Source organism: Deinococcus grandis (assembly GCF_001485435.1).
Classification (GTDB): domain Bacteria; phylum Deinococcota; class Deinococci; order Deinococcales; family Deinococcaceae; genus Deinococcus; species Deinococcus grandis.
Genome location: NZ_BCMS01000001.1, coordinates 646,087 through 700,472, shown reverse-complemented (window position 1 = coordinate 700,472; position 54,386 = coordinate 646,087). Strand labels below are relative to the sequence as shown.

Here is a 54,386-nt window from a genome sequence, read left to right as displayed (position 1 = left end):
ACAAGGCCAAGGCCGAGTCCTTCTTCAAGCGCGCCTACGGCGGCCAGTTGTGGAAGAACGGCTTCACCCTGACCGCCAACTACCGCCAGGGCAACGAGCCCGCGCAGAAGGCCATGGAAATCCTGAAGGCCAACGTCGAAGCGCTGAACCCCAAGTTCCGCATCAACATCCAGGCCAAGCAGTGGAGCGAGATGCTCAAGGACTCCAAGGACGGCAAGGAAGCCATGACCATCATGGGCTGGGCGCCTGACTACGCCGACCCCGACAACTTCATGTACACCTTCTACAGCAGCAACGGGTACTACAACCCCCGCCTGAACTGGAAGGACGCCCAGATCGACAAGTGGCTCGAGCAGGCCCGCAGCACGGTCAACAACACCGAGCGCAACCGCCTGTACAGCCTGGTCGGCAAGAAGGCCTTCGAGCAGGCCCCCTACATCCTGATGCCCGCCGGGATCGCGTACATCTTCATGCGCGACAACCTGGTCGGCGTGAGCGCCAGCAACTACAACCCCATGATCTCCTTCAGCGCCACCGGCACCTTCTGGAAGGAACTCAGCAAGAAGTAAGCCTTCTGAGCTGACGGCACAGGGCAGCCCCCCACACCGGGGCTGCCCTGGCCGTTGTCATGCGCCCCGCCCCCACGCCCGCCGACGCCGCAGCCCGACAGGTCAGCACCACCGGGGAATCCGGCGTCCCAGTCGTCAGAATCGGTTCTCCATCCCGGGACGCCAGGACCGTCACCTTTGCGTTGTCCGGCCCTTTTGAACTAGTCTAGAGAGCGGACTACAGCTCAGGCGTCACCTTCCAAACCAACGTTCGTTCTTCATCCCTTCGCTCCGACCGCCGGAGCCCAGCGCGGCTCCACACGCGGACAGTCACCCACCCCGAGGCTCTCATGCTCAATTTCATCGTGAAGCGACTCATCCAGATTCCTGTGGTGATGCTCGTGCTCTCCCTGATGATCGTCGGCCTGACCCAGCTGCTCACCCCCGAGCAGCGCGCTGCGCCGTACATCCGCAGCGAACAGATGGCCGCCCGCCTGGAACAGATCATCGAACAGCGCGGCCTGCGCGACCCCTTCCCCGTCCAGTACAGCCGCTGGCTGGGCAGCACCCTGCAGGGTGACCTGGGGTACTCCAAGGCCAGCAACCAGGACGTGATCGTCACGATCAAGGAGCGGCTGCCCCGCACGGTCGAACTGACCATCCTGACCGCCATCCCGATCCTGCTGATCAGCGTGTGGCTGGGCACCCTGAGCGCCCTGCACAAGGACAAGTTCATCGACCAGCTGCTGCGTGTGTTCGTGGTCCTGGGATACTCGCTGCCCAGCTTCGTGGTCGGCATCCTGCTGCTCGCCGTGTTCTACGCCTACCTGGGCTGGCTGCCCGGCTCGGGCCAGCTGAACGTCGTGAACACCTTCGCACTGGGCGACATCAAGACCTACACCGGCCTGCTGACCGTCGACGCCGCCCTGAACGGCCGCTGGGACATCGCCTGGGACGCCCTGCAGCACATGATCCTCCCGGCCCTGACGCTGGTGATCGTCCTGAGCGCCAACATCATCAAGGTCATGCGCAACAACATGCTCGAGGCGCTGACCAGCGACTACGTCCGCACCGCGCGCGCCAAGGGCCTGTCCGCCAGCGTCGTGAACCGCAAGCACGCCCGCCGCAACGCCCTGCTGAGCATCGTCACGCTGGGCGGCTTCCTGATCATCGGACTGCTGGGCGGCTCGCTGATCACCGAGACGATCTTCGCGTTCCCCGGCATCGGCCAGTGGGTCGTGCAGGCCGCCGTGGGCGTCGACCTGGCCGCCGTGCTGGGCTTCGCCATGCTGACCGCCGTGATCGTGGTCGTCGTGAGCACCATCGTCGACATCCTGTACGGCGTGATCGACCCGCGCGTGAGGTTCGACTGATGCCCCGCCCCACCCTGACCCGGAGGACCGCATGACCGTTGCCGCCACCAAACCCCAGGGACGCAGCCGCTTCCAGGAGTTCTGGACCAGCCCCGCCACCCGCAAGCTGCGCCGCAACCCGCTGGCCATCACGGGCCTGATCATCACCATCCTGTTCGGCCTGATCGCGCTGTTCGCGCCGCTGCTGGCCAAACCCAGCGGCAACTGCCTGCGCGACCTGAACATCACCGAGGCGAACGAGGTCTACAACCCCGCCGGAGGGGCGTTCTGGCGCGCCGTGTTCACCCCGCCCTCCAGCTGCTACCGCACCGAACGTCTGAGCTTCGCGCAGGAACCCAGCGCGCCCAGCGCCGCCGCGCCCTTCGGGACCGTGAACGGCTACAACATCTACTACGGCCTGATCTGGGGTACCCGCACCGCGCTGAAGATGGCGTTCATCATCGTGGCGATCACCCTGGCGCTCGGCGTGGTCATCGGCGCGATCAGCGGCTACTACGGCGGCTGGATCGACAACCTGATCCAGCGCTTCATCGACGTGCTGTTCTCGCTGCCGCCCCTGATCCTGACGGTCGTGATCCTGACGATCCTGCGCGCCCGCTTCCAGAGCGGCGGCGGGGACTACGACCCGACCCTGCCGATCATCGTGGCGTTCTGCGTGACCGGCTGGGCCGGGTACGCCCGCCTGATCCGCGGTGAGGTGCTCCGCACCCGCCAGCTGGAGTACGTGGACGCCGCCCGCAGCCTGGGCGCGCGCGACCCCCGCCTGATCCTGAAGCACGTGGTGCCCAACAGCGTCGCCGCCGTGTTCACCATCGCCGTGCTGGACCTGGCGACCGTGCCGCTGACTGTCGCGGGCCTGTCCTTCCTGGGCCTGGGCTTCGAGTCCGGTTCCGCCGAGTGGGGTCAGATGATCGACTTCGCCCGCGCGTGGCTGAAACCCGAGTACTGGTACGTGCTCGTGTACCCGGCGACGTTCATCGTGCTGTTCAGCCTCGCCTTCAACCTGTTCGGTGACGGCCTGCGCGACGCGCTGGACCCCAAGTCCCGCTGAACACACCAGAATCCGGCAGAACAACCCCCCGCAGACCAGAGCGGGGGGTTGTTCGTGCTGTGCAGCCGGGTCAGCGGGGACGGGTCAGGACGAACAGGACCAGTGCCAGCGTCCACAGCAGCGCCGCGAACAGGGGCGTGGACAGGAACGCGCAGCCCACCAGGAACGCGAGCCCCGGGGCCGTGGCGGCCTGCATCGCCCCGGCCAGGGCGCCCTGCGGGGCGGGCAGCGTCTCGTCACGGGCGGTGCGGCGCGACAGGTGCCACGCGACGCCCGCCAGCAGGAGGACCAGCAGCAGCACGCCGGCCTGCGTCGCCAGCCCATCGACCCGCAGGGGCTTGAGAATGGCCAGCAGCGCGCCCAGCGGCACGCCCGGAGCGGCCAGGGTCAGGAACGCGATCAGGTGAGCGCGGCGCGCGGCGCGTCGGTACCCGGCGGCGTCCCCGGCGCGCAGATCACGGGTCAGGGCCTCAAGCATGCGCAGTGATGAGCGTGACGGTCGCCGTCTGTCCGGCCACCTGCACCCCGGCGCCGTCCGCGAGTTCCTTGCGCAGGCGGGCCACGCTGCCGCTCCCGGCGTGCAGTCCGGCCTGACCGACGACCTTCCCGTCCGCCGTGATCTCCGCCCCGGCCTCCCAGGGTCCGGCGCCGGTCAGTCGCACGAGGTGGTAGCGGGCGTTCCCGCGGGCCTCCAGGCGGGCCATGATCTCCTGCCCCACGTAGCAGCCCTTGCGGTAACTGATCGACGGCAGGGGCCCCGTCAGGTCCAGGCCGACCTCCTGCGGGAGGGTGCCGGTCAGGGCGTCGCGCGTGATGTCCGGGATGCCCGCCTGCACGCGCGCGGCGTCCAGTTCAGCCAGGGCCACCTCGGTCCCCGGGAGTGCCGCCAGGACGGCGTCCCCGTGCCGGGCGAGGTAATGCAGGTCCACGCCCGCCGCGCCCGCGCGGTTCACTCGGCCCGCCAGTACCGTACTCCCGGCCAGGCTGAAGGTCTGCGCGTCCCCTCCGTCCGCCTGCCAGCCGCTGGGGACCGCGCCGGGCCACACGTGCACGGTCCGCAGCTCGTCGGTGACGTCCTGCACCTCCACCTGATCGAAGATGATGTACCGCCGCAGCCGCGCCGCCAGCGCCCCGGCCTGACCGGCGTCCAGATGCAGGTACACGTCCTGCTCGCGGCGGTACGCGCGGGCGAACTGCTCGATCTGCCCGCGCACGTTCAGGAACGCGCAGGGGACGAGCCCCGGCGTGGGCGCCGCGCGGAGGTTGTTCGTCATCTGACCATGCACGAAATCCACGCGGTCCGCGCCGGTCACGCGCAGGCTGCTGGAGGGAATCCGGGTCCACATGCCGCCCAGGGTACGGGATGCGGCGCGCCGCATGTGGAACGCGGATGACACGCGGGAGGGGACGGTGAGCGCTGAGGGACCTGATCTCTGGGTAAAAGCCGGGGCTGGTGCCCATGCCTGAGTCACCGATCAATGCTCAGAGCTCACAGCCCGGAGGTTCAGTCGCTGGCGAGGGCCAGTTCGCGCTGCCGGGCCTGCCGGGTCAGGTGCCAGCGGCTCAGATCGGCGGCGGCGTCGCGGACGATGGCGTTCGCGTGCGGCAGCGCGGCGCGGCGGCTCTGCATGTTGCGGGCCACGATGCCGGTCAGGTCGTCGAGGTTGTGCAGGTGCGCGCCGGGCACCCCGGCGATGTCGGGGTTCAGGATCCGCGGCACGCTGATGTCGATGAGGAACATCGGGCGGCCCGGACGCTGCCGCAGCGCGGCGTTCACGCCGTCGGCGCCCAGGACGTAGTGGGGCGCGCCGCTGGAGGCGATCAGGACGTCGGCCTCGGGCAGGACCTCCTCGAGGTAGTCGGCGGCGCAGGGGCGCCCCCCCAGTTTCTCGGCGAGCTGCCGGGCGCGTTCCACGGTGCGATTCACGACGATGACGTCCTCGACGCCCGCGGCGCGCAGGTGCGTGAGGGTCAGTTCGGCGGTCTCGCCCGCGCCGATGATCAGCGCGGTGCGGCCCGCGAGGCTGCCCAGGGCCGCCTGCGCGAGTTCCACGGCGGCGCTGGACACGCTGACGATCTTGTCGCTCATGCCGGTCTCGAAGCGGACGCGTTTCCCGGCGGCCAGGGCGCCCTGCGCGACCTTGTTCAGGGTGGTGCCGGTCAGGCCGCGTTCGCGGGCGTCCATCCAGGCGCGTTTGACCTGCCCCTGGATCTGCGTCTCGCCGATGACGAGGCTGTCCAGGCCCGCGGCGACGCGGTACAGGTGCGTGACGGCGGCCTCGCCGGTGTGGACGTACAGGTGCTCGCCGAGGTCCTGCGCCCAGGCGCCCCCGAAGGCGGCGCGGGGGTCGCCGCTGACGCCCGCCATGTACACCTCGGTGCGGTTGCAGGTGGCGAGCAGCATGACCTCCTGCGCATAGCCGCACAGGTGCGACAGCAGGGTGCCCTCGTGCCCGGCGCGCACCGCGGCGCGTTCGCGGACCTCGACGGGGGCGGTCTGGTGGTTCAGGCCGACGACCACGAAATCCAGCGCCTGCGGGGCGTGCGCGCCCGTGCGGGTCAGCAGGGCGTGCGCGGTGGGGCAGGCGAGCGTCACGCGAGCCCCACGAACTGGCGGATGTCGCGGCGCAGGGCGTCCAGGCTGGCGGCCCGCTCGGCTTCGGGCTGGGTCAGGGAGGCCTCGCGCCGGGCGGTCCAGCCGTCCAGGATGGCCTCGTCGGGCAGCAGGGCTGCGGCGCGTTCGGCAATCGCCTGGGCCAGCAGTGGGAGTTCCCGCCCACTGGTCACAGCGACCTGCACGCCCGAGCGCTGCGCCTGCGCGGGGAAACGCCAGTTGCCGTGGGTGGCGTCCCCGGCGTCGTTCACCAGGGAGCCCTGCGCGCGGGCGTCGCGGACGACGGCGCCGTTCACGTCGGCGGAGCCGGTGGCGGCGACGACCAGCGCCGCGCCGCTCAGGTCGCCCCGCCGGTAGTGACGGGTCAGGGCCGTCACGGGCAGCGCCGCGAGGTCCGGGTGCTGCTCGGGCGCGACGACCTGCACCTGCGCCCCGGCGTCCAGCAGGGTGCGGGTGCGGCGCAGCGCGACCTCTCCCCCGCCGACCACGACGACGCGCACGCCGCGAAGATCAAGGAAGGCAGGGAGGAAACTCACGTGGCGCAGCATAGCGCGCCGGGCGCGGGGCAGCCGTCCCCGACCGATCGGTAAGAAAGACGACTGGGACGCCATTCCAGCGCAGCACCGTCACTGGCTGCGGGACGCCGGAACGCCCGTGGGCCGCTCCTCCCCCGCCCCCGTCCGCAGGGCCGCCTCGGCCGCGTCGGCCAGGGCGTCCAGCGTCGGCACGGCCGCCACCGTCACGCGGGTGAAGCCTGCCTCGCGCGCCGCGTCGGCCGTCTGCTCGCCCATCGCCGCCACCCGGAAGTCCGTCCCGGCCAGGGCCGCCAGATGCCGCGCCGCGCTGCCGGACGCCAGGGTCACCACGGCCGCGCCGCGCAGGCGGTCCATGCTCAGGTCGTCGGGCCGGGCGGGTTCGGTGCGGTACAGTTCCGCCCGCCCGTACGGGAGGCCGCGCGCGGCCAGGGCGCGTTCCAGGTGATCCTCGGCCAGCTGCGAGGTGAGGTGCAGCAGCGTCCCGCCGTCCGGCGTGGCGGGAATCTGCGCGCCCAGGTGCCGCGCGCCCGCCACGCTGGGTACGAAGTCCGCGCGCAGGCCCCGTTCGGCCAGCGAGCGGGCCGTGCTGGGGCCCACCGCCGCCAGCCGCGTGCCCGCGAGGTGCCGGGCGTCCAGGCCCAGCGCGTCCAGGTGCTCGAACAGCGCCGCGACCGCCTGGTTGCTGGTCAGCAGCAGCCACGCCACCCCGCTCAGGTCGCGCAGGCGGGCGTGCAGCGCCTCCGGCTGCGAGGTCGGCGCGAAGCGGATCAGCGGGACTTCCAGCACGCTCGCACCCCGCGCGCGCAGCCGCTCGGACAGGTCGCTGGCGCCCACGCGGGTGCGGGTCACGGCGACCGTCTGCCCCGCCAGCGGCCCGCGCGCTCCGTGCGCCGCCTGGAACCACTGCAGCGGGTCGTGCAGGCGCACCACCTCGCCCACCACCGTCACCGCCGGGGCTTCTAGGCCAGCCTCGCGCACCCGCGCGGCGATGGTCGCCAGGGTGCCGGTCACGCTGCGCTGCTGCGGGGTGGTGCCCCACTGGATGGTCGCGGCGGGCGTCCCGGGCGCGCGGCCCGCCTCGATCAGCTCGGCGGCGATCTCGCCCAGGTTCCGCACGCCCATCAGCAGCACCAGCGTGTCCACGCCCGACAGCCGACCGTAGTGCGCCCCGCCACCCCGGGTGTTCCCGGTCAGGACCGCGAACGACTGCGCCAGATCGCGGTGCGTGACGGGAATCCCGGCGTAGGCGGGCACGGCCAGGGCGCTGCTCACGCCGGGCACCACCTCGAAGGGAATCCCGGCCAGCACGCACGCCTCGGCTTCCTCGCCGCCGCGACCGAACACGAACACGTCCCCGCCCTTCAGGCGCACCACGCGCCGCCCGCCGTCCCCCAGCGCTTTCTGCACCAGCAGGTCGTTGATCTGCTCCTGCCGGATGTACTCGGAAAAGCCCTTCTTGCCCACGTAGATCGTCTCGGCCTGCGGGGCGAAGCGCAGCAGGTCCGGGTTGGCGAGGTAGTCGAACAGCACCACCTCGGCCTGCTCCAGCGCCTCGCGGCCGCGCAGGGTCAGCAGTCCGGCGTCGCCGGGACCCGCGCCGACCAGGGACACGAACGCACGGGAGGAGGCAGGCGCAGTCATGCGCCCCAGGGTAACGGCTGACCCGCGCCATGACAGTTGACCCGTTTAATCCACTTCTATGCAGCGCCTCCGCTATCCGGTTCAGTCGGCGGCGGTCGCGTGCAGGTCCGGTAGGTCGAGGTGATGCGCGGACGTGTCGTGCAGGCCCGCGAAGCGCAGGTGCCGCTGGCAGATGAACCACATCTCGTCCCGGTCGTTCGGGAGGATGAAGTACGCGTCCGACGACTCGGACGGGTTGTACACGCCCAGCACGCGGTACGCGCGGCCCTCGCTGAAGCCGCTGGACAGGGGCATGGGTGCGCGCGGCCCATCGAGTTCCACGATGCGGACGAACAGGTGAGGGTGGAAGGCGATCATGACCCATCGTTCACCCGCCCCCCGCCCGGCAACGGGGCGATACGTCACAAGGTCAAGGCTGGCCTAAGGGACTCCCCCCGCCGCCCCCCGCAGCCGCTAGGCTGGCCCTCATGAACGACCCCATCCGGCAGCTCGCGCGGGCCGAGGCCACCGCCCACGGGCGGGGCGGCACCCGCGCCGAATTCGGCCCGCTGGTCGCCGCGCACCACGGTCCAGGCCTGCCGCTGAACAGCGCGTGGCATGACGGGAGCGCGCCGCTCACGGAGGCGGACCTGCTGGCCTTCGAGGCGTTCAGTGCCGCGCACGACACGCCCGCCACGCTGCACCTCCTCGCCCCCAGCGTGAACGACGCCCTGCCCCTCCTGACCGCGCGCGGGTACGCCCTGACGTACGTGCTGCACGCCTTCACGCACGACCTGCACGACCTCCCCCCGGCGCCCACCCTGGACGTGCGCCGCAGCGACGACCCGGACGGCTGGGCGGCCCTCTCCGCCCAGGGCTTCGGCCCGGGCAGCGAGGCCGTCATGCGGGTCGTGGCGCACCTGCCCGGCACGCAGCTGTATCAGGCGAACGTGGACGGGCAGGCTGCCGGGACCGCCGCGCTGAGCCTCACGGAGGGGGTCGCGGCGCTGTTCGGCACCTCCACCCTGCCCGGCCTCCGGGGCCTGGGCGCGCAGACCGCGCTGCTCGCCGCGCGCCTGCACGCCGCCCACGCGCAGGGCGCAGCGCTCGCCAGCGTGTTCGCCACGCCCGGCAGCGCCAGCGAACGCAACATCCGCCGCGCCGGATTCGGGTTGACCACCCTGCGCCTGACCTTCACCCGGGCCGGTTAGAGGACACCCACGCAGGTGCGCAGCTGCGCCAGCACCACGCGGTCCACCGGGCCCAGCCCGTCCGGCAGGGCGTCCAGCGGCCAGAAGCGCAATTCGAGGCCCTCCAGCCCGTCCGCGCGGGGCACGCCCTCCCAGCGGCGCACGACGTACGCGGCGGACACCTGATAGAACTCGTCCCCGTTCGGCAGGCGCACGAACGTGTCCGGCCCGCTGACCACCGTGACCAGGAGGGGGTCCAGCACGGTCAGACCGGTCTCCTCGTGCACCTCGCGCCGCAGGGTGTCCTCCAGGGACTCGCCGGGTTCACTCAGCCCGCCGGGTGTCCCCCAGCCGCCGGTGTCGCCGCGCCGTTGCAGCAGGACCTCCTGGCCGCGCAGGAGCAGCGCGCACGCGCCGGACAGGATCAGTGGCATCGGGCCGGTGCGGGCGCGCAGGTCGCGGATGTACGTCACGCGGTCCACGTCAGCGCGGCGTGGCCCAGGCGGGTCAGCGGCAGGTGCGGGAGGTCGGCGCGCGGGAAGAAGCGCAGGTCGGCGAGTTCATGCCCGTCGGGCTGCGGGGTGCCGTGCCAGCCGGTCACGCGGTACGCGGCGGTGTACGCGTAGAACTGGTCGCCGTTCGGGGCCTCGCTGAGCTGCGCGGGGCCGAGCAGGTCAATCAGGTGCGCGTCGGTGACGGTCAGGCGGCTCTCCTCGTGGACCTCGCGGCGCAGGGTGTCGGGCAGCGCCTCGCCCAGTTCGCTCAGGCCCGCGATGAGGCCCCAGCGGTCGGCGTTCACGCGCCGCGCGAGCAGCAGGTGCCCGTGCGGGTCGATGATGAGGGCCGCGACGCCGATCAGGTTGACGGGGCGCGGGCCGATCAGTGCGCGGAGGTCACGGACATAGCCTTCTCTACTCATGTGAGCATGTTACACATCCTACTGTTGATACGAGGCCGGATTTGAGCAGCGCACCGCGTCCCGCACCGCCGCGCACACCGCCTCCTGCACCAGGGCGCCCAGCAGCAACGGATCGGCCGCCGGGAGCGTCCCCGTGCTCACCATGAACGCACTGTCCCCATCCCAGAAGGTGTGGCTGGGGTGAATGACGCGCGCCAGGGCCGCCTGCGCCGCATCCGCCAGCCGCCGGCACTCCGCCTTGCTCAGGGCGTGCTCGGTGACGACCGCGACGAGCGTGGTGTTCTCCGCGTCGCCCGGCGTGAACACCGCCGCGCCCGGCCCGATACCCGGCCCGGCCAGCACGCCGCCCCGCTCGTCCAGCACGTCCCCGATGGGGTTCACGACCGCCAGCGCCCCCACCCGCACCCCATGCCGCTCCAGCAGCACGCTGCCCAGCCCGCCCGGCACGGCGCCCCGGCCCAGGTACTTCCCGGCGGTCGCCCCGGTGCCCGCCCCGACCAGACCACGCGGTACGGGGTCGCTGCTGGCCGCGCGGGCCGCCCGTTCCCCCTCGGCGTCGCCGGGGCGGACGTCCGCGCGGCCCACGCCCAGGTCGTAGATCACGGCAGCGGGCACGATCGGCACGCGCGCCCAGGGCGTCTCATGGCCCACGCCAAGTTCCTCCAGCACCCGCACCACGCCCGACGCCGCCGCGAGCCCGAAGGCACTGCCCCCCGTCAAAAGCAGCGCGTGAATGCGCTCCACCTTCTTCTCCGGGGCGAGCAGCACGCCCTCGCGCGTGCCGGGGCTGGGGCCGAGGAACGACGCGGACGCCACCGCGCCTGCCGGGGGCAGCAGGATCGCGGTGCAGCCCGTGCGGGCCTCGGCGTGCGTCCAGTGGCCCACGCGCACGCCAGGAATGCCGGTCAGGGTGAGGTTCGGGGTCATGCGGGCATTCCAGCACCTCGGCCCGCCGCCGCGCCACCCACGGCCGGGACACTCACGGCCGGGACACTCACGGCCGGACTCCTCACCACAGCGCGCGGCGCAGACGGCATCATCCGGGGCACACATGCAACGCGGTCCCCTGCTGCCGACCCTCGTCCTGTCAGCGTCCCTGCTCAGCCCGGGCGCGGAGGCCCTCACGATGACGTACCCGAACTCCACCACCACCATCCACGAGCAGCCCGGCGACTGGGCCGGCGGCGAGGGACGCGGCGCGGTCGCCACCCCCGCAGGCCTGAGCCTCGCGCCGGGCGCGACGAGCGGCACCTGGACGTCCGCGCCCCTGAGGGTGCCCGCCTTCGACGAACTGGTCCCCTCGTGGAACGCCGTCACGCCCGCGCGCGGCAGCGTCAGCGTGGAGGTCCGCGCGCAGAACGCCGGGGGCTGGACCCGCTGGTTCAGTTTCGGCACCTGGAGCGACGCCGGGGACCGCGCCAGCCTGGACGGGCAGAAGGACAGCGCCGGGCAGGTCCTGACCGACACGCTGCGCCTGACCGCCAAGTCCAGCGCCGTGCAGTACCGCGTGACGCTGCGCGGCGCCGGGACCGCCGTGCGGCTCGTGGCACTGAACACCAGTGACCGCGCCCGCCGCAGCGAGGCCCTGGGTGCCCCCGGCAATCGAGCCGCGTGGGGGAAGGAGGTCCGGGTGCCGCAGCGGTCCCAGATGCTCTACCCGGACGGCGGGGAGGTCTGGTGCAGCCCGACCAGCGTCTCGATGATCCTCGCCAAGCACGGCGTGAACGTCACGGTGCCCGACGCGGCGCGCGGCACCTTCGACCGGGAGTACGACGGCACCGGCAACTGGGCCTTCAACGCCGCGTACGCCGGGGCGCGCGGCATGCGCGCGGTCGTGCTGCGCCTGCCCAGCCTCGCCGCCGCCGAGACCTACACCGCGCAGGGCACCCCGCTGGCCGTCAGCCTGGGCTGGAAGGCCGGGGAACTGCCAGGGGCCGCCATCCCCAGTTCGGGCGGGCACCTGATGGTCCTGACCGGCTTCGACCCGCAGGGCAACCCGGTCCTGAACGACCCGGCCGCCCCGACCGACGCGGGCGTGCGCCGCACCTACCCGCGCGCCGCGTTCGAACGGCTGTGGCTGGGCCACTCCGGCGGCGTGGCGTACCTGATCACGCCCCGCTGAGCGCCGCCCCCCGCCCCCCTGACCGGGTGTGTACCTGAACGGGGGGGCGCTGCCCAGTTTGAGGTATTTTCCACAGCCAGGCGGGCGTACCTTGAAGGCATGAACACGTCTCGGGGGAGGAAGTTCAGCGGGTCCGAGCAGGGGGTGGCGCTCGTCGTCACGCTGCTGTTCACCGGAATCGTCCTGATGATCATCGTCATGACCAGCGCCACCCTGGTCACCGGCGCGCGCAGCGGCGGCGCAGAAGAACGCCGCGCGTACCTGGCGCTGCTGGCGGCCGAGAGCGGCCTGAACACCGTCATGGTGCGCGTCAACCGCCGCCTGACCACCACGCCCTACACCGGCAGCACCCAGACGGACCTGCAGACCTGGCTGGGCGGCCTGAACGGCGACCCCGAAGCGGCCCTGTTCCCCGCCACGCTGACCTTCACCCCGAACAGCGCCGACACCTTCACCGTCGAGTCGCGCGGCAGCGCCGCGGGCGCCGTCAAGATCGCGCTGCAGGACTTCACCCTGAAACCCGTCTACCTGTCCACCGGCATGCGGCTGCGCGCCGCCCTGACCTCCCTGCCGCGCATCAACGCCAACGGCAACGCGACCATCACCGGGCAGTCGAACCGCGGCCAGATCACCACCCTGGCCGGGACCGGCGTCAGCGCCGCACTGGGCAGCAGCGCCGTCACCGTGACCGTCACCGACGCCAGCGGCCTGACCCGGGGCGACTACGTGCAGATCCCCGCCGGGACCGCCGGGCAGCGCTTCCGGGTGGACGGCGTCAGCGGCACGCAACTGAGCCTGACCAGCGTGCCCGGCCCACTCGCGACTGCGCTGGTCGCCACCGCCGCGACCGGCGTGGACCTGATCCTGAACGCAGCCGCGCAGACGACCACCAGCGTCACCGATCCCCTCACGCAGCGCGTGTCGAACGCCGCGGATTTCATGCCCGGCGAGGTCGTCACCGTCGGCGGTTTCAAGGCGACCGTCACCGCGATCAGCAGCAGCGGCGGCAGCCCCGACGGCAGCCCCGACGGGCTGGTCCTGGACTGGCAGGCCGGGCAGCCCGCCACCATCACCGAGGGCACCGAGATCACCCGCGACCTGTCCGCCATGCGCAGCGCCAACGCCATCGAGGTGAAGGACACCACCAATGCCGTGGGGAGCTTCACCATGGACGGCAGCAACGACTGCCAGATCGTGGACAAGAAACTCGTGAACTGCGAGGGCGCCGCCGATCCGCTCCTCGCCAACGGCTCAGCGCTGGAAGCCGACAAGTTCTTCACGCAGCAGCTGCTGGGCATGACCGACGCGCAGCTGAACGAACTCGTGCCGCTGTCCTACCCGGACGCCAGCGGCAACTTCCCGCCGATGGTGAACGCCATCCGCCGCATCCGCGCGCAGGACTTCGACGCCCTGCTCAAGAACAGCACCTCCAGCGGCCTGCTCATCGTGGACGGCGACATCAACTCCAACGTGAACGGCAACACCACCTTCGACGGCTTCATCTACTTCCGCGGCAACCAGGGCGGGAAGTTCAACGGGAACCTCACCGTGAACGGCGCCATCGCCGTGCGCGGCGGCCCGATCGAGGGCATCACCACCGACGACGTCGTCACGGACATCACCGGCAGCCTCAAGATCAACTTCAGCGCCGTGAAACTCCGGCAGCTGCTGATGAACACGCGCGGCGGCCTGACCCTGAACGACACCCAGGGCACCTGGAGGCAGCGGTGAGACCCACCGGTTTCACGCTGCTGGAAGTGCTGATCGTCGTGGCGATCGTGGGCATCCTGGCCGCGCTGGGCCTGGGCAGCTACACCCGCTGGCGAGCCAGCAGCGCCGTCGGCGAGGGCACGCAGGTGTTCACGCAGGCCGTGAACGCCGCCCGCACCGGCGCCAAGCGCCTGAACACCTGCCAGGAGGTCCTGCTCACGGCCGCCAGCGCCAGCCCGTCCCTCACCGTCCGAGCGTACCCGGGCAGCACCTGCAGTGGCACGCCCACCGTCCGCACCCTGAACCTCCCGGCCGGCGTGCAGGCCAGCCTGCATACCGGCGCCAACAGCCTGTCGTTCCGCGCGCCGTACGGCTCCACGGACGCCGCCCCGGCCCAGTTCAAGGTCTTCTGGGCGGCCGACCCGGCCATCACGCGGCTCGTGCGGGTCACGGGCATCTTCGGGAAGGTGATCGTGAAATGAACCGCGCCACGCGCGAGGCGGGCCTGACCCTGATCGAGGTGCTGATCGCGCTGGCGATCTTCACGGTGCTGAGTATCGCCGTGCTGGGCGTCCTGCCCACCCTGTTCAAGGTGAACCGCAGCAACCAGAACGACCAGGCCGTCACGGTGGCCGCCAAGGCCTTCATGGAGTCCGTGCGGACCAGCTACAGCGCCCAGAGCACCTTCGACGCGGGCACGCTGCCCGCCGCGCCCGACACCAGCCTGATGGGCGGCCTGACCTGCACCACCAGCCAGACCAACCCGGTCCCGACCTGGGTAACCGCCAGCGGCAGCCCGATGCTGCGCCGCGTCACCCTGAGCTGCACCGGGACCGGCCAGCCGAACTACGCCTTCACGCTGGACTTCGGGCGCCCGACCGGCGCGGCAGGCGGGGCGGGCTCGTGAGGCGCGCCGCGCGCGAGTCGGGCCTGACCCTGATCGAGATCCTGCTGGCGCTGGGCATCATGGGCGTCGTGATGGTCCTGATCACCAACTGGCAGACCGGCACCCTGGACCTCACCACCCGCACGAACGCCACCGCGCGCGGCCTGACCGAACTGAACGACCTGACCGGCTACGTGGGCGACCGCGTCCGGGCGGCGCAGCGGGTCCGGGTGGCCACGTCGGGCTTCAGTGTGAACAGCGGCAGCGGGAACGCCTGCTCGGCGCTCTCCCCCTGTCTGGCGGTCGTGCTGCCCGAGACCAATCCCACGACCGGCGCCGTCACGAAGTACGTCCTGTTCGTGTACCGCATGGAACCCCGCTCGGCGGTCACGGCCGACAAGACCCCGGACGACTGGGCGGAAACCAACGTGCAGGTCCTGCGCGAGTACCGCAGCGGCGACTCGGGCACCACACCCGTGAACTGCGTGCCCGGCGCCGGTCAGACCTTCGAGACGGCCACGGGCGCGGGCTGCGCCGCCATGCAGGGCCTCGCGGGGCTGGCCTCGGTGGGCGGGTTCAATCCGTACCTCGTGGCGGATTACCTGACGCCGTCGGACAAACTGCCGGGCAGCGCCGCGCCGTTCGAGTGGAGCGCCGCGACCCGTTCGGTCACGCTGCGCGTCCAGTTCCGCCAGCAGGCGGGCGGCCGCGTGACGACCCTCCCCCCCACCCAGGCCTACGCCCTGAACGTCCAGGCACGCAACGCGCCGGTCGTGCCCTGACCGGCGACCGCGCCTGCACTCCGGCTGGGAGAATGACGGCATGCCCCTGCCCGCCCATCAGGCTCCCCTCGCCGATCACGTCGCCGCCGCCGCCCACCTGTCCCGCGACCCCGTCCTGGCCGGGGTGATCGCCCGGGTGGGTGACCTGCCGGTCCTGACGCCCACCGCCGATCCGTTCGGGACGCTGATCCGGAACGTGACGGGGCAGCAGCTGAGCGTGAAGGCCGCCGCGAGCATCCACGCCCGCGTGACCGCCACCCTGGGTGAGGTCACGGCGGACACGCTGCTGGCCGCCAGCGGCGACACCCTGCGCGGCGCGGGCCTGTCCTGGGCGAAGGTGCGGACCGTGCAGGCCATCGCGCAGGCCGCGAAGACCGGCGCGGTGGACTTCGCGCACCTGAGCGAGCAGGACGACGAGACCGTGATCGCCGAACTGCTGCCCCTGCCCGGCATCGGCCGCTGGACCGCCGAGATGTTCCTGATGTTCGCCCTGGCCCGCGCGGACGTGTTCAGCCTCGGGGACCTCGCGCTGCGCCAGGGCCTCGCGCGACTGCACCCGGACGCGCCCGGCGGCGAGATCCTGAGCCGCTGGGCCCCTTACCGCACGCTGGCCGCCCGCTACGTCTGGGCGGACAACGCCCGCGTGAAGGCCGGAGGGGAACCGGCGTGACCGGCGGATGGCGGATGGCGGATGGCGGATGGCGGATGGTCAACAGCGTGTTCGCGGCGACCCCGCCCAGGTCAAGCCGACACACAACCCACTCCCTACTGCCCCTTCTGCCACTCCTCGAAGGAAATCCGGTCGATGACGAACGTGTCGCGGGTGCGGGCGTACGTGCCGCGTCCGCCCATGCGGCCGATCAGGTCCAGCGCGCCGGTGTCCACGTGGTGCCGGTCGGCGTCCTGCACGGCGTCCGCGCGCAGGGTGAGGCCCAGCACCTCGCCCAGGATGATGCGGGTGCGGCCGATGAGGACGGTCTGCACCTCGCGGCATTCCAGCGCGGCGGGCGCGGCGGCCACGCGCGGCGCGGCGACCTTCACGCCCGGCGCGAGGGGAATGCCCAGCGCGTCCGGCTCCCCCTGCCCGTGCGGGAAGTCCGTGGCGGTGGCGTTCATGGTGACGGCCAGCGCCTCGCTGACGAGGTTCACGGTGAACTCGCCGCCCGCGCCGATATTCAGGGCGGTGTCCTTCGGGGTGCCGTCGGCGCGGTCGCCGGGCGCGAAGGCCACGACGGGCGGGTCGCTGCCCATCAGGCCGAAGAAGGAGTACGGCGCGAGGTTCACGTGCCCGCCCTCGCCCAGCGTGCTCACCCACGCGATCGGGCGGGGCGTGACGGTCGCCGTGAGCAGCTTGTACCGCGCCGCGCCGGGCAGCGCCGTCAGGTCGAAGTGCGTCACCGGGAGGGCGTCCGGTGCAGAAGCGGGAGGCGTCATGCGCGCAGCGTAGCGGTAGCATGGCCAGCATGACTGAGCCTCAGCCCACCTCGTACCGGGAGGCGTACGCCCGGCTGAGCCGCATCGCCGCCGAACTCGAATCCGGCGAGGCGGACCTGGACCGCGTCCTGCCGCTGCTGGAGGACGCCCGCGCCGCCTACGCCCAGTGCCGGGGGCGGATCGAGGCGGTGCGCGCCGTGCTGGCCGGAGACTGGGCCGACGACAGCGACGCAGACGAAACCGACACGGACGATGCGGAGTAAGTAGGAAGTGGGAAGTGGGGAGTGGATCGGAGGTCAGCCCCGACCCACTCCCCACTGCCTCCTCCACTCTTCCAGCGCCGCGACCGCCCGCGCGACCGGGGTGTCCCCGGCGACCACCTCGAAGGTCTGCCCCACGCTGCGTGGGTCGTTCAGGCAGGCGAGGACCACGGCCGCCACGTCGTCGCGGGCGATCATACCGCGCGGGGCGGGCATGCCGGCACTGACCAGGCCGGTGCCGGGGGCGTCGGTCAGGCCGCCGGGCCGCACGACCGTCCAGTCCAGCCCGCTGGCCTGCACGTGCGCGTCCGAGACGGCCTTGACGCGCAGCACGGCGGCCAGGAAGGGCGGCATCTGCTCGGGGCGGTCCACGCCCATGGAACTGACCACCACGAGGCGCGCGGGCCCGCCCGAGGCGCGGCGGCGGACGAGTTCGTCCGTCACGGCGATCAGGGCGTCCCCGTCGATGGCCTGGAAGTGGCCGCTGGCGCCCGCCCCGGCGGCCCACACGACCGCGTCGGCGCCGTCCAGCACGGCCGTCCAGTCGCCAGTCAGGTCGCCCTGGACGGGCTGCGCGCCGTGCAGTGCGAGCATGTCGGCCTGTTCGGACGTGCGGACCAGGGCGCGGACCTGATGTCCGGCGGCGGCGGCCTGCGCGGCCACGCGGCGGCCCACGCCACCGGCCGCTCCGATTACTGCGAGGTTCATGTCCCGCAGGGTGCGCCCGCCGGGGCGGCGGGACCGCGCGATCCGTCACGGTTTCACCCGCACCTCGCCAGAACGGGGAGGTCAGTTCGTGGATGCGGGCGTATCCTGCGGGCAATGAGTGACGCCGCTCACCCCGACACCCCCTCTGCCCCGCCCGCCCCCAGGGTCCAGACCGAACCCCCGGCCCCGCCCGTGATTCCGTGGGTGTACCGGCTGGTGGTGGAGACCACGTACCTGCCCGTCATCTTCAGCGGCATGCACCTGGAGGTGCACGGCCGGGAGCACATGCCGCCGCCCGGCACGCCGCTGGTCGTCGCGGCCAATCACGTGAGCGCCCTGGACCCGTTCCTGGTCGCGCGGGCGCTGCCGCCGGGCCGGTTCCTGCAGTTCATGGCGAAGAAGGAACTGTTCATCCCGGGCATCGGGGACATCATCCGCGCCGGGGGGTCCTTCCCGGTGGACCGCAGCGGGAACGACCTGGGCGCCGTGCGCACGTCGCTGCGCATCCTGAAGGCGAACGGCACGGTCGGGATCTTCCCGCAGGGCACGCGCGGCGGGCATGAAATGCAGGGCGGCGTGGCCCTGATCGCCGCGAAGGGCCGCGCGCCCATCCTGCCCGCCGGAGTCAGCCGCGACGGCAGGCGCTGGATCATCCGCTTCGGGGCGCCCATCCCGCCACGCGGCGGCATCAAGGCCATCACCGGGGAACTCGGCGAGGTGCTGTCCACGCTGGCCGTCCCCGTCGGGCAGCGGCTGTAGCGACCGGCGCTATACTCGCGGGTGACGGCTGCGGGGGGAAGTCCGGTGTGAGTCCGGCCCTGTCGCGCAACGGTAATCCTGGCTACGGCTGGGGAAGGCCGAGCACCTCCGCCGTTCGCGCCGCCCGGAGTGGGCGGGCGTGGCTTGACCCCTCGCGGACTGGGGGCACGCCGTGAGCGCCCCCAGTGTGGGGCCTGCCACGGACACTGTGTTTCCCGCCGCCGCCCCCAGCCGGGCGGCGCGTTTCGTTGCCGCAGGGAAGGAGTTTTCCATGAAAGGCATCCTGACCCTGATCACCCTGAGCGGCGCCCTGAGTGGCGCGGCCGCCGCGACCTCCTACCCGCTGACGATCACCGACGACCTGGGCCGCAAGGTGATCCTGAAGACCGAGCCGAAGCGGATCGTCAGCGTGCTGCCCAGCACCACCGAGACGGTGTGCGCGCTGGGCCTGTGCGACCGCCTGGTGGGCGTGGACGACTACAGCGACTTCCCGCAGCAGGTGACGAAACTGCCGAAGGTGGGTGGCCTGTACAACCCGAACATCGAGGCGATGGTGGCGCTGAAACCCGACGTGGTGCTCGTCAGCCAGTACGGGAAGCTGGCCGAGCCGCTGACGCAGGCGGGGATCACGGTGATCGCCGTGAATCCCGAGACGTACGACGAGGTGTTCAGCAAGACGCTGCTGCTCGGGAAGATCCTGAACCGCGAGGCGCAGGCCAGGGCCCTGGTCGGGAAGATCAAGGGCGACATCGCGCGCGTGGAGATCCTCACGAAGAACGCCGTGCGCAAACCCACGGCGTACTTCGAGATCGACCCCACCCCGTACTCGATCGGGCCGAACTCGTTCATGGGCGTGCTGCTCACCAAGGCGGGCGCGCGGAACATCATCCCGGCCAGCATGGGCGACTTCCCGAAGGTGGACCCGGAATTCATCGTGAAGGCCAACCCGCAGCTGATCCTCGGCGTGGACGCGAAGACGGCGGGCGCGCGTCCCGGCTGGAGCGGCATCAGCGCCCTGAAAACCGGGAAGGTCAAGGACATCCCGGCGGAGCTGAACACCATGCTGGGCCGCCCGGGGCCGCGCCTGGGACAGGCGCTGATGGGCCTGGCGAAACTGATTCACCCGGAACTGTTCAGGTAAATGCAGGCCGCCGCGCCCCGCCGGGGGCTGGGGGTGGGCCTGGGCACGCTGCTGCTCGCGGCGCTGCTGCTGGCCGCCGTGGTCCTGGGCACCGGGCTGGGCAGCGTGACGATCCCGCCCGGCCAGGTGCTGGGCGCGCTGTGGCGCGGCGTGACCCGGCAGGCGCTGGAGGGGAACGACGTGATCGTGTGGCAGATCCGCCTGCCGCGCGTGGTGATGGGGGCGCTGGTGGGCGCGAGCCTCAGCGTGTGCGGGGGCGCCTTCCAGGGCGTGTTCCGTAATCCGCTGGCGGACCCGTACCTGCTGGGCGTCGCCAGCGGCAGCGCGCTGGGCGCCACGGTCGCCATCGTGGCGGGGTGGCCCCGCGCGCTGATCCCGGTGTCGGCGCTGCTGACCGCGCTGGTCGCCGTGGCGTGCACGCTGTCCCTGGCGCGCGAGGGACGGCGTTTTCCCCCCACGCGGCTGATCCTGGCGGGCGTGGTGGTGGGCAGCGTCCTGAGTGCGGCGACGACCGCGCTGATCCTGCGCGGCGAGGACCGCGCGCGGCAGGTGCTGGCGTACACGCTGGGCGACCTGGGCTTCAGCGGCTGGCGGGACGTGCTGACCGTGCTGCCGTACGCGGCGCTGGGCTGCGGGGCGCTGCTGCTGCTGGCCCGCGCGCTGGACACCCTGCAACTGGGCGAACTGACCGCCCGCAGCCTGGGTGTCCCGGTCGAGCGGCTGCGGCTCATCGCGGTGATCGCCGCGAGCCTCGCCACGGCGGGCGCGGTGGCGTACGTGGGCGTGATCGGCTTCGTGGGACTCATCGTGCCGCACATGATCCGCCTCGCGTTCGGTCCCGGTCACCGCACGCTGCTGCCCCTCTCGGCGCTGCTGGGTGGGGCGCTGCTGGTCGGCGCGGACCTGCTGGCCCGCACCACGCCACTGTCGCAGGTGGGCATCGTGACGACCCTGCTGGGCGGCCCGTTCTTCCTGTGGCTGCTGCGCAAGGAACGCCATGACTGACCTGCTGCGTCACACGGCGCCATGCCAGCCGGAGGCGACCCCCCGGGACGCCCTGGTCGCGCGGGACGTGCATGTGCAGGCCGGGTCGTTCCCGGCGGTGCGCGGCGTGAGTGCCACGTTCCGGCCCGGCGTGTTCAGCGCCGTGATCGGCCCGAACGGCGCCGGCAAGAGCACGCTGCTGCGCGCCCTGCTGGGCCTGAATCCGGTCACGGGGGGCGAGGTGACCCTGGCCGGGCGGCCCCTGGGGGCCTGGAGCCGCGCGCAGCGGTCGCGGCAGCTGGCGTACCTCGCGCAGAGCGAGGGGCTGCCGGACGGGGCGCGCGTGCGGGACGTGGTGGCGCTGGGGCGCGGCGCGGGCGACTGGCGCTTCGGGCTGCTGCCCCGCACCCCCTGGACGCCCGCCGACGAGGCCGCCGTGGACGCCGCGCTGGACCGCACCGACACCCGCCGCTTCGAGGACCGCCGCGTGTCCGAACTCAGCGGCGGGGAGCGGCAGCGGGCAGCGCTGGCCCGCGCGCTGGCGGCCGAACCGCGCTTCCTGCTGCTGGACGAACCCACCAACCACCTCGACCTCGCGTACGCGCTGGACGTCGTGCGTTACCTGCGCTGCGAGGTCGCGGGCGGGCTGGGCGTCGTGGCGGTCCTGCACGACCTGAACCTCGCCGCGCGCGCCGACCACCTCGTGCTGCTGCATGGCGGGCGGGTGCAGGCCAGCGGCACCCCGCGCGAGGTACTGACGCCCGGGCACCTGCACGCCGCGTACGGGCTGCACGTCAACGTGGTGCAGCACGCAGACCGCCTGCTGGTCATCCCGCAGGATTGAGCAGCGCCCACACAGGGCCGCGCAAGGAGAGGCATGCCCCCGAAGTACTTCCCCACCCACGGCCACCTGCTCGTCTGCCAGGGCCCGAACTGTCAGGCGCGCGGCTCGGCGCTGCTGCACAGGGCACTCTGGAATCACCTGGAACGCCAGTCGCTCGCGTACTACAAACGCGGCGGCACGCTGCGCCTCACCGAGAGCGGCTGCCTGGGCGCATGCAGCTACGGCCCGGCGCTGTGCGTGTACCGCCCCGACCCCGGCGGCGCGGGCCTGGAGGAAGCGTGGTACGCCGCCGTGGACTTCCCGCTGGCCGCGCGGGTGGCGCAGGCCACGCACGACCGCGCGCCCCTGCCCGCCGAGCACCGCTACGGGCCGAACGAACAGGCCTGACGGGCAGAGCTGACCGCAGAGGTCAGGGGGTGGGCAGGTCGCCTGCGGTGCGGGGTTCGCGCAGGGGTTCGTCGTTGTGTTCCCGCCGGAAGGCCGCCGACTGTTCGTAGACGTGGCGGCGGGCGCGCATGGCGCTGCCGAGGGGGCGGTGCGCGGCGTGGGCGTGCCAGGGGCTGAAGCTCAGGCGGTCGTCGGCGAACACCAGTTTGTCGGGCCGCGCGGGGTCCTGCGGGGGGACGTGCAGCCGCGCGACGGTCACGAAAGGGCTGAGGGTCTCGTCCCAGCGGACCGAGCCGTCCTCGATGGGCATGTGGGTCTCGTCGGTGCACAGCTGCGCGCGCAGGTCCCAGGTGCCGCCCGACGCGCGGATGACCTGGGCGACGGCGGCGCGCAGGGCGTCGGCGCGGCCCGGCCCCAGGACGCGGACCGCCTGCCCGATCAGGGCGCGCAGGTGGTCAGAGGTGGGCACGAGGGCCACCTTCGCCACGTACTCGCCCCAGCGGAGGGGCAGCTGCGAGTAGTACGTCTCGCCCAGCGGGTGGGTGGAGGGGTGCCCGCCGAGTTGTTTCAGGGCGCCCGCCAGCGGGCTGCCCTCGGGTGCGACGCGCGCCGCGACCTGCGCGCCCAGCGCGGCGGCGACCTTGAGTTCCTCCGGGGCGTTCAGGATCAGGCGGATGGGCAGTTGATTATTCAGGAACCCGCTGGCGTCCCTCGCGGCGAAGACGGGGCCGTTGTTGAGCAGGAAGTCCTGCGTGACCTCGCCCGCGTGGCCGTCCAGCATGGGGGCGGGCGGGCCGATCACCTTCAGGGCCAGTGCGCGCGGCGTGGAGACGCTGTCCGGCAGGATGTCGCCGGGCGGGGTGGACAGCCGCACGGCCGCCGGGTGGCGCCCGGGCGCGGCGAACAGCCCCTGCGCGAGGTGGGGCGGCAGGTCCGGGACCTCCAGTTCCCCGATCAGCAGGCCGTGACCCTTGCTGTGCACGGGGCGTACCGCGTGGTGGTACCGGGTGTGGAACGCCTCGCTGTAGCCCTGCATGACGCGGGCCAGCTGCGCGAAGGTGCGCGCCTCGTCGGGCTGCGGGCGTTCCAGGTCGTCGCGGTACCGCACGAAGTCAGGGTTCATGGGGCGAGCGTACCTGCCGGGACTGCCCGGGCGCCTTGAGCCAACATGAAGCCCAACATGAAGAGGGGGGGCTGACCCGGCGGCCAGCCCTCCCCCTCTCTGCGCGTGCTGCCTGCGTGTGCGGTCAGCCGCGCACGACGTCCAGGATCCGGTCGCCGTACTTGCCCAGGCGGGCCTGTCCCATGCCCTTGACCTCGCGCAGGTCGTCCAGGGTGTACGGGACGCGCCGGGCGATCTCGGCCAGGGTGGCGTTGCTGGCGATGATGAAGCGGCTGATCTCCTGGCGTTTGGCCTCGGCGTTGCGCCACTCGCGCAGGCGGGCGTACACGGCCATCTGCTCGTCGGTGAGGTTCGCCGCCGGGTCTTCCTTCCCGCCGGGCAGGTCCGGGGGCAGGATGACCGGGGCGGGTTCGGGCGTGGGTTCCGGTTGCGGCTGGGTGTCGGGGAGTTCCTCGACTGCCTGTTCCTCGGTGGGCTGGTCCTGTTGCTCGACGGCCTGATGGCGCACGTCCGGCACCTGCGGGAGGTTGGGGGCGTCGGGGCCGCTGCTGACCGGGGTGGGCAGCGGCGCGGCGACCTGCGCGGGCGAGTCGCTGAACACGATCTCGGGCTCCCAGGTCTCCTCCGGCTCGGGCTGGGGGGCGGGCACCGGGGCGGGCGCGGGCGGGCTCACGGGGGCCGCGGCGGCTGGAGGCTCGAAGGTGAAGCGTTCAGGCACGTCCGGCTGGGAGGGGGTGCTGGGTGCGTCGGGCTGCTCGCCGCGCGCACCGTTCACGGGCGGGCGGAAGTCACGGCGCTCGAAACGGTCACGGCCGCCCCGCTCACGGCGGTCGTCGCGCCGGTCATCCCGGCGGCCCCCACGCTCGCGCCGCTCGAAGCGGTCGCGGCTCTCGCGGCGCTCCCGGAACTCGCCCCGCTGATCCGGGCGGCCCTCTGTCCGGCCCTCCGGGCGCTGCTCGCGGCGGTCCTCCTCCTGCGGCGCGGGGTCCGGGGTCGCCTGCGGGGCGGGCACCTCTTCTGCGGTGGCCTCGCCGCGCAGCAGGGCCAGCGCCACGCGGGCGTCCTCCAGGCCGGGCGTGATCAGGACGCCGCCCGGCACGCTGCGCGCCGCCGCCAGCACGCCACCCAGCGGAGCCTCGCTGTCCGCCGCCTCGTCGGGCGCCAGGAGCAGCGCCGTCGGCCCGGCGGGCTGCGCCGCGCCGCCCATCCGCTCGGCCAGCTGCGAGGTCGTGCGGGCCACGCGCGCCAGCCGCAGCGGCAGCGTCGCCACGTCCCGCAGCGCCAGCGCCACGCTCAGGTCGCTGGGCGCGGCGGCCACCGGGGCGGGCGCGGCCCCCGCGCCGAACAGGGCGCTCAGGGGCGCGTCGCCGTGCCCGGTCAGGGTCACGCTGTCGCGGTACACGACCAGTCGCGCGCCCTGCGCCAGCCAGTTCCCACCGGGCGCCAGCGTGGCGTCCACGATCACGGGCACCCCGGCGCGGCGGGCGCGCTCCAGCTCGGCCGGGGTGGGTTCCAGCAGCCACACGGCGCGCGCGCCGCGCCAGTCGGCGTCCACGCTCGCGGCAGCCAGCCCGGCGGCGGCCAGCGCCTCGCGGCTGACGCGCACGCGGGCGTCCACCCGCAGCGTGCCCGCGCCCAGGTGCTCGGCCAGCTGGCGGGCCAGGGCGGTCTCGTCGCGCAGCAGCAGGCCCCACGCGGCGCCCTCCAGGTCGGCGAGCGCCCCGGCGAGGCGGGCGTGCGGATCGCCCCGCCCGGCGTGCAGGCGCACGAGCCGGGCGTCAGGACGAACGGAAGTCACGGGATCAGTCATGCCCACCATTCTGACGCACCGCGCGCCGCGCGCGCCGCCACACGTCCGGGGGGCCTCCCTTCACGTTCGCTGCCCGCCCGGTCACCTGCGGCAACCCCGGGCGGGCGGGGCGCGTAGGGTGCAGGTGATGCGACCCCTGCTCCTGACCGGCCTGCTCCTCTCCGCTCCCCTGTCCGCCCCGGCGGGCGCGCAGTCGGCCCCGGCAGCGCCCACGCTGCAGCTCACGGCTCCGGTGGGCACCACCGTCGAGCAGCGCATGACCTCCACCACCCGACTGCAGGTCAGTGACGTGACCGTCACCGCCCGCCCCGGCGCGACCGTCCCGCAGGCGCAGCTCGACAGCCTGCGCCGCGCCTTCCAGAGCGGCCGGGGCGGGCAGACCACGACCGTGACCGGCAAGAGCTTCACCCGTCTCGCCGCGCGCGACGCGCAGGGCCGCGTGACCCTCCAGCACACCCTGATCCAGACCATTCCTGGGCTGCCGAAGGCCCTGACGACGAAGATCACGCAGGTTCTCGACGCGTCCGGCACGCTGAAGGACATCAAGCTGACCAGCGACAACCCGGACGTGAACCGCGCGTACGCGCAGATGAAGCTGGACGATCTGCTGCGCGCGGCCGACAGCGGCGGCGCGGACACCCGCCTGTACGGCCTGCCCCTGACGCCCGGCCAGACCCGGGAGGACCGGCAGGAGGTGGACCTGGACGGCCTGATCGGCGGGCTTCTCGGCCCGATCCTGCAGGACCCGGAGGCCGACGTGGACCCCGCCACGCTGACCAGCACGCCCCTGGCCGTCACCGGCCGCCTGACGTTCGTCGGGGCGGACGCCGCCGGGCGGCTGCGGTTCACGCAGACCGGCACGTTCGGCGCGTGGCAGACCAGCGTGAAGGACCGCGCCGGGCAGCCCGTGTTCCGCATGGACGTGACCGGCGGCGCCGTGGACGGGGAGTCGCTGCTGCGACCCGACGGCCTGCCGGTCAGCAGCAGCCTGCGCACGCGCATGCAGATGCGCCTGCTGATGACGATGGACGACGTGCAGGTCAGCGCCAGCATGACGCAGGAGCAGACCCTGACGCTGCGTCAGCCCTGAGCGGCGCGGGCAAACGCCCAGAGCCTTACAAACCCCGCCCGCCAAACGCGCCATGCTGGGCCGCAACGGAGGTTCACATGGCGCGTGTCACGCGGTACAGCAAGTTCGAGGGGGAACTCGATCAGCTCGAGAGCAGCGAGCTGATGCAGATGATTCAGGAGGCGCTGCTGGGCCAGGGCATGAACGACCCGTACGACCCGGACCCGGACGCGCGCCCCAGCATGGACGACCTGTTCGACGCGATCCTGCAGGCGCTCGCCGAGCGGAACATGATCCCGGAGGAGCAGCTGATGGAGGCCATGCAGGCCGACGACATCCGCGAGACCGGGCTGGGCCAGCAGATTCAGCGCCTGATGGACCGCCTGCAGCAGGACGGCTTCATCCGCAAGGAGTTCGAGGATGGCGAGGGGGGCGGCGCGGGTGATCCGGGCGACGCGAAGTTCCAGTTGACCGACAAGAGCATCGATTTCCTGGGGTACAAGAGCTTGCGGGACCTGATGGGCGGCCTGGGGCGCAGCAGCGCCGGGTCGCACGACACGCGCGAGTACGCGTCGGGCGTCGAGATGACCGGTGAACTCAAGGGGTACGAGTTCGGGGACACCATGAACCTCGACACGACCGCCACGCTCGGGAACGTGATCAGCAAGGGCTTCGACAACCTGGAGGAGTCGGATCTGGTGATCCGGCAGGCGGAGTACAACTCGTCGGCGGCGACGGTGGTGCTGCTGGACTGCTCGCACTCCATGATCCTGTACGGCGAGGACCGCTTCACGCCCGCCAAGCAGGTGGCGCTGGCCCTGGCGCACCTGATCCGCACGCAGTACCCGGGGGACACCGTGAAGTTCGTTCTGTTCCACGACAGCGCCGAGGAAGTCCCGGTCGGGAAGCTCGCGCAGGCGCAGATCGGGCCGTACCACACGAACACTGCGGGCGGCCTGCGGCTGGCGCAGCAGCTGCTGAAGCGCGAGAACAAGGACATGAAGCAGATCGTGATGATCACCGACGGGAAACCCTCGGCGCTGACGCTGCCGGACGGGCGCATTTACAAGAACGCGTACGGTCTGGACCCGTACGTGCTGGGCGCGACGCTGCGCGAGGTGGCGAACTGCCGCCGCAGCGGCATTCAGGTGAACACGTTCATGCTGGCCCGCGACCCGGACCTGGTGGGCTTCGTACGCCGCGTCAGCGAGATGACGCGCGGCAAGGCGTACTTCACGACACCGCACAACATCGGGCAGTACGTGCTGATGGACTTCATGACGAACAAGACGAAGATGATCAACTGACGTACGGGGGGATTCAGGGGGCGGGTGGCGTGAGGCGGCCTGCCTCTGCCCTTTTATGCTGCCCGCATGAACGTGGATCTGGGGACGGTGCGGGCGCAACTGGTGCGGACGCCGGGCGTGCTGGACGGGCTGCTGCGCGGGCTTCCGGAGCACTGGGCGGGGCTGGACGAGGGGCCGGGGACGTGGTCGCCGCGTGGGGTGGTGGCGCACCTGTCGCACGCGGACCGCACGAACTGGCTGCCGCGCGCGCGGGTGCTGCTCGCATCGGGTGAGGCAGAGGTGTTCCCGCCGTTCGACCGGGCCGGGCATCAGGCGGCGGAGGCGGCGCGGCCGCTGGATGAACTGCTGGACGACTTCGCGGCAGTGCGCGCGGAGAGCCTGCGGGCACTGGACGCCCTGAACCTGGGCCCGGCGGAACTGGCGCGGCGGGGCACGCACCCGGAGTTCGGGCCGGTGACACTGGGGCAGTTGCTGGCGACCTGGGCGGCGCATGAACTGGATCACGTCCTGCAGATCACGCGCACGCTGGGCGGCGGGTACCGGGAGGCGGTGGGGCCGTGGCGGGCGTACCTGCGGATCATGCGGCCCGCGTAGGCCACCTCCCGCAGGCCAGCTTCAGCGGATGCGTTCGCTGTGGCCGGGGACTGCTTGGCCGCGCAGCAGCTCGGCGAGGACCTGCGCGCCGCGCACGACGCCCAGCGCGGGGCGGCTGAACAGCGCGTTGGCGTCCACCGCCCACACCTCTCCCAGCGGGAGGTCCGGCAGGTCGCGGGCGAACGTGACGTTGTCGCGCAGGCCGTACCCGCAGCACAGGACGACGCTCACGTCCGGGCGCAGGGGCGCGATCTGCTCCCAGGTGGCGCGGCCCGAGTCGGTGCCAGGGGTGCCCAGGACGTTCATGCCGCCCGCCCGCACCACCTGCTCGGGCACCCAGTGCCCGCCGGAGAAGGGCGGTTCGGTCCACTCCAGCGTCAGGACGCGCGGCGCGTGAGGAACGGGCCGGATGGCGTCCCAGTCGGCCTGCGCCTGCCGGGCGAGGGCCTCACCAGTCTCGGGGAGACCGGCAGCGGCGGCCAGGGCGCGCAGGTCGTCCAGGATGCCCTGCACGCTCCTGCCATCCAGGCTGAGGACGTTTGCGGCGGGCAGGCAGCCGGGCAGGTAACGCACAGCGTCCTGCAGCGTGCCGGGCGTGACGGCGCAGACCTCGCACACGCCCTGCGTGACCACCAGATCGGGCTTCAGTCGGTCGAGCCGTTCGCCGTCCACCTGGTACAGGGCGCGGCCCTCCCGCACGGCCTCACTGACGGCCCGGTCGATCTCGGCCTGCGGGGCGCCGCTGTCCACGATGGACCGGGTCAGGACCGGCAGGTGCCGGGCGCGCGGGTGATCGCAGGAGTGACTGACGCCCACCACGCGCCCCGCCAGGCCCAGGTCGGTCAGCAGATCGAACAGCAGGTCGGTGGCGCTGGGCAGCAGGCTCACGATGCGCTGGGGGGCGGTCATACCGTGCAGGGTAGCCCGACAGCGGTTTCCAGTTCCGCTGACGGGCTGACAGCCCGCCCGTCAACTCCACTTCCACCCGCTGGCGTTGACGGTTTCTCGCTCTACTCGTTTCAGGTGTGGTGAGATGTTCCCTCACCACACCTGAAAACCGCTGTGGACGCACGCTGGACGCCCCCCGCCATCTGGCCGGGGGGCGCTGCTGTCCACGCTGCTGGGTGGTCGGGTCAGGGCTGGGCGGTCCCGCTGGCGGCGGCGTTCAGGTTCAGGGCGCCGCTCAGGCCGGTCAGGAGCGAGGCGCCGCCCTGGCCGTCCGTGCTGCTGGCGGCGGCGCCGAGCAGGGCCGCGAGGCCAGCGTCCGCGCCGAGGTTCAGGCTGCCGCTGGCGCTGCCGTTCTCGGTGGTCGTGCGGCCACTGGCGCTCACGCCGGCGCTGAGGCTGCTGCTCACGGCGCCGAGCAGGCTGCCACTGGTCTGGCCTTCACTGGCCTGCGTGGTGACGCCGAGCAGGGTGGTCAGGCCCGCGCCGAGGTTCACGTCGACGCTGCCGGTGCTGGCGGTGCTGGTGGCGGAGGCCACGCCAGCGCTGAGGGTGAGGGCGGTCAGAATCTTGGTGTTGATCATGGTGGTTCCTCCTGCCGCCCATGCTGTGGGGCGCGCGTGGCACGTCCCTGAGCGCGGCCGCGCTGGCCTTGTGACTCGGGCATGAGGGGACTCATGGGCCAGCCCGGCACTGGGGTGCGGGTTCAGGCGTGCTGCACACCCGTCACGCGCCCCTCATGCGGACCGGTGATCCAACGGGGCAGGATCTGCATACGCGCCCCGTCTTGAAAGGTGCCCTGCGGCCTTGGCCACCGCTTCACGCAGCGGCCCCCTGTGCGCGCGGCGGGGCACACTGCGGGCATGCGATTTGCGAAACGACTGCTTCTGACGGCGGCGGTGGGGGCGGTGGCGGCCCGCCGCGTCCTGCGCGCGCCGTACGACCTGACGGGCCGCGCGGCCCTGGTGACCGGCGGCTCGCGCGGGCTGGGGCTGGCGCTGGCCCGTGAGCTGCTGGGCCGCGGCGCGAGCGTCACCCTGATGGCCCGCACGGCCGCCGATCTGGACCGCGCCCGGGCGCGCCTGAACGCGGGCACGCGGGTGCAGGTGGTCGTGGGGGACGTGACGAGCGGAGCGGACCTGGACCGCGCCGTGCAGGAGACGGTGCGGGCGCACGGGCGGCTGGACGTGCTCGTGAACAACGCGGGGCTCATTCAGGTGGGGCCGCTGGCGGACATGACCGAGGCCGACTTCCGGTCCATCCTGGAGGTGAACGCCCTGGCTCCGCTGCGCCTGACGCTCGCGGCGCGCCCGCACCTGCGCGGGGGCGGGCGGGTGCTGATCGTGTCGTCGGTGGGGGGGCGGGTGGCGGTGCCGCATCTGGCGCCGTACTCGGTGAGCAAGTTCGCGTCGGCGGGGCTGGGTCAGGCGCTGCGTTCGGAGCTGGCGCGCGAGGGCATCACGGTGACGACGGTGCTGCCGGGCCTGATGCGTACCGGCAGTCCCATGAACGCCAGCGTGAAGGGCCGTCACGCGCAGGAGTACGCGTGGTTCGCCACGGCGGACAGCCTGCCGGTGGTGTCGCTGGACGCGCGGGAGGCGGCGCGGCGGATCGTGAACGCCCTGGTGCGCGGGGACGCGGAGACGATGGTGGGCGGCCCGGCGTGGCTGCTGCGCGTGGGGCAGGCGCTGGCGCCGCAGCTCACGGCGGACCTGATGGTCCTGACGAACCGGTTGCTGCCCGCCCCGGCGGGCGCGGACGTCACGCGGGCAGGCCGGGACGTGGAGGGGAGCCTCACTCAGGGAAATCCCATCAAGCGCGCGGCCGAAGCGGAGTTCAACCAGCGCGGGGCGCACGGGAAGCCGCGCCGGGGCGACCTGGGCTGACCATTGAGAGGACGGTCACACGGTGGGCGAACGCGCAATGTGGCGCGGCCCGCCGGGGTGGACTGTCCCCTCCACTCCCGCGTTCCGTGCGTCCGTCCTTCTCACCTGCCGTCCATACCCGGCGTGCACCAGCTGGAGGTTCCCCATGAGCGAAGACCGACCCACCCCCCCACCCGAAACGAGCCCCCCGACCACCGAACCTCGGACCGACGCGGCCGGGCAGCTTCCGGCGCTGGAGCGTTCGGTGATGGGCAGCGTGGGTGTGGCCCTGATGGGCGCAGGGCTGCGCAGCGCCCGGCCACTCCAGAAACTGGTGCTGGGCAGCGTGGGCGCCGGGCTGGCCGCGATGGCCGCCACGGGCCGCAACCCCCTGGCGACAGCCTTGAAGATCCGGCAGACGCCGCAGGGCGAGGTGCTCGTCAGTGACGCCGTGACGATCGGCAAGCCAGCGGATGACCTGTACCGCGTGTGGCGGGATCTGGCGGGCCTGCCCCGGCTGATGACCCACCTCAAGGCTGTAGAGGTGCTCGACGAGCGCCGGTCCCACTGGACGGTGGAGGCGCCCACCGGGACGGTCAGCTGGGACGCGGCACTCACGGCGGACGAACCGGGCCGCCGGATCGCCTGGGCGGCCCTGCCGGGCGCGGCGATCGAGAACCACGGCGAGGTGCTGTTCCGCCCCGCGCCGGGTGACCGGGGCACCGAGGTCGTCGTGCGCCTCGCGTACCGCCCGCCGGGCGGGTCGGCCGGGGCGATCGCCGCGCGGCTGTTCGGCGAGGAACCCGCGCAGCAGCTGCGGGACGACCTGATGCGCTTCAAGCGTGAGCAGGAACTGGGCTTCGCGCCCACCACGGACGGCCAGAGCAGCGCCCGCGCCGTTGGGGGGCAGGCATGAAGGCCATCGTCTGGCAGGGCACCAACCGCGTGGGCGTGGAGACGGTGCCGGACCCCACGCTGCTGCTGCCCACCGACGCGATCATCCGGGTGACCTCCACCGCGATCTGCGGCTCGGACCTCCACCTGCTCGACGGCGTGATTCCCAGCATGGAGAAGGGCGACATCCTGGGGCACGAGTTCATGGGCGAGGTCGTGGAGGTCGGCCGCGACGTGCGCCGGCTGAAGGTGGGCGACCGGGTGGTCGTGCCCTTCAACATCTCCTGCGGCGTGTGCGATCCGTGCCGCCGGGGCCTGTTCAGCGCCTGCGACAACTCCAACCCGAACCACCGCATGGCCGAGGCGCTCTACGGCGGCGTGAGCGGCGGCGGGCTGTTCGGGTACTCGCACATGTACGGCGGGTACGCGGGTGGGCAGGCGCAGTACGTGCGGGTGCCGTTCGCGGACGTGGGCCCTCACAGGATCGAGTCGGATCTGCGCGACGAGCAGGTGCTGTTCCTGACCGACATCTTTCCCACCGGGTATCAGGCCGCCGAGAACTGCGGCATCGTGCCGGGCCGGGACGTGGTGGCGGTGTTCGGGGCGGGCCCGGTCGGGCAGTTCGCCGCCCGCAGCGCCCAGATGCTGGGGGCCGCGCACGTGATCGTGATCGACCGGGTGCCCGAGCGGCTGGCCATGGCGGAAGCGGCCGGGTGTCAGGTCATCAACTACGAGCAGGAGGACGTGCTGGTCGCGCTGCGCGAGTCGACCGGCGGGCGCGGCCCGGACCACGTGATCGACGCGGTGGGCATGGAGGCGCACGGGCACGGTCCCGGCGCGCTGGTGGACACCGCCAAGCAGCGCCTGAAGCTCAGTTTCGACCGGATCACGGCGCTGCGCTGGGCGCTGCTGAGCTGCGCCAAGGGCGGCACGGTCAGCCTGCCCGGCGTATACGGCGGCCTGATCGACAAGGTCCCGATGGGCGCGGCGTTCGCCAAGGGCCTGACCTTCAGGATGGGGCAGACGCACACGCACCGGCACATCGCGCCGCTGCTGTCGCGCATCGAGGCGGGCGAGATCGACCCGAGCTTCGTGATCACGCACCGCGCCTCACTGGACGACGCGCCGGACCTGTACAGGACCTTCCGGGACAAGCAGGGCGGCTGCATCAAGGTTGTCCTGAACCCCTGGGCCTGAGCGTCCACAGCGCGGGGGCCGCCGGGCATCACGTCCGGCGGCCCCCCTCTTCACGCGTCAGCGGCTGGCCCAGAGTTCCACGAGGCCGCGCAGGGTCAGGGTCTCGTCGTAGTGGTCGATCTCGCGGCAGATGCCCTCGATGGTGCGCGAGAAGCCGCCGGTGGCGATGGCGACCGCCGGGCCGGGCAGTTCGGCGCGGATGCGGCGCAGCAGGCCGTCCACCATCTCGGCGTACCCGAACACGAGACCGGACTGGAGGGCGTGCGTGGTGTTCTTCCCGATGGCGGTCGCGGGCGCCTGCAACGTGATGCGGGGCAGTTTCGCGGCGCGGCTGAACAGCGCGTCGGCGCTGACCTGCGCGCCGGTGGCGAGCACGCCCCCCAGGAAGCGGCGGCCCCGGCCGATCACGTCGAAGTTCGTACTCGTCCCGAAATCCACGACCACGGCGTACTCGTGGTGCCCCAGGTACTTCTCCGCGCCGAACAGGTTGCACAGGCGGTCGGCGCCCACGGCGTCGGGGACGTCGAGTTCCACGCTGACGTCGGGGAGGTTCGTGGCGCGCACCTCGAAGGCCTCCACGGCGAAGTGGCGGCGCAGGGCCAGCGCGTAGTTCTCCCCCAGGGGCGGCGCGACGCTGCTGAGGATCGCGGCGCGCGGCATGGGCGCTCCCGTGAGCTGCAGCAGCCCGTGCAGGCGCATGGCGAGGTCGTCCGGGAGGTGCTCGCGGTTCGTGCGGATCCGCCAGGTGTTCGTGAGGTTCAGCTGCTCGTCGGCCAGGCCGATCACGGTGCTGGTGTTGCCGATGTCCACGGCCAGGAGGGGGAAAGCAGGCACGCCCGGCATTCTAGGCCAGCCCCGGCTGGTCCTGTCCGGTACGCGGCGAGCTCAGCGGAGGGTGCGGGTCAGTTCGCGGGTCATGAGGTCCTCGGCGATGGGTCCGCGCAGGCGGCTGAACAGCTGCATGTCCAGGAAGTACACGTGTCCGGCGCGGCTGGCCGGGAGGCGCTGCGCGAAGGGGTTGGCGTGCCAGTCGCGCCGGGCCTGCGCGGCGGTGTTCTTCCCGGAGGCGATCACGAAGATGGCGTCGGCGCGGGTGGTGCTCAGGCCCTCGCTGCTCAGTTTCAGGTAGCCTTCGCCCAGGCCGGGGTCCTGGCGGCCGGGCAGGTCGAGGGTCAGGCCCAGGTTCTGGAAGTACCCGCCGGTCCAGTCGGCCGGGCCGAGGACGGTGTACAGGTCGCGGGTGGCGCCCCCGGCGTTCCAGACGATCAGGGCGCGGCGGCCGCGCAGCCACGCGGGGAGGGTCTGGCGGGCGCGGTCGGTGGCGGCGGCCCGCTGGCGGATGACCTGCGCGGCGCGTTCGGGGCGGTTCACGGCGCGGGCCAGGACCGGCAGGGTCTTCTGCCAGTCGCCGCTGTGGGTGCCGTGGAAGAGCAGGGTGGGCGCGATGGCGTTCAGGGCGGGGTAGGTGTCCTGCGCGAAGTGCTCGCCGACGATCAGGTCGGGCCTCAGGCTGGCGAGGACTTCGAGGTTGGGTTTGAAGCGGTCGCCGACGTACGTGGGCGCGCCGGTCACGCGGCTGCCCAGGTAGCGGATCTGGCGGATGGGTGAGCCGTACTGGCGCAGGTTGAGCTGGGCGGCCTCGCCGTAGCCGACGGGCTGGATGCCCAGTGAGAGCAGCAGGTCCAGCGCGTGCGGGCCGAGCGCGACGACGCGGGTGGCGGGCGCGGGGAGGGTGGTGGTGCCCGCCGCGTGCCGCAGGGTGATGGGGACGGCGCTGGCGGTGGCCAGGAGGCCGGTCAGGAGCGTGGTGAGCAGGGTGGTGGGGCGGCGCAGGGTCACGGACCCCACTCTGCTTGAATGATAATGAAATATCAATACTTTTAAGGCGATGTCGCCGATCACGCCTGTCCCCCTCCCCCCGGGCAGTGGTCCGCACCTCCGGCTGTTCCTGCACGGCGGACACGGCATTCAGGCAGAACTCTCATGCGGGCGGCGCTAGGCTGACCGGGCCACACAACCCATCCCCTCTCTGCTGACCTGTCTGGAGGCCGCTGTCATGGATCCTGCCCTGCTGTCCCACCCGCTGGTGCCCCCCACCCCCGCCCTGTCCGCCGCCGCACCCGTGTCCCCCGAGGACGCCGCGCGGCTGCGCGCCCTCGACCCGCAGGCCTACTGGCTGGAGATCGCCCGGGCACTCACCTGGGTCACGCCGCCCACCACTGCCCTGGACGGCACGCTGGGGGACTTCCGGTACTTCCCGGGCTCGACCGGGAACGTCAGCACGAACTGCCTCGACCGCCACCCGCCCGAGCGCGTGGCGCTGCGCTACGAGCGCGAGGACGGCCTGCGCGAGACCTGGACGTTCGGTGCGCTGACCGATGCCACCGCCCGCTTCGCCGCCGCGCTGGAAGACCTGGGCGTCACGAAGGGCGACCGGGTGGCGATCTACCTGGGGAACGTCCCGGAGGCGTTCATCGCCATTCACGCCTGCTACCGCATCGGGGCGATCTACTCGGTGATCTTCGCGGGCTTCAGCGCCTCGGCCGTGCGTGACCGGCTGGAGGACGCGCAGCCGAAGGTCGTGGTGTGCACCGACGCCACCCTGCGGCGCGGAAAGGTCGTGCCCCTGCGCGACACCCTGCACGAGGCGCTGGACGGCCTGGACGCGCGGGTCATCGTGGCCCGCCGCGTGGAGCCCGGCGCGCCGCTGCGGCCCGGCGACCTGGATTTCCACGCGCTGCTGGACGCCACCACCCGCCGCGCCGACCCCGCCGCGCTGGACGCCAACGACCCGGGCTTCATCATCTACACCAGCGGCACCACCAGCAAACCCAAGGGCCTCGTGCACGCCGGGCTGGGCTTCCTGACCGGCGCGTACGCGAACGTGAAGTGGGCCCTGAACCTTCACCCCGGCGACGAGTACTGGTGCACGGCGGACGTGGGCTGGCTGACCTTCCCGATCTTCGCGCTTGTGGGCGGACTGGCGCACGGCGCGACCCACGTCATCTACGAGGGCAGCATCGACACGCCCACCCCGGCCCGCCCGTACGAGATCATCGGCCGGTACGGCGTGACGAAGGTCTTCACCGCGCCCACCGCCCTGCGGATGCTCCGCCGCGCCGGGGACCACGCGCTGCGCGGCCAGAACCTGGACAGCCTGCACCTGATCGGACTGGTCGGCGAACCGCTCGACCCGGAAACGTGGCACTGGACGCACCGCACCCTCGGGCAGGAACGGGTCTTCGTGAACAACACCTACGGGCAGACCGAGACCGGCACCGCCTGGGCGAGCAGCATGGTGGGCCTGACCGCCACCCGCCCCGGCGCGTGCGGGCACCCCCTGCCCGGCTACCGCGCCCGCGTCGTGCGGGAGGGCGGGCAGGAAGCCGCCCCCGGCGAACTGGGCGCCCTGACCCTCACCGAGCCGTTCCCCTGCCTGGCGCGCACCGTGTGGGGCGACCACGACCGCTACGTGCAGACGTACCTCGCGGACTTCCCCGGCGCGTACGCCGCCAGCGACGCCGCCCTGCTCGACCACGACGGGCAGCTGTGGGTCACGGGCCGCCTGGACGACGTGATGAACGTCGCCGGGCACCGCATCGGCACCATGGAGATGGAAGCCGCGCTCATCACCCACCCCGCCGTCAGCGAGGCGGCCGTGGTCGCCATGCCCGACGACGTCAAGGGCGCCGTGCCGGTCGCGTTCGTGGTGCCGCGCGGGGACGCCCAGGACAGCCCAGAACTGCAACGCGAACTCGCGGAGGCCGTCGTGCGCGGCGTGGGCGCCATCGCCCGCCCGGCGCGCGTGATCGTGACCCCCACCGTGCCCCGCACCCGCAGCGGCAAGATCATGCGCCGCGTCCTGCGCGACCTGCTCGTGACCGGCGAGACGCGCGGGGACCTCACCAGCCTCGAAAATCCGGACGCCATCGACACGGTGCGCGAACGGCTGCGGGGCGGCACCACGCCGTAACCCGCCCAGCACAGGGGGAGCGCCTGGTTTTCCCGGCGCTCCCTCTGTCTCCTGCGCTCAGCTGAACTTGCCGAGGTCCAGGGGAATCTGGTACGCGCAGTCCGTGTCCGCCTCGGTGCGCAGCAGCAGGGGCACGGTGTCGCTCGCGCCGAGTCCGGCCTTCAGCGGCTCGAAGTAGTACACGAGCGTGCCGCTCCAGGTGCCGCCGTCCTGCTTGAAGTCGTTCACGTACGTGCTCCTGACGGGCGCGATCAGTTTCCCGTCCGGGCCCTTCAGGCGCACCAGGTACGCGCCCCGGGCCTTCTCGCCCGGCAGGCCGCGCACGCCGATGTCCACGCGCAGCTGCCCGTCCGGGAGGCGGCGACTGGCGGACTCCTCGGCCAGCGCGGCCTTCACGCTGAGGTTCTGGAAGTTGTTGCGGGCGTCCTGCGCCTGGAAGTACAGCTGGTCCGCCTGCCCGCTCACGGTGAGCTGCGCGGGACGGCTGCCCTTCGTGAAGTCGTCCGGCGCGGCCAGCCAGTCGGTGACGCAGGCGGCGCCGCCGTCGAAGGCGGTCACGGCGTCCTTCCCACCAGCGAACGCGCCGCCTTTGACGCTCAGATCCACGGTCAGGTACGTGGCGACCGGGTCGCGGCGGCCGTACGCGCCGTCGATGACGTTCTTCGCGGTCGTGTCCTCCAGTTTCGGCACCCACGCGTACGCGGGTGCGGCCAGCAGCGAGCAGAGGGTCAGCAGGGTCAGGTGACGGATCATGGGGCTCCTTTGATACGGGATGGAATTGACTTGCTTCGAACGTGATCGCGTTCCGTTGTCCCCTCTCCCCTTGAGGGACTCGAAGAGCTGCGCAGCAGAGAGGGAGGGAGGAGCGGAGCGACGGAAGGGTGAGGGGGCCACCGGGCGACTCCGAATGACCTGGAATCACTCGAATCCCGTATGAGGCTCAATCTTTGAGATAGACGACCCGGCACGCGCTGCCCGCCGAGCGGAACTGCGCGGCGGCCGCGCCCGAGAGGGTCACGTCGGTGTACACCTGCGAGTTCGGGGCGAACCGGTTGGGCTGGATGCGTTCGGCCTTCACGCGGGTGACGTTCGGGAAGGCGGCCAGCTGCGACTCGGCGGTGACGTAGGTGTGCAGGTTTCCCGCCTGCACGAGTTCGCTGGACACCCCTTTGATCAGGGCGGCGTCGGGCCACAGCTGTTGCCCGCCCGCGTACACGATGCTGGTCATGTCCCGCTGGAACGCCCCCAGCCCGCGCACGTCGATGGCGACGGTGCAGGCCAGTGGGCGCGTCTCGCTGCCTGCCCCGGCGGCCGCGCCGCCCCCGCGCGCCAGCGGCGCGGCCGGGTCACTCCCCCCACCGCCAGTGCCGGCGCCGCCGCTGCCCCCACGACCGGAGGCGGGCGCAGCGGCGTCCCCTCCCGAACCGGTCCCGGGCCGGGCCGAGGTGGGGGTGTCCGCGTCGCCTGCGGCGGGCGCCGTGCCTGCCCCGCGCGTGGGGGACGTCCCGGCCGCCGGGGTGGAACTGGCCGCCGGGTCGCGGCTGGGCGTGCCGGTCGCCGGGGCTGCGCTGCCCCCGGTCGAGGGCTCGGTCCGTGGGGTCGCGGCGGGGGCAGGCGGCTCGGTACTGGCCGGGTCCGGTGTCGTGCCGCGTGGCGCTGGCGCGGCCGCCGAGGGTGTCTCGCCGGGTTCCCCTGAGCCGCCGGTTCCTCCTGTGCCGCTGGCCGGGCGCGCGGCGGGCGCGGGTGTCGCGGCCGGATCAGGCGTGCGGGTCGAGGCGACCGGAGCCGCCGCCACCGGCTGGCTGGAGGCGGGCTGGCTGGAGGTGGGCTCGCTGGGCGCCGCGCGGCTGCTGGCGGCGGCCGGGCTGGACGGAGCGGCCGGGGCGGTCCGGTCGCGGGTGGGGGCGGTCACCGGACTGCTCTGCGCGGGCGTATCGGCCCGGCTCACGGGCCGGGCGGGAATGCCGCGCACGTCCGCCGGGGCCTCGGCCGGGCTGGCACCTCGGGCCGGGGTGGCCTGGGCGACCTCACCGCCCGCGTCCGCGCGGGTCAGGTCCTCACGGCGCGGCAGGGCGCTGATCGGCTCGGGGGCGGACGCGACGTCTCCGGCAGTGCGCGCCGCCTCGGGAACGGCCTGTTCGGGTTCCGCCGCGCGGGCGGGCGTAGGCTCGGGCGTGGCCTCCACCTCCCCGGTGGCGGAGGGGCGGGCCGCGGCGTCCAGCGCGGGCAGCTCGGACGGGGTGGGGGGCGCCTCCCGGGGCGCGGCCGGGGCAGATTCCGCTGCGGCGGGGGCCGCGACCTGCGGGGCTGGGGCAGCGGAATCCGCCGACGTCACTGTCGAAGTCGACGGTGCAGCAGCCGCAGGGGCCGCCGGGCTGGACGGCGCCTGCGTCGCGCGGGTCGGCGCTGGAGTCGTGGCCTCTGTGGTCGGCGCGGTGGCTGGCCGGGTCGGCTGCGGCGCTGGGCGCGGCTGTTCGGTGGGGTTGGCCTGCGGGGTCGCGCGCGACCCGGTCGGCTGCCGTGCCGGGGTGGCCGGGCGGGGACGCTCCGGGGTCGCGCGTGGCGTCGTGGTCGTCCGGGCGGGCGTGGTTGCCTGGGCGGGCGTGGTCGTCGGCGCCGGGGCGAGCGTCACGACTTCCAGCGGCGCGCGCGACGGATCAGGGGTCGCGGCCGTGGGCAGGGGCTGGGGGCGCAGGGCCAGCAGACCGGCGAGCAGCGCCACGTGCACCGCGACGGTCGCGGCGGCGGCGCGGCGGCCCTCGCGGGACTCGGGTCGGGGGGGCACGGGGCGGGGCAGGGTGGTCACGGCGCGGCCCCGCCGTCACGGCCGGTCTGGGTGCCCAGGGCGAGGCGGGTGCCCCCGGCCTTCTTGATCTCGTCCATCACGCCGACGACCGTGCCGTAACTGCCGCGCTCGTCGGCGCGCAGACCCACCACGCCGCCCGACTGTTCCGCCAGGGGCCGCAGCTGCGCGCCCAGTGCACCCAGGGTGGTTGCCTTGCCGTTCAGGAACACCTGCCCGGCACGGTTCACGCTCACGACCGGCAGGTCCGGCGTTTCCTGCACGCTGCTGCTCGCGCGCGGCAGGTCCAGCGGCAGCGCGTTCTGCCGGGCGCCCAGCGTGCTCGTCAGGAAGAAGAAGATCAGCAGCAGCAGCACGATGTCCACCATCGGCGCGAAGTCGAACGTCACCGGGTCGTGATCGCCCCGGAAGCGGCGGCGGGCCGGGCGGGTCATACGGCCTCCGGGAGAACGGGTTGCGTCACTCGTTCCGTCCGGGCGCAAGCCCCGGGCAACGGCTTCACTGCGCGCCGCCGAACGTCAGGGCGACCTCCGGCAGGGGCGTGTCGGCCCGGGCGGGACTGGTGGCGGGCGCGGGGCGGGTCAGCCAGCCGGGCAGGTCCTCGCGCACCTGTTCGGCCTGCACCATGATCCGGTCGGCGCGGGCCCGCAGCGCACCGCGCGCCACGTACGCGATCACCGCGACGATCAGGCCGCCCGCGGTGTTGATCAGCGCCTCGCTGATCCCGGTCGCCAGCTGCGCGGGCGTGGGGGCGGTCGTCTGGCTGAACACCAGGAAGGAGCGGACCATGCCGATCACGGTGCCCAGCAGGCCCAGCAGCGGCGCGACCTGCGCGGCGGTGCCCAGCGCGCCCAGCCCGGCGTACAGGCGGGCGTCCTCGTGCAGCAGCGCGGAGTGCATGGCGCTCTCGGCGGCGGGGACGCCCCGGTCGGCGCGGGCCAGTCCGGCGCGCAGGACCTGCGCGGCGGGGCTGGGGTGCGCGGCACGGTCTACCTCGACCAGCGCCGCGTTCGGGCCGCTCTCGGCCGTCACGGCGCGGACGCGTTCGATGAGGGCCCGGGCGTCCACGCCCAGCCGCGAGAGGGCCTGCGCGCGCGCCGCGCTCAGGTAGACCACGTACACCGACAGGGCCAGCAGCACCCACAGCAGCGGGCCAGCCGCGCGAACCAGATCAAGGATGGTCATGACCTCCACGGGTAGCACGCACGCACGTGGCAACCGTGAAAAACACGTGCAGGACACTCATGAGGATGGGCAGCGGGGAGTAGTGAGTGGGGAGTGGGTCGGTTGCTTCGGGCGTTGATGTAGGCGGGTGTGGATGTACGGACTTCATCTCCCCTCACCGGCTGGGCGGAGGCCAGCCACCAGCCCACTTCCCACTGCCCACTCCCCACTTCCTCCTGACACCGTTCCCCACCCAGAATCCGCAGTGAATCACTCGACTTTAGGCGCCGGGACGGGTAAAATAACCCGGTAAGTAGGAATCATTCCTAACAAAACCCACCCTGATTCCCGAAGGAGCCCGCATGACCCACCAGCTCGAAATCCGCAACCTGCACGCCACCGTCGGCGACCAGCCCATCCTCAAAGGCATCAACCTGACTGTGCCCCGCGGCGAACTGCACGCCATCATGGGCCCCAACGGCAACGGCAAGAGCACCCTGGCCAAGGTCATCGTCGGCGACCCCGAATACACCGTCACCGAAGGCGAAATCCTCGTCGACGGCCAGAACATCCTCGAGATGGAACCCGACGAACGCGCCCGCCTCGGCGTCTTCCTGGCCTTCCAGTACCCCGTCGAGATCCCCGGCGTCACCATCGCCAACTTCCTGCGCCTCGCCATGCAGGCCCGCAAGGCCGAAGGCGAAGAAGTGAGCTTCACCGAGTTCTACGGCAAGCTCCAGAGCGCCCTGAAGACCCTCGAATGGGACGAGAGCATCGTCGAACGCTACCTGAACGCCGGTTTCAGCGGCGGCGAGAAGAAACGCAACGAGATCCTCCAGATGCTCATGCTGGAACCCAACTACATCATCATGGACGAAACCGACAGCGGCCTCGACGTCGACGCCCTGAAGATCGTGTCCAAGGGTGTCAACAGCATGCGCGGCGAGAACCTCGGCGGCCTGATCATCACCCACTACCAGCGCCTCCTGGACTACATCGTGCCCGACAAGGTCCACATCATCCTCGACGGGAAGGTCGTCCAGACCGGCGGCCCCGAACTCGCCAAGAAGATGGACACCGAAGGCTACGACTGGGTCAAGGAACTCGCCACCGCCTGAACCTGATCTGCGCCGGTGAACTTCTTCGTCAACATCATCTGGGGCCTGTTCATTCCCTTTCCGTTCGCACTTCCACTCGCCATTCTCGTTCTCGTTGTCCTCGCTGCTCTGCGCCCTCCGCGTTCCCGCAGTCGGAAAGCCCTGTTCACGCTGGCGGCACTCACTCCCCTGGCCTTCGGTGTAGGTATTGATGCCACCATCAAGAATCAGTACCGCGCAGAAGCGCAGCGCAGCCTGGACAAAGTCTTCCCAGGACAGCAACCAGACATCCGGCTACTGAAAGTAGAACAGGGAATGACGGGACACACCTACTTGGCTGAAGTTCACTTCGATCAGGCGACCCCACCGAACTGGAAAGTCACGGAACAGAAGCAGACCTACGATCCAGCCGAGTTCACCAGTCTTTCGCCCGACAGCGACAACGTTGCCCTCGACCGCTTCGAGGACGACGCCATGAGTTACCTCAGCGACGCTGGATGCACCGAGTGGAAGCAGTCGAAAGTCAAACGGTTCACCGTGCAGGTCGAAGCCCCGGATTATCACGACCGCCAGGAAGGCAAGTTGCGGAGCCCCGCACGCCTCTCCGGCGACCAGAACTACCAGAACTACTGTCTGTATTTCGGTTTTAACACCCTCTGATTCTTCGCACAAGGATCGTCATAAGGAGTCATCATGACCATCAATCCTGAAGTGAACGAGATCAACGCCACGTACGAGTACGGGTGGAGCAGCCCGGAACGTTACGCGATCAAGGCCCCGAAGGGCCTGAGCCGCGACGTCGTGGAAATGATCAGCAAGGCCAAGGACGAACCCCAGTGGATGCTGGATTTCCGCCTGAAGGCCCTGGACATCTTCCTGAGCAAGCCCATGCCCGAGTGGGGCGCGGACCTGTCGGGTCTGAATCTCGACGAGATCTACTACTACATCAAGCCCGAGGGCTTCAACGCGCGCAGCTGGGACGACGTGCCCGCCGACGTGAAGGAGACCTTCGAGCGTCTGGGCATCCCCGAGGCGGAGCGCGCGGCGCTGGCCGGTGTGGGCGCGCAGTACGAATCCGAGATGGTGTACCACAACCTCAAGGAGGAGTGGGAGAAGCTCGGCGTGGTGTTCCTGAGCATCGAGGACGGCCTGAAGGAGTACCCGGAGCTGTTCCGTGAGCACTTCGCGACGATCGTGCCGCCCGAGGACAACAAGTTCGCGGCCGTGAACAGCGCCGTGTGGAGCGGCGGGAGCTTCGTGTACGTGCCCAAGGGTGTGAAGGTGGACATTCCCCTGCAGACGTACTTCCGCATCAACGCGGAGAGCAGCGGGCAGTTCGAGCGCACACTGATCATCATCGACGAGGGCGCGCAGGCGCACTACATCGAGGGCTGCACCGCCCCCGCGTACTCCAGCGATTCCTTCCACTCCGGCGTGATCGAGATCGTCGTGAAGGAAGGTGCGCGCTTCCGCTACAGCACCATCCAGAACTGGAGCCACAACGTCTACAACCTCGTGACGCAGCGTGCCGCCGTATACGGCAACGGCGTGATGGAATGGGTGGACGGGAACCTGGGCAGCAAGGTCACCATGAAGTACCCCGCCTGCTACCTGCTGGAAGAAGGCGCGCGTGGTGAAGTCCTGAGCATCGCCATGGCCGGTCGCGGCCAGCACCAGGACGCCGGAGCGAAGATCGTGCACTTCGCGCCGCACACCAGCGGCACCATCGTGTCCAAGAGCATCAGCAAGGACAGCGGGCGCAGCTCCTACCGTGGCCTCGTGAAGATCTACGAGGGTGCCAGGGGCAGCAAGACCAACGTCGAATGCGACGCCCTCCTGCTGGACGAGGAAGCCCGCACCGACACCTACCCCTACATCGAGATCGAGGAAAAAGACGCCAGCGTCGGGCACGAAGCGACCGTCTCCAAGATCAACGACGACCAGATCCTGTACCTCCAGAGCCGCGGCCTGTCTGAAGACGAGGCGGCCGGGCTGATCGTGCGCGGCTTCATCGAACCCATCGCGAAGGAACTCCCCCTGGAGTACGCCGTGGAACTGAACCGCCTGATCGAACTGGAAATGGAAGGCTCGGTCGGCTGACGCCTTGCGGGCAGCAGCGCGAATGGCGACGGGTCTGCTTTTGGCAGCCGTCCTGGCAGCTGCTGCCCTCTACGGGTTCATCTGGGAGAGGGACGTGCGAGGCTGGCGCACCTGGGGTTTCCGGCTGGGGCATGAGGTTGTCGCGACACCCGAGGTCAGGCGTGGAGGATTCCTGATGAGCCGGGACGTGTATTTCGTCCTCCGGGCCGGTGAGGACTCGCGCCGAGCGGTTCAGGCCTGCGCCGCCGCATTTGCTCATGCCCAGACGCTGGAAACACCGATCACGCAGTGCCGGGCATTCGGCTCGGCCAGGGACGCCCGCATTCAACTGCAACGCCCTGACCTGAACTGCGAACGGGCCCGCAGCCGCCAGGAACCGTACATGGACGCCGGGCACGCCAGCGTGACCATCAATACCGGGGAACGTTGCGCCCGGCGCACCAGCCCGAACGACGCTGGCACAGGGTTCCACACCATCAAGGAGTACACATGACCAAATTCAATGATCAACTGGCGCAGGTGCAGGGGCCGGAGTGGCTGACTGCGAAGCGCAGAGAAAGCCTGGAGCTGTTCACCACGCTGGAAGTGCCGCAGGAGTCGGTGGAGGCGTGGAAGTACACGCGCGTGGACGTGGATTTCGACGCGCTGCGCCCGCACGGCAAGCGTGACGTGGTGTCGGACGTGTCGGCGCTGCCCGCGAGCGTGCAGGAGCGCCTGAGCGGCACGGACGTGGGTGCGTTCCTGGTGCTGGACGGCCCGGACGTGGTGTACCGCACGGAACTCCCGGCGGAACTGGCGGCGAAGGGCGTGATCTTCACGGACCTGAAGTCGGCGGTGGAGGGGCACGCGGACAAGGTGCAGCAGTACCTCTACAGCGTGGTGCCGGCCGAGGTGCCGGACGACACGACGATCGCCGCGCCGGGCACGACGCCCAGCAAGAGCCCGGATCCCAGCGAAGGGAAGTTCAGTGCGCTGGCGGCGGCCCTGTGGACGAACGGTGCGTTCGTGTACGTGCCGCGCGGCGTGGAAGTCGAGCTGCCCCTGGGGAGCTTCCGCGTGATGAGCGAGGCCGGGACGTACACCGCGACCCGCACGCTGGTCGTGGCCGAGGAGAACGCGCAGGTGACGTTCATCGACGAGCAGGACAGCGAAGCGCTACCCGGCACGTACGCGATCGGCGCGGTGGAACTCGTCGTGAAGGACGGCGCGCGCGTGCGATACGTCAGCATCCAGAACTGGGGCGAGGGCGTCACGCACATCCAGCGTCAGCGTGGCGACGTGGGCCGCGACGCGACCCTGAACTCCCTGGTCGTCACGATGGGCGGCACCCTGAGCCGCACCGAGATGCAGTCCTACCTGCGCGGTCAGGGTGCGGACAGCGAGATGCTGGCCCTGTACTTCGCGAACGCGGATCAGCACTTCGATCACTACACCCTGCAGCACCACGCGGCCGCGAACGCGCACAGCGACCTGCTGTACAAGGGCGTGAACAACGACCAGGCGGTCGGGGTGTTCAGCGGCATGATCAAGGTGGACCTGGGCGCGCAGAAGACCGACGCGTACCAGAAGCACCGCACCCTGATGCTGTCCAGCGAGGCCCGCAACTACAGCGTCCCTCAGCTGGAGATCAACGCGAACGACGTCCGCTGCAGCCACGGCAGCACCACCAGCCCCGTCGATCAGGAGGCGCTGTTCTTCCTGCGCTCGCGCGGCATCAGCAAGGAAACCGCCGAGAAGATGCTCGTCACGGCGTTCCTGGAGGACGTGCTGGGCCGCGTGCCCCTCTCGAGCGTCGTGAAGTACATCGAGGGCATCATCGCCAAGAAGGTCGGCGCGGCGTAGCGCCTCCCGGCTCTGTGCCTGAACCGGCCCGTCCCGCGTGGACGGGCCGGTCTACACTGCCGGGCATGGCGATGCGGGTGGTGTTCCCGGCGGATTATTTTCAGGTGCGGCGGCCGAATGAGGCGTTCGCAGAGCAGGCAGCGGCGTTCGCGGGGCTGGGGTGGGGCGTGTCCTCGTTCGCCTTCGATGGGGACCGGGGGTTCCGCCCGGCGCTGATGCCGGGTGAGACGGTGCTGTACCGGGGCTGGATGCTGGACGAGGTGGGGTACCGGGCGTTCGTGGACGCGGTGGAGGCGGCGGGCGCGCGGGTGCTGACGTCACCGGAGGCGTATCTGGCGGCGCATCATGTGCCGCGCTGGGTGCCGCTGCTGGCGGACGTGACGCCGGAGACGGTGTGCTTCACGGATCTGGACGGCCTGCCGGGGTCGCTGGCGGCGCTGGGCTGGGACGGGTTTTTCGTGAAGGACTTCGTGAAGTCCCTGAAGACCGGTGCGGGCAGCCGCATCATGCGCCCTGATCAGATCGGGGAGCTGCTGGAGCGCATGGCGCACTTCCGGGGTCAGGTCGAGGGTGGGGTGTGCGTGCGCCGCGTGGAGGATCTGGACCCGGCGTCGGAAGTGCGGTTCTTCGTGCGCGCGGGGCGGGCGTTCAGCGCGGATGGCGCGCCAGTCCCGGAGCTGGTGCGGGAGGTCGCGGGGCGGATCGCGTCGCCGTTCTTCTCGGTGGACATCGCCCGGCGTGCCGATGGCGTGCAGCGGGTGGTGGAGGTCGGGGACGGGCAGGTGTCGGATCTGGTGGGCTGGACGCCCGCGGGGTTCATGACGGTGTGGGCGGACGCGGCGGGGTGGGCGGACGGGGCGGGCTGATCAGCCGAGCTCCAGTTCGCCTTCTTCCTCGCCCCACCAGTTCACGCGGCGGGCCTTGACGGTGATCATGGTCAGGCCGGGGGTGTCCAGGCCGTCTTTGAACCACTGGGTCAGCTGGTCCTGCCAGTGGGGGGCCATGGTGGGACGGTGGGTGGTGAGGGTCGCGTCGCCCTGCACGGCGATGAACAGGAAGGGTTTGCCGGACTGGAAGCCCAGCTGGACGTTCTTGTTCTTCGCGATGTCCTGCGCGGCGCGGCTGTCCGCCCAGGTGAAGAAGTGGCTGGTGCCGTCGTAGTCGACCTCGCCGTTGTTGCTCATGGGGCGCGAGCCGAGGTGGCCGTACGCGGTGGTGGTGGTCAGGAGGCAGAGGTCGAGGCCGCGCATGAGGCGCGCGAGGTCTTTCAGGGTGCCGGGCATACCCCGAGCGTACGGGGGGCGCCGGGCGCGCGGGGTGACGTGGGGTTCACGGGAGGCTGGGGGTGCCCTGAGGTGATCTTCAGGTGGGGCCTCCTCCCGCCCTCTGAATCCTTTCAGATAGCATGGGGGCATGCGAACTCAGAAGCTGGGCGGAAGTGAGCTGATGGTGCCGGTGGTCGCGGTGGGCTGCATGCGCATCGACGGCATGGAGCGGGGGGCGGCGTCGCGGCTGATCGGGACGGCGCTGGAGCACGGCGCGAACTTCTTCGATCACGCCGACATCTACGGCGCGGGCCGCAGCGAGGAGGTCTTCGCGGACGCGGTCGGCATGACCCCCAGCGTGCGCGAGGGCCTGATCCTCCAGTCGAAGTGCGGCATCCGCCCCGACCTCCAGACCTTCGATTTCTCGCGCGAGCACATCCTCGCGTCGGTGGACGGCATCCTGAAGCGGCTGCGGACCGAGTACCTGGACGTGCTGCTGCTGCACCGTCCGGACGCGCTGGTGGAACCCGAGGAGGTCGCCGCCGCGTTCGACCAGCTGGAGCAGGAGGGCAAGGTGCGGCACTTCGGCGTGTCGAACCAGCACCCGCGCCAGATCGAGCTGCTGAAGAAGTACGTGCGTCAGCCGCTGGTGGCGAACCAGCTGCAGCTGAGCATCACGAACGCCACGATGATCACCAGCGGCCTGAACGTGAACATGGAGAACGCCGAGGCCGTGAACCGCGACGGGGGCGTGCTGGACTACTGCCGCCTGCACGACATCACCGTGCAGCCCTGGTCGCCGTTCCAGTTCGGGTTCTTCGAGGGGGTGTTCATCGGGCATGCGAAGTTCCCCGCGCTGAACGCGAAACTGGACGAGCTGGCCGCGAAGTACGGCGTGAGCAGCACGACGGTCGCCATGGCGTGGCTGCTCCGTCACCCGGCGCGGATGCAGCCGGTGACCGGCACGACCACCCCGGAGCGTCTGGCGGACTGCCTGCGCGCGGCGGACGTCACCCTGACCCGCGAGGAGTGGTACGGCCTGCTGATCGCGGCCGGGAACACGCTGCCCTGAGCCTGCCCATGTTCCGCCGCCCCGGCTAGACTGCGCGTCATGAAACGCAGGGTGTGGGTGGCGGCGGCGCTCGTGGCGGGCGGGGCGCTGCTGAGCGGGTGCGCGGACGTGCGGTACCTGTCGCAGGCGGCGGGCGGGCAGCTGGATCTGCTGCGGCGCGCGCGGCCGCTGGCGGACGTCCTGGCCGATCCGGGCACCCCGGCGGGCGTGCGGCGGCGCCTGCAGCTGGCGTCGGACGTGCGGGCCTTCGCGGTCGCGCCGGAGGCGGCGGGTGGGCTGGGCCTGCCGGATCACGGCTCGTTCCTGAAGTACGTGGACGTGGGACGGCCGTACGTGGTGTGGAACGTGTTTTCCGCGCCGGAGTTCAGCGTGACGCTGGACACGTCCTGCTTCCCGGTGGCGGGCTGCGTGGGGTACCGGGGGTACTTCAGCGAGGCGGCGGCGCTCTCGGACGCGCAGGCGCGGCGCGCGGCGGGCCGGGACGTGAACGTGGGCGGCGTCAGCGCGTACTCCACGCTGGGGTACCTGCGTGACCCGCTGCTGTCCACCATGCTGACCTACCCGGACGCGACGCTGATCCGCACGATCATCCACGAGCTGTCCCACCCGAGCCTGTACGTGGCGGGCGACACGGTGTTCAACGAGTCGTACGCCACGGCGGTGGAGGAAGAGGGGATGCGCCGCTGGCTGGCGCGGTACGGCACGCCGGAGCTGCGCGAGCAGGACCGGCTGGCGCAGGAGCGGCAGTCGGGCTTCGAGGCGCTGCTGCTGGACACCCGCGCGCGGCTGGAGGCGCTGTACGCCGCGTCCGGCCTGACGGAAACCGACCGGCGGGAACGGAAGACGGCGATCCTGACGGACATGAATGCCCGGTACGCGGCCCTGAAGACCAGCTGGGGCGGGTACGCGGGCTACGACGCCTTCTTCGCGCGGGGCGTGAACAACGCGACGCTGGGCGCCGTGGCGGCCTACGCGACCATGGTCCCGGACTTCCAGGCCCTCCTGGCGCGGGTGGACGGGCACCTGCCCACCTTCATCGAGGAGGCCCGCGCGTGCAGCCGCCGCCCGCAGGCCGAGCGGGCCGCCTGCCTGCGCGGTTCCTGACCGGCGGCCCTCACCGTCCGGCCCCAGACGCCGTCCTGCACGCTGCGCCGCGTGAGAGGGCAGTCTCATGCCCGGCCGGGCGCGGGTCTGCTACCGGCAGGTCACTGCTCCCCCGCTGCGGGGGACCGGGCGGACCCGCGGGGTGAGGGGGCGGTGACGTGCCCCTGAATCCCATGAAGGCTGCGTGCGCCGCGCCTGAGCGGACGTCCGGCGCGCCCTTGAGCGTGCCCCCAGGGAACGCGCAGCTTCGCCCCGCAAGGTGGGAGGCAGGAACAGCCCAGAGCGGTCGTTCACTTCTCCCCACCCGGCCCACAGAGGCCGCGCGACACCGAAAGAGGTGCTCCATGCGTCAAGAGAATGCCCCCCGTCCCGCCCTGCGCCGCCCCCTGCTGGGTCTGCTCACGCTGAGCCTGCTGGCTGCCCCCGCGGCGCTGGCCCAGACCGCCGATCCGGTCATGCCGCCCGCCCCGGCGCCCGTCACCACCGAACCTGTCACCACTGAGCCCGCGCCTGCGGCGCCCGCAGAGACCGCCCCCACGGACGCGGCGCCTGCTGACACGGCTCCGACGGACACCGCGCCAGCCACCACAGCCCCGGCCGAAGCAGCGCCGGCCGACGCCGCCCCGGCCGGTGACGCCCTGCCCAGCAGCCTGCCGGCCGCCGGCAGCGTGACCGTTCCCAAGCTGGACGGCGAGGAGGTCCTGAAGACCGTCCCGACCGTGCTGGGCGAGGCCCTGATCTACAAGGGTGACGCCGAGGACGCTCTGGCCCGCACCGCGCAGGCCCTGGTCGCCGAGGGCTACCAGGCTGCCGAGGGCGCGGCCCCCACCGCCGACGCGGCGGGCGTGACCACGCTGACCCTGACGAAGGATGACCAGCAGTTCCAGCTGACGCAGAAGAGCAGCATGGGCCTGACGGTCGTGGCGCTGGCCCGCCTGCCCGAGAGCGAGAGCACCCCGGCCGCCCCCGCCGCCGAGACGCCCGCACCCGACCGTGCGCCCGCCACTGACGCGGCCCCAGCAGACACAGCGCCCAGCGAGGCGCCAGCGGAGGCAGCTCCAGCTGAACCCGCCCCGGCAGACGCGGCACCGACTGAACCCGCACCGACCGAACCCGCGCCCAGCGAACCGGCCCCCGGTGCGCCTGCCCCGACCGAGCCCGTGACCCCGGCGCCGGTCACGCTGCCCAGCCAGCCCTGAGCGCAGCGCCTCTCAGTGCAGCGCCTCGCAGTGCAGCGCCCCTCCAGGTGCGAAGCCGCCCCCCTCTCGGGGCGGTTTTTTCATGTCTGCACCCGCAGCCTCCGGGCGGGACCGAGAGGAGCGTGGGCGCATCCGGATCGGCCGCAGGTGGGGTCCGGACCGTCCTGAACAGAACGTGGGCACCGTGCGCCCCCACCGACCTCGACATCAGACGGGCGAGGACGGGGGGGCACCACGGTCGCAGCGGTGTTCAGGTGGGTCGAGGGCTGACCAGCGCACACCTGAACCGGGCGGACTCGCAGGGGTGCGGAGCCGGAGCGAGCCCCCGTCCACACCAGCGGTCGGACATGGATTCGCGGGGCCTGCCTGTGGCCCCAGGGTGGAACTGGACACCGGTGTCCCAGTGTCGCGTCGCGCCCGGGGCACCCTCTCCCCTGTGGCGCAGCCTGGGGTGGGCAGTTAAGAGGAGCGCCGCCTCTCCGATGGGAGGGGCGGCGCTCGGGAAGAGGATTACTCTTCGCTCTTCTCTTCGGTGCTCTCGGCGTCGCCTTCGGTCTCGCCCGCGGCGTCGGCCTTGGCTTCCTCGACGGTGGCGTCGCCTTCGAGGATCGCGGCGGCGGCTTCCTCGCTGATCTCGCCAGCGGCGACCAGACCGGCCACCTGGGCGGCCTGCTGCTCGGCGGCGGCTTCGCCTTCGCTGAGGCGGGGCGGCAGGACGCTGATGACGACCTGCTCGGCGTCACCGGCGAGCTTCACGCCGTCGGGCAGCTTGACCTGACCGGCGGTGACGTGGTCACCGATGTTCAGCTTGGTGACGTCCACGACGAGTTCCTGGGGGATGCGGCGGGGGCCGGGAGCGATGACGCTCAGGTTGTGAACGACGATGTCCACGAGGCCGCCCATGACTTCGCCCTGGCTCTTGCCCTTGGTGTGCACGGGGACGTTCACTTCGACGGGTTCACCGTAGGTGACCATGTAGAAGTCCACGTGGATGGGGGTGCGCTTGCGCTTGTCCATCTGCACGGTCTTGACGAGCGCGGGGAAGGTCTCGCCGCCTTCGATGGTGATGTCGAACAGGCCGGTGGTGCTGGTCTGGCGGAAGGCGCGGTCGAAGGCCTTCTTGTCGATCGTGAAGGAGACGTTCTTCTCCTTGTTGTAGGCGACGGCGGGGATCAGGCCTTCAGCGAGCTTTTCCTGGCTCTTGCGGGGTTTGGCGTTCAGTTCCATGTGCTCTTTCTCCTTCGGGGACGTTCTTCGCCGCCTCACTCTCGCCGCGCGGGTCCGCTCGGGGCGGGGCGGGGGGCGGGCGTGCAACCGTGACAGCATAGCAAACGCGCATAGGCGGGTGGAAGGGTCATGCGGGCCTCTGCTAGACTCTGTGGCGTTGCCGCGCGGCCGCCCCACCCAGCGGGTGCGGAGATGGCCCCGGACGAGGACAAGGAGAAGACATGATCAGTGTGACTGAACTGCGTAACGGCACGAAAGTGGAGATGGACGGCGGCCTCTGGGAGTGCCTGGAGTACTCGCACCTCAAGATGGGCCGCGGCGGCGCGAAGGTCGTCACGAAGTTCCGCAACATGGAAAGCGGCTCGATCGTGGACCGCACCTTCAACAGCGGCGAGAAGCTGCAGGACATCTACGTGGAAGGCAAGAAGATGCAGTACCTCTACCCCGACGGTGAGGACTACGTGTTCATGGACCTGGACACCTTCGACCAGATCACGCTGGGCAAGACCCTGGTCAGCGACGCCTCGAAGTTCATGAAGGAGAACACCGAGGTGGAAGTCGCCATGTACGGCGAGAAGCCCCTGAGCATCACGCTGCCCAACCAGGTCATCCTGAAGATCGTGCAGACCGACCCCGGCGTGCGCGGCGACACCGTGTCCGGCGGCACCAAGCCCGCCACGCTGGAGACCGGCGCCGTGGTGCAGGTGCCCCTGTTCGTCGAGCAGGACACCAACGTGAAGGTGGACACCCGCACGGGTCAGTACCTCAGCCGCGCGTAAATGACGTGAGTTGAGCTGCGCCGCCCCCGGTTCCTCCGGCGGGCGGCGCACACGTTTTCCCTTGGACTGAGTTCAGTCCGGACCAGCCGAGCGCGACAGTCATCCAGGCGCACTTGCCGCTAGACTCAGCACAGCCAAACGAGCGTTAGGCTGCGGGGTGCATGCCCCTCTCACCCGGCACAGGGCATGATTGGGAGCAGCACCCGCAGAACACCCGAACTTCAAGGAGGGGCCATGAACCCGAACGACCTGAAACAGATTCTCGATGCCCTCACGTACGCCGACGTGCGCGAATTCAGCCTGCGCACCGGCAGCTTCGACCTGAGCCTCAAACGCGGCCCGCAGGCCTTCGCCGCTCCCACCCCCATGCCCACCCCCGGCCCCGCCCCGGTCGCGGCCCCCATGCCCGCCCCCGCGTTCGCGCCCATGCCCGCGCCCGCCATGCCTGCACACGCCGCGCCCGCCCCCCAGGTGCAGGACAGCGCCCCCGCCGCGCCCGCACAGGCCGCTGCCCCCGCGCCCGCCGCTGAAGTGCCCGCCGAGAAACCCGCCAGCAAGGGCACGCCCGTCAAGGCCCCCATCGTCGGCACCTTCTATGCGTCCAGCAGCCCCGACGCCGCCCCCTACGTGAAGGTCGGCGATACCGTCGCCGCCGGGCAGGTGCTGTGCATCATCGAGGCGATGAAACTGATGAACGAGATCGAAGCCGAGCAGGGCGGCACCATCCGCGAGATCCTCGTGAAGAACGCCGAACCCGTCGAGTACGGCCAGACCCTCTTCATCATTGAATGACGTCAAAACGTCGAAGGGTCGAACGGTCTAAGGGGCCAGGCGTCAAGAGTGAACTTTCTGTGACCCTCTGACCCCTGGACTCTTCGACCCTCAGACCTTTTGACCCCGCTGGAGGCATGCATGTTCAAGAAGATCCTGATCGCCAACCGTGGCGAGATTGCCCTGCGCGTCATCCGGACGGCGCGGGAAATGGGCGTGAAGACGGTCGTGGTGTACTCCACGGCGGACGAGAAGAGCCTGCCGGTGCTGCTGGCGGACGAATCGGTGTGCGTGGGTCCGCCCGCCAGTAACCAGTCGTACCTGAACATCCCGAACATCCTGTCGGCGGCGCTGATGACGGGCGCGGAGGGCATTCACCCCGGCTACGGGTTCATGGCGGAGAACCCGGATTTCGCGGAGATGTGCCGCGAGCACGGCATCACGTTCATCGGGCCGACGCCCGAGAGCATGCGTGCCCTGGGCAGCAAGGCTGGGGGCCGCGAGATCGCCGCGATGAGCAATGTCCCGGTCGTGCCGGGCACCGGCGTGCTGGACACGGTGGACGACGCGCTGCTGGCCGCGAAGCAGATCGGGTACCCGGTGCTGCTCAAGGCCAGCGCGGGCGGCGGCGGGCGCGGGCAGAAGGTCATCCGCACGCAGGAGGAACTCGCCAAGGGCTTCGCGCAGGCGCAGGAGGAAGCGCGCCTGTACTTCGGTGATCCGGCGATCATCATGGAGAAGTTCCTGGAGGAATTCCGGCACGTCGAGGTGCAGGTCATGGGCGACGGGCAGGGCCACGTCATCCACATCGGCGAGCGCGACTGCTCCATCCAGCGGCGCAATCAGAAACTGATCGAGGAGGCGCCCAGCACCCTGCCGGACACGCTGCGTCAGGAGATCCTCGCGGCGGGCGTGCGCCTCGCGAAGCACGTGAACTACGCCGGGGCGGGCACGCTGGAGTTCATCGTGGACCGCGACGGGAACTACTACTTCATGGAGATGAACACCCGCATCCAGGTGGAACACTGCGTCTCCGAGGAGATCTCGGGCCTGGACTTCGTGAAGCTGCAGCTGGAGATCGCCGCCGGGTACGGCCTGAAACTCCAGCAGGAGGACGTGGTGCTGCGCGGGCACGCCATCGAGTGCCGCCTGAACGCCGAGGATCCCGACAAGGACTTCCGCCCGGCCGCCGGGAAGATCGACGACGTGCACTTCGCGGGCGGACCCGGCGTGCGCGTGGACAGCCACTGCTACACCGGCTACGTGATCCCCCCGCACTACGACAGCCTGATCGGCAAGCTGATCGTCCACCACGACA

Annotated in this window: 58 protein-coding genes (2 of these 58 only partly in view); 35 read left to right on the top strand and 23 right to left on the bottom strand. The window is 71.5% G+C overall.

Features of this window, described 5'->3' with window-relative positions; all coding sequences use genetic code 11:
- From DEIGR_RS03470 to DEIGR_RS03460, 3 genes are all read left to right on the top strand, one after another.
- Positions 1-569: the 3' end of an ABC transporter substrate-binding protein gene (locus DEIGR_RS03470; protein ID WP_058975312.1), read on the top strand. The gene continues 1,153 nt to the left of window position 1, outside the view; only the last 569 of its 1,722 coding nucleotides appear in the window; its start codon lies beyond the left edge, outside the window; the stop codon is at positions 567-569.
- 329 nt (positions 570-898) lie between these two features.
- Positions 899-1,921 (top strand): ABC transporter permease, encoded by a 1,023-nt coding sequence (locus tag DEIGR_RS03465; RefSeq protein WP_058975310.1) that lies wholly within the window; start codon positions 899-901, stop codon positions 1,919-1,921.
- 31 nt (positions 1,922-1,952) lie between these two features.
- Positions 1,953-2,972, top strand: coding sequence for an ABC transporter permease (locus DEIGR_RS03460; protein WP_058975305.1), 1,020 nt, complete (start codon positions 1,953-1,955; stop codon positions 2,970-2,972).
- A gap of 70 nt (positions 2,973-3,042) precedes the next feature.
- Here DEIGR_RS03460 and DEIGR_RS03455 read toward each other — a convergent pair whose 3' ends face one another.
- From DEIGR_RS03455 to DEIGR_RS03430, 6 genes are all read right to left on the bottom strand, one after another.
- Positions 3,043-3,450 carry a hypothetical protein gene (locus DEIGR_RS03455; RefSeq protein ID WP_058975303.1) on the bottom strand — a complete coding sequence of 136 codons (408 nt, stop codon included), beginning with the start codon at positions 3,448-3,450 and terminating at the stop codon, positions 3,043-3,045.
- A complete protein-coding gene (gene ygfZ / locus DEIGR_RS03450; RefSeq protein ID WP_456151373.1) occupies positions 3,443-4,351 on the bottom strand; it encodes a YgfZ/GcvT domain-containing protein in 909 nt (302 codons plus the stop codon). Before ygfZ ends, DEIGR_RS03455 begins: the two co-directional genes overlap by 8 nt.
- 125 nt (positions 4,352-4,476) lie before the next feature.
- Entirely contained in the window at positions 4,477-5,568 is a 1,092-nt protein-coding gene (hemA, locus tag DEIGR_RS03445) for a glutamyl-tRNA reductase (protein ID WP_058975299.1), read from the bottom strand.
- On the bottom strand, positions 5,565-6,122 hold the full coding sequence (locus DEIGR_RS03440; RefSeq protein WP_236704645.1) for a precorrin-2 dehydrogenase/sirohydrochlorin ferrochelatase family protein: 558 nt from the start codon (positions 6,120-6,122) through the stop codon (positions 5,565-5,567). The genes hemA and DEIGR_RS03440 overlap by 4 nt, the downstream gene beginning before the upstream one ends.
- A 90-nt stretch (positions 6,123-6,212) precedes the next feature.
- On the bottom strand, positions 6,213-7,763 hold the full coding sequence (cobA, locus tag DEIGR_RS03435) for a uroporphyrinogen-III C-methyltransferase (RefSeq protein ID WP_058975295.1): 1,551 nt from the start codon (positions 7,761-7,763) through the stop codon (positions 6,213-6,215).
- An 81-nt stretch (positions 7,764-7,844) separates the two neighbouring features.
- A complete protein-coding gene (locus DEIGR_RS03430) occupies positions 7,845-8,120 on the bottom strand; it encodes a hypothetical protein (protein WP_058975294.1) in 276 nt (91 codons plus the stop codon).
- A gap of 110 nt (positions 8,121-8,230) precedes the next feature.
- Between DEIGR_RS03430 and DEIGR_RS21125 the strand changes: the two genes are divergently transcribed.
- Complete coding sequence (locus DEIGR_RS21125; RefSeq protein ID WP_083523913.1) at positions 8,231-8,953, top strand: N-acetyltransferase; 723 nt, start codon at positions 8,231-8,233, stop codon at positions 8,951-8,953.
- Here the strand turns inward: DEIGR_RS21125 and DEIGR_RS03420 are convergent.
- Genes DEIGR_RS03420 through DEIGR_RS03410 form a run of 3 tightly spaced genes read right to left on the bottom strand, consistent with a single transcriptional unit; the run spans position 8,950 to position 10,778 of the window.
- Entirely contained in the window at positions 8,950-9,405 is a 456-nt protein-coding gene (locus DEIGR_RS03420) for an NUDIX hydrolase (protein WP_236704644.1), read from the bottom strand. The two genes, DEIGR_RS21125 and DEIGR_RS03420, sit on opposite strands and share 4 nt — an antisense overlap.
- Positions 9,402-9,851: an NUDIX domain-containing protein gene (locus DEIGR_RS03415; protein WP_058975292.1), complete on the bottom strand. Its 450-nt coding sequence runs from the start codon at positions 9,849-9,851 to the stop codon at positions 9,402-9,404. Before DEIGR_RS03415 ends, DEIGR_RS03420 begins: the two co-directional genes overlap by 4 nt.
- Positions 9,852-9,869: 18 nt before the next feature.
- On the bottom strand, positions 9,870-10,778 hold the full coding sequence (locus tag DEIGR_RS03410; RefSeq protein WP_058975290.1) for a P1 family peptidase: 909 nt from the start codon (positions 10,776-10,778) through the stop codon (positions 9,870-9,872).
- Positions 10,779-10,902: 124 nt separating this feature from the next.
- Here DEIGR_RS03410 and DEIGR_RS03405 point away from each other — a divergent pair, with 124 nt between their 5' ends.
- The 6 genes from DEIGR_RS03405 to DEIGR_RS03380 all read left to right on the top strand — a co-directional run bounded on the left by DEIGR_RS03405 (position 10,903) and on the right by DEIGR_RS03380 (position 16,021).
- Entirely contained in the window at positions 10,903-11,973 is a 1,071-nt protein-coding gene (locus tag DEIGR_RS03405; RefSeq protein WP_058975288.1) for a peptidase C39 family protein, read from the top strand.
- 99 nt (positions 11,974-12,072) lie between these two features.
- Complete coding sequence (locus DEIGR_RS03400; RefSeq protein ID WP_058975286.1) at positions 12,073-13,704, top strand: pilus assembly PilX family protein; 1,632 nt, start codon at positions 12,073-12,075, stop codon at positions 13,702-13,704.
- Positions 13,701-14,165, top strand: coding sequence for a pilus assembly FimT family protein (locus DEIGR_RS20770; RefSeq protein WP_058975284.1), 465 nt, complete (start codon positions 13,701-13,703; stop codon positions 14,163-14,165). Before DEIGR_RS03400 ends, DEIGR_RS20770 begins: the two co-directional genes overlap by 4 nt.
- On the top strand, positions 14,162-14,590 hold the full coding sequence (locus DEIGR_RS03390) for a type II secretion system protein (protein WP_058975282.1): 429 nt from the start codon (positions 14,162-14,164) through the stop codon (positions 14,588-14,590). The genes DEIGR_RS20770 and DEIGR_RS03390 overlap by 4 nt, the downstream gene beginning before the upstream one ends.
- Complete coding sequence (locus DEIGR_RS03385; protein WP_058975280.1) at positions 14,587-15,351, top strand: PulJ/GspJ family protein; 765 nt, start codon at positions 14,587-14,589, stop codon at positions 15,349-15,351. Before DEIGR_RS03390 ends, DEIGR_RS03385 begins: the two co-directional genes overlap by 4 nt.
- Before the next feature lie 40 nt (positions 15,352-15,391).
- Entirely contained in the window at positions 15,392-16,021 is a 630-nt protein-coding gene (locus DEIGR_RS03380; RefSeq protein ID WP_058975278.1) for a DNA-3-methyladenine glycosylase family protein, read from the top strand.
- Positions 16,022-16,116: 95 nt separating this feature from the next.
- Here the strand turns inward: DEIGR_RS03380 and DEIGR_RS03375 are convergent, their stop codons facing one another.
- Positions 16,117-16,785: a flavin reductase family protein gene (locus DEIGR_RS03375; protein WP_058975276.1), complete on the bottom strand. Its 669-nt coding sequence runs from the start codon at positions 16,783-16,785 to the stop codon at positions 16,117-16,119.
- A 29-nt stretch (positions 16,786-16,814) separates the two neighbouring features.
- Here DEIGR_RS03375 and xseB point away from each other — a divergent pair, with 29 nt between their 5' ends.
- Positions 16,815-17,048 carry an exodeoxyribonuclease VII small subunit gene (xseB, locus tag DEIGR_RS03370; protein WP_058975274.1) on the top strand — a complete coding sequence of 78 codons (234 nt, stop codon included), beginning with the start codon at positions 16,815-16,817 and terminating at the stop codon, positions 17,046-17,048.
- Positions 17,049-17,081: 33 nt separating this feature from the next.
- On the opposite strand, the gene DEIGR_RS03365 is transcribed toward xseB, so the two are convergent.
- The gene (locus tag DEIGR_RS03365; protein WP_058975271.1) at positions 17,082-17,753 is read right to left on the bottom strand and encodes an NAD(P)H-binding protein; all 672 of its coding nucleotides are present in this window, start codon (positions 17,751-17,753) and stop codon (positions 17,082-17,084) included.
- A gap of 114 nt (positions 17,754-17,867) precedes the next feature.
- Here DEIGR_RS03365 and DEIGR_RS03360 point away from each other — a divergent pair, with 114 nt between their 5' ends.
- From DEIGR_RS03360 to DEIGR_RS03340, 5 genes are all read left to right on the top strand, one after another.
- On the top strand, positions 17,868-18,512 hold the full coding sequence (locus DEIGR_RS03360) for a lysophospholipid acyltransferase family protein (protein ID WP_058975269.1): 645 nt from the start codon (positions 17,868-17,870) through the stop codon (positions 18,510-18,512).
- A gap of 271 nt (positions 18,513-18,783) precedes the next feature.
- Positions 18,784-19,653, top strand: a complete 870-nt coding sequence (locus DEIGR_RS03355) for an ABC transporter substrate-binding protein (RefSeq protein WP_058975267.1) — start codon at positions 18,784-18,786, stop codon at positions 19,651-19,653.
- Complete coding sequence (locus DEIGR_RS03350; protein WP_058975266.1) at positions 19,654-20,658, top strand: FecCD family ABC transporter permease; 1,005 nt, start codon at positions 19,654-19,656, stop codon at positions 20,656-20,658.
- Positions 20,651-21,481 (top strand): ABC transporter ATP-binding protein, encoded by an 831-nt coding sequence (locus tag DEIGR_RS03345; protein WP_058975263.1) that lies wholly within the window; start codon positions 20,651-20,653, stop codon positions 21,479-21,481. Before DEIGR_RS03350 ends, DEIGR_RS03345 begins: the two co-directional genes overlap by 8 nt.
- A 33-nt stretch (positions 21,482-21,514) precedes the next feature.
- The gene (locus DEIGR_RS03340; RefSeq protein ID WP_058975261.1) at positions 21,515-21,868 is read left to right on the top strand and encodes a (2Fe-2S) ferredoxin domain-containing protein; all 354 of its coding nucleotides are present in this window, start codon (positions 21,515-21,517) and stop codon (positions 21,866-21,868) included.
- A gap of 22 nt (positions 21,869-21,890) precedes the next feature.
- On the opposite strand, the gene DEIGR_RS03335 is transcribed toward DEIGR_RS03340, so the two are convergent.
- Together DEIGR_RS03335 and DEIGR_RS03330 are read right to left on the bottom strand one after the other, a co-directional pair.
- Positions 21,891-22,991, bottom strand: coding sequence for a catalase family protein (locus tag DEIGR_RS03335; RefSeq protein ID WP_058975259.1), 1,101 nt, complete (start codon positions 22,989-22,991; stop codon positions 21,891-21,893).
- A 124-nt stretch (positions 22,992-23,115) separates the two neighbouring features.
- Positions 23,116-24,801 (bottom strand): HRDC domain-containing protein, encoded by a 1,686-nt coding sequence (locus DEIGR_RS03330; protein ID WP_058975257.1) that lies wholly within the window; start codon positions 24,799-24,801, stop codon positions 23,116-23,118.
- Between the two features lie 127 nt (positions 24,802-24,928).
- Between DEIGR_RS03330 and DEIGR_RS03325 the strand changes: the two genes are divergently transcribed.
- The 3 genes from DEIGR_RS03325 to DEIGR_RS03315 all read left to right on the top strand — a co-directional run bounded on the left by DEIGR_RS03325 (position 24,929) and on the right by DEIGR_RS03315 (position 27,771).
- A complete protein-coding gene (locus DEIGR_RS03325; protein WP_058975255.1) occupies positions 24,929-25,891 on the top strand; it encodes a hypothetical protein in 963 nt (320 codons plus the stop codon).
- Positions 25,892-25,968: 77 nt separating this feature from the next.
- Positions 25,969-27,177 (top strand): vWA domain-containing protein, encoded by a 1,209-nt coding sequence (locus DEIGR_RS03320; protein ID WP_058975252.1) that lies wholly within the window; start codon positions 25,969-25,971, stop codon positions 27,175-27,177.
- 66 nt (positions 27,178-27,243) lie between these two features.
- Positions 27,244-27,771 (top strand): DinB family protein, encoded by a 528-nt coding sequence (locus DEIGR_RS03315; RefSeq protein ID WP_058975250.1) that lies wholly within the window; start codon positions 27,244-27,246, stop codon positions 27,769-27,771.
- A gap of 21 nt (positions 27,772-27,792) precedes the next feature.
- Here DEIGR_RS03315 and DEIGR_RS03310 read toward each other — a convergent pair whose 3' ends face one another.
- Positions 27,793-28,680, bottom strand: a complete 888-nt coding sequence (locus DEIGR_RS03310; protein ID WP_058975248.1) for an ABC transporter substrate-binding protein — start codon at positions 28,678-28,680, stop codon at positions 27,793-27,795.
- A gap of 224 nt (positions 28,681-28,904) precedes the next feature.
- Entirely contained in the window at positions 28,905-29,300 is a 396-nt protein-coding gene (locus DEIGR_RS03305; protein WP_058975246.1) for a hypothetical protein, read from the bottom strand.
- Positions 29,301-29,579: 279 nt separating this feature from the next.
- Here DEIGR_RS03305 and DEIGR_RS03300 point away from each other — a divergent pair, with 279 nt between their 5' ends.
- The 3 genes from DEIGR_RS03300 to DEIGR_RS03290 all read left to right on the top strand — a co-directional run bounded on the left by DEIGR_RS03300 (position 29,580) and on the right by DEIGR_RS03290 (position 32,672).
- The gene (locus DEIGR_RS03300) at positions 29,580-30,602 is read left to right on the top strand and encodes an SDR family NAD(P)-dependent oxidoreductase (protein WP_058975244.1); all 1,023 of its coding nucleotides are present in this window, start codon (positions 29,580-29,582) and stop codon (positions 30,600-30,602) included.
- A 145-nt stretch (positions 30,603-30,747) separates the two neighbouring features.
- The gene (locus DEIGR_RS03295) at positions 30,748-31,497 is read left to right on the top strand and encodes an SRPBCC family protein (protein ID WP_083523911.1); all 750 of its coding nucleotides are present in this window, start codon (positions 30,748-30,750) and stop codon (positions 31,495-31,497) included.
- Positions 31,494-32,672 carry a zinc-dependent alcohol dehydrogenase gene (locus DEIGR_RS03290; RefSeq protein WP_058975242.1) on the top strand — a complete coding sequence of 393 codons (1,179 nt, stop codon included), beginning with the start codon at positions 31,494-31,496 and terminating at the stop codon, positions 32,670-32,672. Before DEIGR_RS03295 ends, DEIGR_RS03290 begins: the two co-directional genes overlap by 4 nt.
- 57 nt (positions 32,673-32,729) lie before the next feature.
- Here DEIGR_RS03290 and DEIGR_RS03285 read toward each other — a convergent pair whose 3' ends face one another.
- Together DEIGR_RS03285 and DEIGR_RS03280 are read right to left on the bottom strand one after the other, a co-directional pair.
- A complete protein-coding gene (locus DEIGR_RS03285) occupies positions 32,730-33,506 on the bottom strand; it encodes a type III pantothenate kinase (protein WP_058975241.1) in 777 nt (258 codons plus the stop codon).
- A 51-nt stretch (positions 33,507-33,557) separates the two neighbouring features.
- Positions 33,558-34,511 carry an ABC transporter substrate-binding protein gene (locus DEIGR_RS03280; RefSeq protein WP_236704643.1) on the bottom strand — a complete coding sequence of 318 codons (954 nt, stop codon included), beginning with the start codon at positions 34,509-34,511 and terminating at the stop codon, positions 33,558-33,560.
- A gap of 217 nt (positions 34,512-34,728) precedes the next feature.
- Here DEIGR_RS03280 and DEIGR_RS03275 point away from each other — a divergent pair, with 217 nt between their 5' ends.
- A complete protein-coding gene (locus DEIGR_RS03275; protein ID WP_058975240.1) occupies positions 34,729-36,645 on the top strand; it encodes an acetate--CoA ligase in 1,917 nt (638 codons plus the stop codon).
- 57 nt (positions 36,646-36,702) lie between these two features.
- Here the strand turns inward: DEIGR_RS03275 and DEIGR_RS03270 are convergent, their stop codons facing one another.
- The 4 genes from DEIGR_RS03270 to DEIGR_RS03255 form a co-directional block, all read right to left on the bottom strand.
- Entirely contained in the window at positions 36,703-37,398 is a 696-nt protein-coding gene (locus DEIGR_RS03270; RefSeq protein WP_058975238.1) for a hypothetical protein, read from the bottom strand.
- 187 nt (positions 37,399-37,585) lie between these two features.
- Complete coding sequence (locus DEIGR_RS03265) at positions 37,586-39,451, bottom strand: hypothetical protein (RefSeq protein ID WP_153013607.1); 1,866 nt, start codon at positions 39,449-39,451, stop codon at positions 37,586-37,588.
- Positions 39,448-39,882: an ExbD/TolR family protein gene (locus DEIGR_RS03260; RefSeq protein ID WP_058975234.1), complete on the bottom strand. Its 435-nt coding sequence runs from the start codon at positions 39,880-39,882 to the stop codon at positions 39,448-39,450. Before DEIGR_RS03260 ends, DEIGR_RS03265 begins: the two co-directional genes overlap by 4 nt.
- A gap of 64 nt (positions 39,883-39,946) precedes the next feature.
- Positions 39,947-40,633 (bottom strand): MotA/TolQ/ExbB proton channel family protein, encoded by a 687-nt coding sequence (locus DEIGR_RS03255; RefSeq protein ID WP_058978511.1) that lies wholly within the window; start codon positions 40,631-40,633, stop codon positions 39,947-39,949.
- A 341-nt stretch (positions 40,634-40,974) separates the two neighbouring features.
- On the opposite strand from DEIGR_RS03255, the gene sufC reads away from it, so the two are divergent.
- The 6 genes from sufC to DEIGR_RS21430 all read left to right on the top strand — a co-directional run bounded on the left by sufC (position 40,975) and on the right by DEIGR_RS21430 (position 46,517).
- Complete coding sequence (gene sufC, locus DEIGR_RS03250) at positions 40,975-41,730, top strand: Fe-S cluster assembly ATPase SufC (RefSeq protein WP_046843262.1); 756 nt, start codon at positions 40,975-40,977, stop codon at positions 41,728-41,730.
- Between the two features lie 15 nt (positions 41,731-41,745).
- Positions 41,746-42,369 carry a hypothetical protein gene (locus tag DEIGR_RS20260; RefSeq protein WP_153013606.1) on the top strand — a complete coding sequence of 208 codons (624 nt, stop codon included), beginning with the start codon at positions 41,746-41,748 and terminating at the stop codon, positions 42,367-42,369.
- Between the two features lie 33 nt (positions 42,370-42,402).
- Positions 42,403-43,809, top strand: coding sequence for a Fe-S cluster assembly protein SufB (gene sufB / locus DEIGR_RS03240; RefSeq protein ID WP_058975230.1), 1,407 nt, complete (start codon positions 42,403-42,405; stop codon positions 43,807-43,809).
- A 175-nt stretch (positions 43,810-43,984) separates the two neighbouring features.
- Positions 43,985-44,302, top strand: coding sequence for a hypothetical protein (locus tag DEIGR_RS03235; protein WP_160329907.1), 318 nt, complete (start codon positions 43,985-43,987; stop codon positions 44,300-44,302).
- Positions 44,299-45,651: a Fe-S cluster assembly protein SufD gene (gene sufD / locus DEIGR_RS03230; RefSeq protein WP_058975226.1), complete on the top strand. Its 1,353-nt coding sequence runs from the start codon at positions 44,299-44,301 to the stop codon at positions 45,649-45,651. Before DEIGR_RS03235 ends, sufD begins: the two co-directional genes overlap by 4 nt.
- Before the next feature lie 65 nt (positions 45,652-45,716).
- Positions 45,717-46,517: an ATP-grasp domain-containing protein gene (locus tag DEIGR_RS21430; RefSeq protein ID WP_058975225.1), complete on the top strand. Its 801-nt coding sequence runs from the start codon at positions 45,717-45,719 to the stop codon at positions 46,515-46,517.
- Here DEIGR_RS21430 and DEIGR_RS03220 read toward each other — a convergent pair whose 3' ends face one another.
- Positions 46,518-46,934: a pyridoxamine 5'-phosphate oxidase family protein gene (locus DEIGR_RS03220; RefSeq protein ID WP_058975224.1), complete on the bottom strand. Its 417-nt coding sequence runs from the start codon at positions 46,932-46,934 to the stop codon at positions 46,518-46,520.
- Positions 46,935-47,064: 130 nt separating this feature from the next.
- Here DEIGR_RS03220 and DEIGR_RS03215 point away from each other — a divergent pair, with 130 nt between their 5' ends.
- From DEIGR_RS03215 to DEIGR_RS03205, 3 genes are all read left to right on the top strand, one after another.
- The gene (locus DEIGR_RS03215; protein ID WP_058975222.1) at positions 47,065-47,988 is read left to right on the top strand and encodes an aldo/keto reductase; all 924 of its coding nucleotides are present in this window, start codon (positions 47,065-47,067) and stop codon (positions 47,986-47,988) included.
- Between the two features lie 39 nt (positions 47,989-48,027).
- Positions 48,028-49,092, top strand: coding sequence for an aminopeptidase (locus tag DEIGR_RS03210; protein ID WP_058975220.1), 1,065 nt, complete (start codon positions 48,028-48,030; stop codon positions 49,090-49,092).
- Positions 49,093-49,436: 344 nt separating this feature from the next.
- Positions 49,437-50,291: a hypothetical protein gene (locus tag DEIGR_RS03205; protein WP_058975218.1), complete on the top strand. Its 855-nt coding sequence runs from the start codon at positions 49,437-49,439 to the stop codon at positions 50,289-50,291.
- 510 nt (positions 50,292-50,801) lie between these two features.
- Here DEIGR_RS03205 and DEIGR_RS03200 read toward each other — a convergent pair.
- A complete protein-coding gene (locus tag DEIGR_RS03200; RefSeq protein ID WP_058975217.1) occupies positions 50,802-51,518 on the bottom strand; it encodes a 50S ribosomal protein L25/general stress protein Ctc in 717 nt (238 codons plus the stop codon).
- Positions 51,519-51,739: 221 nt separating this feature from the next.
- Between DEIGR_RS03200 and efp the strand changes: the two genes are divergently transcribed.
- From efp to accC, 3 genes are all read left to right on the top strand, one after another.
- Positions 51,740-52,297 (top strand): elongation factor P, encoded by a 558-nt coding sequence (gene efp, locus DEIGR_RS03195; protein WP_046844986.1) that lies wholly within the window; start codon positions 51,740-51,742, stop codon positions 52,295-52,297.
- Positions 52,298-52,531: 234 nt separating this feature from the next.
- Positions 52,532-53,089 carry an acetyl-CoA carboxylase biotin carboxyl carrier protein gene (accB, locus tag DEIGR_RS03190; RefSeq protein ID WP_058975216.1) on the top strand — a complete coding sequence of 186 codons (558 nt, stop codon included), beginning with the start codon at positions 52,532-52,534 and terminating at the stop codon, positions 53,087-53,089.
- A 120-nt stretch (positions 53,090-53,209) separates the two neighbouring features.
- Positions 53,210-54,386: the 5' portion of an acetyl-CoA carboxylase biotin carboxylase subunit gene (accC, locus tag DEIGR_RS03185; RefSeq protein WP_058975214.1), read on the top strand. The gene runs 161 nt beyond the window's last position; the window shows 1,177 of its 1,338 coding nt (coding positions 1-1,177); the start codon lies at positions 53,210-53,212; its stop codon lies off the right edge, out of view.

Bases quoted from the DNA above. Each gene is read 5' to 3' on its own strand.
- DEIGR_RS03465 (WP_058975310.1), top strand. From the start codon at position 899: ATGCTCAATTTCATCGTGAAGCGACTCATCCAGATTCCTGTGGTGATG.
- DEIGR_RS03460 (WP_058975305.1), top strand. From the start codon at position 1,953: ATGACCGTTGCCGCCACCAAACCCCAGGGACGCAGCCGCTTCCAGGAG.
- DEIGR_RS03455 (WP_058975303.1), bottom strand. From the start codon at position 3,450: ATGCTTGAGGCCCTGACCCGTGATCTGCGCGCCGGGGACGCCGCCGGG.
- ygfZ (WP_456151373.1), bottom strand. From the start codon at position 4,351: ATGCGGCGCGCCGCATCCCGTACCCTGGGCGGCATGTGGACCCGGATT.
- cobA (WP_058975295.1), bottom strand. From the start codon at position 7,763: ATGACTGCGCCTGCCTCCTCCCGTGCGTTCGTGTCCCTGGTCGGCGCG.
- DEIGR_RS03430 (WP_058975294.1), bottom strand. From the start codon at position 8,120: ATGATCGCCTTCCACCCTCACCTGTTCGTCCGCATCGTGGAACTCGAT.
- DEIGR_RS21125 (WP_083523913.1), top strand. From the start codon at position 8,231: ATGAACGACCCCATCCGGCAGCTCGCGCGGGCCGAGGCCACCGCCCAC.
- DEIGR_RS03415 (WP_058975292.1), bottom strand. From the start codon at position 9,851: ATGAGTAGAGAAGGCTATGTCCGTGACCTCCGCGCACTGATCGGCCCG.
- DEIGR_RS03410 (WP_058975290.1), bottom strand. From the start codon at position 10,778: ATGACCCCGAACCTCACCCTGACCGGCATTCCTGGCGTGCGCGTGGGC.
- DEIGR_RS03405 (WP_058975288.1), top strand. From the start codon at position 10,903: ATGCAACGCGGTCCCCTGCTGCCGACCCTCGTCCTGTCAGCGTCCCTG.
- DEIGR_RS03400 (WP_058975286.1), top strand. From the start codon at position 12,073: ATGAACACGTCTCGGGGGAGGAAGTTCAGCGGGTCCGAGCAGGGGGTG.
- DEIGR_RS03390 (WP_058975282.1), top strand. From the start codon at position 14,162: ATGAACCGCGCCACGCGCGAGGCGGGCCTGACCCTGATCGAGGTGCTG.
- DEIGR_RS03380 (WP_058975278.1), top strand. From the start codon at position 15,392: ATGCCCCTGCCCGCCCATCAGGCTCCCCTCGCCGATCACGTCGCCGCC.
- DEIGR_RS03375 (WP_058975276.1), bottom strand. From the start codon at position 16,785: ATGACGCCTCCCGCTTCTGCACCGGACGCCCTCCCGGTGACGCACTTC.
- xseB (WP_058975274.1), top strand. From the start codon at position 16,815: ATGACTGAGCCTCAGCCCACCTCGTACCGGGAGGCGTACGCCCGGCTG.
- DEIGR_RS03365 (WP_058975271.1), bottom strand. From the start codon at position 17,753: ATGAACCTCGCAGTAATCGGAGCGGCCGGTGGCGTGGGCCGCCGCGTG.
- DEIGR_RS03360 (WP_058975269.1), top strand. From the start codon at position 17,868: ATGAGTGACGCCGCTCACCCCGACACCCCCTCTGCCCCGCCCGCCCCC.
- DEIGR_RS03355 (WP_058975267.1), top strand. From the start codon at position 18,784: ATGAAAGGCATCCTGACCCTGATCACCCTGAGCGGCGCCCTGAGTGGC.
- DEIGR_RS03350 (WP_058975266.1), top strand. From the start codon at position 19,654: ATGCAGGCCGCCGCGCCCCGCCGGGGGCTGGGGGTGGGCCTGGGCACG.
- DEIGR_RS03345 (WP_058975263.1), top strand. From the start codon at position 20,651: ATGACTGACCTGCTGCGTCACACGGCGCCATGCCAGCCGGAGGCGACC.
- DEIGR_RS03340 (WP_058975261.1), top strand. From the start codon at position 21,515: ATGCCCCCGAAGTACTTCCCCACCCACGGCCACCTGCTCGTCTGCCAG.
- DEIGR_RS03335 (WP_058975259.1), bottom strand. From the start codon at position 22,991: ATGAACCCTGACTTCGTGCGGTACCGCGACGACCTGGAACGCCCGCAG.
- DEIGR_RS03330 (WP_058975257.1), bottom strand. From the start codon at position 24,801: ATGACTGATCCCGTGACTTCCGTTCGTCCTGACGCCCGGCTCGTGCGC.
- DEIGR_RS03325 (WP_058975255.1), top strand. From the start codon at position 24,929: ATGCGACCCCTGCTCCTGACCGGCCTGCTCCTCTCCGCTCCCCTGTCC.
- DEIGR_RS03320 (WP_058975252.1), top strand. From the start codon at position 25,969: ATGGCGCGTGTCACGCGGTACAGCAAGTTCGAGGGGGAACTCGATCAG.
- DEIGR_RS03315 (WP_058975250.1), top strand. From the start codon at position 27,244: ATGAACGTGGATCTGGGGACGGTGCGGGCGCAACTGGTGCGGACGCCG.
- DEIGR_RS03310 (WP_058975248.1), bottom strand. From the start codon at position 28,680: ATGACCGCCCCCCAGCGCATCGTGAGCCTGCTGCCCAGCGCCACCGAC.
- DEIGR_RS03305 (WP_058975246.1), bottom strand. From the start codon at position 29,300: ATGATCAACACCAAGATTCTGACCGCCCTCACCCTCAGCGCTGGCGTG.
- DEIGR_RS03300 (WP_058975244.1), top strand. From the start codon at position 29,580: ATGCGATTTGCGAAACGACTGCTTCTGACGGCGGCGGTGGGGGCGGTG.
- DEIGR_RS03295 (WP_083523911.1), top strand. From the start codon at position 30,748: ATGAGCGAAGACCGACCCACCCCCCCACCCGAAACGAGCCCCCCGACC.
- DEIGR_RS03290 (WP_058975242.1), top strand. From the start codon at position 31,494: ATGAAGGCCATCGTCTGGCAGGGCACCAACCGCGTGGGCGTGGAGACG.
- DEIGR_RS03275 (WP_058975240.1), top strand. From the start codon at position 34,729: ATGGATCCTGCCCTGCTGTCCCACCCGCTGGTGCCCCCCACCCCCGCC.
- DEIGR_RS03270 (WP_058975238.1), bottom strand. From the start codon at position 37,398: ATGATCCGTCACCTGACCCTGCTGACCCTCTGCTCGCTGCTGGCCGCA.
- DEIGR_RS03260 (WP_058975234.1), bottom strand. From the start codon at position 39,882: ATGACCCGCCCGGCCCGCCGCCGCTTCCGGGGCGATCACGACCCGGTG.
- DEIGR_RS03255 (WP_058978511.1), bottom strand. From the start codon at position 40,633: ATGACCATCCTTGATCTGGTTCGCGCGGCTGGCCCGCTGCTGTGGGTG.
- sufC (WP_046843262.1), top strand. From the start codon at position 40,975: ATGACCCACCAGCTCGAAATCCGCAACCTGCACGCCACCGTCGGCGAC.
- sufB (WP_058975230.1), top strand. From the start codon at position 42,403: ATGACCATCAATCCTGAAGTGAACGAGATCAACGCCACGTACGAGTAC.
- DEIGR_RS03235 (WP_160329907.1), top strand. From the start codon at position 43,985: ATGAGCCGGGACGTGTATTTCGTCCTCCGGGCCGGTGAGGACTCGCGC.
- sufD (WP_058975226.1), top strand. From the start codon at position 44,299: ATGACCAAATTCAATGATCAACTGGCGCAGGTGCAGGGGCCGGAGTGG.
- DEIGR_RS21430 (WP_058975225.1), top strand. From the start codon at position 45,717: ATGGCGATGCGGGTGGTGTTCCCGGCGGATTATTTTCAGGTGCGGCGG.
- DEIGR_RS03220 (WP_058975224.1), bottom strand. From the start codon at position 46,934: ATGCCCGGCACCCTGAAAGACCTCGCGCGCCTCATGCGCGGCCTCGAC.
- DEIGR_RS03215 (WP_058975222.1), top strand. From the start codon at position 47,065: ATGCGAACTCAGAAGCTGGGCGGAAGTGAGCTGATGGTGCCGGTGGTC.
- DEIGR_RS03210 (WP_058975220.1), top strand. From the start codon at position 48,028: ATGAAACGCAGGGTGTGGGTGGCGGCGGCGCTCGTGGCGGGCGGGGCG.
- DEIGR_RS03205 (WP_058975218.1), top strand. From the start codon at position 49,437: ATGCGTCAAGAGAATGCCCCCCGTCCCGCCCTGCGCCGCCCCCTGCTG.
- DEIGR_RS03200 (WP_058975217.1), bottom strand. From the start codon at position 51,518: ATGGAACTGAACGCCAAACCCCGCAAGAGCCAGGAAAAGCTCGCTGAA.
- efp (WP_046844986.1), top strand. From the start codon at position 51,740: ATGATCAGTGTGACTGAACTGCGTAACGGCACGAAAGTGGAGATGGAC.
- accB (WP_058975216.1), top strand. From the start codon at position 52,532: ATGAACCCGAACGACCTGAAACAGATTCTCGATGCCCTCACGTACGCC.